Origin of the sequence: Enterobacter cloacae complex sp. OE43NF (genome assembly GCF_023544405.1) — a bacterium.
GTDB classification, from domain to species: Bacteria; Pseudomonadota; Gammaproteobacteria; order Enterobacterales; family Enterobacteriaceae; genus Enterobacter; species Enterobacter cloacae.
Genome location: NZ_JAMJFW010000001.1, coordinates 229,337 through 286,058 on the forward strand (window position 1 = coordinate 229,337; position 56,722 = coordinate 286,058).

At 54.7% G+C, this 56,722-nt stretch carries 51 protein-coding genes (1 of these 51 only partly in view); 35 read left to right on the forward strand and 16 right to left on the reverse strand.

The annotated features are described in order from the left end of the window. From hrpB to fhuB, 6 genes are all read left to right on the forward strand, one after another. Window positions 1-68, forward strand: partial view of an ATP-dependent helicase HrpB gene (hrpB, locus tag M8370_RS01060; RefSeq protein ID WP_250020378.1) — the end only. Its footprint begins 2,362 nt before the window's first position; 68 of the gene's 2,430 nt are visible here — the last part of the coding sequence; its start codon lies beyond the left edge, outside the window; it ends in the stop codon at window positions 66-68. 143 nt (window positions 69-211) lie between these two features. Beyond that, a complete protein-coding gene (mrcB, locus tag M8370_RS01065) occupies window positions 212-2,737 on the forward strand; it encodes a bifunctional glycosyl transferase/transpeptidase (RefSeq protein WP_250020379.1) in 2,526 nt (841 codons plus the stop codon). A 231-nt stretch (window positions 2,738-2,968) separates the two neighbouring features. Further along, entirely contained in the window at window positions 2,969-5,218 is a 2,250-nt protein-coding gene (fhuA, locus tag M8370_RS01070; RefSeq protein ID WP_250020380.1) for a ferrichrome porin FhuA, read from the forward strand. 50 nt (window positions 5,219-5,268) lie between these two features. Next, complete coding sequence (gene fhuC, locus M8370_RS01075; RefSeq protein ID WP_023620747.1) at window positions 5,269-6,066, forward strand: Fe3+-hydroxamate ABC transporter ATP-binding protein FhuC; 798 nt, start codon at window positions 5,269-5,271, stop codon at window positions 6,064-6,066. Then, on the forward strand, window positions 6,066-6,956 hold the full coding sequence (gene fhuD / locus M8370_RS01080) for a Fe(3+)-hydroxamate ABC transporter substrate-binding protein FhuD (RefSeq protein WP_013095639.1): 891 nt from the start codon (window positions 6,066-6,068) through the stop codon (window positions 6,954-6,956). The genes fhuC and fhuD overlap by 1 nt, the downstream gene beginning before the upstream one ends. Then, window positions 6,953-8,935 (forward strand): Fe(3+)-hydroxamate ABC transporter permease FhuB, encoded by a 1,983-nt coding sequence (gene fhuB / locus M8370_RS01085; RefSeq protein WP_250020381.1) that lies wholly within the window; start codon window positions 6,953-6,955, stop codon window positions 8,933-8,935. The genes fhuD and fhuB overlap by 4 nt, the downstream gene beginning before the upstream one ends. A gap of 94 nt (window positions 8,936-9,029) precedes the next feature. Here fhuB and hemL read toward each other — a convergent pair whose 3' ends face one another. Then, the gene (gene hemL, locus M8370_RS01090) at window positions 9,030-10,310 is read right to left on the reverse strand and encodes a glutamate-1-semialdehyde 2,1-aminomutase (RefSeq protein WP_061772297.1); all 1,281 of its coding nucleotides are present in this window, start codon (window positions 10,308-10,310) and stop codon (window positions 9,030-9,032) included. Between the two features lie 177 nt (window positions 10,311-10,487). Here hemL and clcA point away from each other — a divergent pair, with 177 nt between their 5' ends. Continuing rightward, window positions 10,488-11,888, forward strand: coding sequence for a H(+)/Cl(-) exchange transporter ClcA (clcA, locus tag M8370_RS01095; protein ID WP_023620753.1), 1,401 nt, complete (start codon window positions 10,488-10,490; stop codon window positions 11,886-11,888). A gap of 85 nt (window positions 11,889-11,973) precedes the next feature. Further along, the gene (gene erpA / locus M8370_RS01100; protein WP_013095643.1) at window positions 11,974-12,318 is read left to right on the forward strand and encodes an iron-sulfur cluster insertion protein ErpA; all 345 of its coding nucleotides are present in this window, start codon (window positions 11,974-11,976) and stop codon (window positions 12,316-12,318) included. Window positions 12,319-12,411: 93 nt separating this feature from the next. Here erpA and M8370_RS01105 read toward each other — a convergent pair whose 3' ends face one another. From M8370_RS01105 to mtnN, 3 genes are read right to left on the reverse strand one after another with little or no spacing between them, the layout of a single operon-like run. Continuing rightward, complete coding sequence (locus M8370_RS01105; protein WP_013095644.1) at window positions 12,412-13,035, reverse strand: TRIC cation channel family protein; 624 nt, start codon at window positions 13,033-13,035, stop codon at window positions 12,412-12,414. A gap of 27 nt (window positions 13,036-13,062) precedes the next feature. Continuing rightward, window positions 13,063-13,863 (reverse strand): vitamin B12 ABC transporter substrate-binding protein BtuF, encoded by an 801-nt coding sequence (btuF, locus tag M8370_RS01110; RefSeq protein ID WP_047023380.1) that lies wholly within the window; start codon window positions 13,861-13,863, stop codon window positions 13,063-13,065. Further along, window positions 13,856-14,554, reverse strand: coding sequence for a 5'-methylthioadenosine/S-adenosylhomocysteine nucleosidase (gene mtnN / locus M8370_RS01115; protein WP_013095646.1), 699 nt, complete (start codon window positions 14,552-14,554; stop codon window positions 13,856-13,858). The genes btuF and mtnN overlap by 8 nt, the downstream gene beginning before the upstream one ends. Window positions 14,555-14,636: 82 nt before the next feature. Here mtnN and dgt point away from each other — a divergent pair, with 82 nt between their 5' ends. The 3 genes from dgt (at window position 14,637) to cdaR (ending at window position 19,030) form a co-directional block, all read left to right on the forward strand. After that, the gene (gene dgt / locus M8370_RS01120) at window positions 14,637-16,151 is read left to right on the forward strand and encodes a dGTPase (protein WP_013095647.1); all 1,515 of its coding nucleotides are present in this window, start codon (window positions 14,637-14,639) and stop codon (window positions 16,149-16,151) included. Window positions 16,152-16,282: 131 nt separating this feature from the next. Beyond that, window positions 16,283-17,719 carry a serine endoprotease DegP gene (gene degP, locus M8370_RS01125; RefSeq protein ID WP_013095648.1) on the forward strand — a complete coding sequence of 479 codons (1,437 nt, stop codon included), beginning with the start codon at window positions 16,283-16,285 and terminating at the stop codon, window positions 17,717-17,719. A 153-nt stretch (window positions 17,720-17,872) separates the two neighbouring features. Further along, entirely contained in the window at window positions 17,873-19,030 is a 1,158-nt protein-coding gene (cdaR, locus tag M8370_RS01130) for a DNA-binding transcriptional regulator CdaR (protein WP_250020382.1), read from the forward strand. A gap of 104 nt (window positions 19,031-19,134) precedes the next feature. On the opposite strand, the gene M8370_RS01135 is transcribed toward cdaR, so the two are convergent. From M8370_RS01135 to map, 4 genes are all read right to left on the reverse strand, one after another. Then, window positions 19,135-19,524, reverse strand: coding sequence for a DUF3461 family protein (locus tag M8370_RS01135; protein WP_095907354.1), 390 nt, complete (start codon window positions 19,522-19,524; stop codon window positions 19,135-19,137). A 111-nt stretch (window positions 19,525-19,635) separates the two neighbouring features. Beyond that, entirely contained in the window at window positions 19,636-20,460 is an 825-nt protein-coding gene (gene dapD / locus M8370_RS01140) for a 2,3,4,5-tetrahydropyridine-2,6-dicarboxylate N-succinyltransferase (protein WP_013095650.1), read from the reverse strand. A gap of 32 nt (window positions 20,461-20,492) precedes the next feature. Beyond that, entirely contained in the window at window positions 20,493-23,168 is a 2,676-nt protein-coding gene (gene glnD, locus M8370_RS01145) for a bifunctional uridylyltransferase/uridylyl-removing protein GlnD (protein WP_013095651.1), read from the reverse strand. 63 nt (window positions 23,169-23,231) lie between these two features. After that, complete coding sequence (map, locus tag M8370_RS01150) at window positions 23,232-24,026, reverse strand: type I methionyl aminopeptidase (protein WP_013095652.1); 795 nt, start codon at window positions 24,024-24,026, stop codon at window positions 23,232-23,234. 321 nt (window positions 24,027-24,347) lie between these two features. Here map and rpsB point away from each other — a divergent pair, with 321 nt between their 5' ends. From rpsB to tilS, 20 genes are all read left to right on the forward strand, one after another. Then, window positions 24,348-25,073: a 30S ribosomal protein S2 gene (gene rpsB, locus M8370_RS01155; protein ID WP_013095653.1), complete on the forward strand. Its 726-nt coding sequence runs from the start codon at window positions 24,348-24,350 to the stop codon at window positions 25,071-25,073. Between the two features lie 117 nt (window positions 25,074-25,190). After that, a complete protein-coding gene (gene tsf / locus M8370_RS01160; RefSeq protein ID WP_008501911.1) occupies window positions 25,191-26,042 on the forward strand; it encodes a translation elongation factor Ts in 852 nt (283 codons plus the stop codon). Window positions 26,043-26,193: 151 nt separating this feature from the next. After that, window positions 26,194-26,919, forward strand: coding sequence for a UMP kinase (gene pyrH / locus M8370_RS01165; protein WP_003856194.1), 726 nt, complete (start codon window positions 26,194-26,196; stop codon window positions 26,917-26,919). Between the two features lie 167 nt (window positions 26,920-27,086). After that, the gene (gene frr, locus M8370_RS01170; protein ID WP_008501909.1) at window positions 27,087-27,644 is read left to right on the forward strand and encodes a ribosome recycling factor; all 558 of its coding nucleotides are present in this window, start codon (window positions 27,087-27,089) and stop codon (window positions 27,642-27,644) included. Window positions 27,645-27,739: 95 nt separating this feature from the next. Beyond that, window positions 27,740-28,939, forward strand: a complete 1,200-nt coding sequence (gene ispC, locus M8370_RS01175) for a 1-deoxy-D-xylulose-5-phosphate reductoisomerase (protein WP_038981256.1) — start codon at window positions 27,740-27,742, stop codon at window positions 28,937-28,939. Between the two features lie 186 nt (window positions 28,940-29,125). Then, complete coding sequence (ispU, locus tag M8370_RS01180; protein WP_028028110.1) at window positions 29,126-29,884, forward strand: (2E,6E)-farnesyl-diphosphate-specific ditrans,polycis-undecaprenyl-diphosphate synthase; 759 nt, start codon at window positions 29,126-29,128, stop codon at window positions 29,882-29,884. A 12-nt stretch (window positions 29,885-29,896) separates the two neighbouring features. Further along, complete coding sequence (gene cdsA / locus M8370_RS01185; RefSeq protein ID WP_013095657.1) at window positions 29,897-30,754, forward strand: phosphatidate cytidylyltransferase; 858 nt, start codon at window positions 29,897-29,899, stop codon at window positions 30,752-30,754. Window positions 30,755-30,765: 11 nt separating this feature from the next. After that, window positions 30,766-32,118, forward strand: coding sequence for a sigma E protease regulator RseP (gene rseP / locus M8370_RS01190; protein ID WP_250020383.1), 1,353 nt, complete (start codon window positions 30,766-30,768; stop codon window positions 32,116-32,118). A gap of 31 nt (window positions 32,119-32,149) precedes the next feature. After that, entirely contained in the window at window positions 32,150-34,567 is a 2,418-nt protein-coding gene (gene bamA / locus M8370_RS01195; protein ID WP_013095659.1) for an outer membrane protein assembly factor BamA, read from the forward strand. A 122-nt stretch (window positions 34,568-34,689) separates the two neighbouring features. Next, the gene (skp, locus tag M8370_RS01200; protein ID WP_013095660.1) at window positions 34,690-35,184 is read left to right on the forward strand and encodes a molecular chaperone Skp; all 495 of its coding nucleotides are present in this window, start codon (window positions 34,690-34,692) and stop codon (window positions 35,182-35,184) included. Window positions 35,185-35,187: 3 nt separating this feature from the next. Further along, window positions 35,188-36,213 carry a UDP-3-O-(3-hydroxymyristoyl)glucosamine N-acyltransferase gene (lpxD, locus tag M8370_RS01205; RefSeq protein WP_013095661.1) on the forward strand — a complete coding sequence of 342 codons (1,026 nt, stop codon included), beginning with the start codon at window positions 35,188-35,190 and terminating at the stop codon, window positions 36,211-36,213. A gap of 104 nt (window positions 36,214-36,317) precedes the next feature. Beyond that, window positions 36,318-36,773 carry a 3-hydroxyacyl-ACP dehydratase FabZ gene (fabZ, locus tag M8370_RS01210; protein WP_010426706.1) on the forward strand — a complete coding sequence of 152 codons (456 nt, stop codon included), beginning with the start codon at window positions 36,318-36,320 and terminating at the stop codon, window positions 36,771-36,773. Window positions 36,774-36,776: 3 nt separating this feature from the next. Next, window positions 36,777-37,565: an acyl-ACP--UDP-N-acetylglucosamine O-acyltransferase gene (gene lpxA / locus M8370_RS01215; RefSeq protein ID WP_250020384.1), complete on the forward strand. Its 789-nt coding sequence runs from the start codon at window positions 36,777-36,779 to the stop codon at window positions 37,563-37,565. Beyond that, entirely contained in the window at window positions 37,565-38,713 is a 1,149-nt protein-coding gene (gene lpxB, locus M8370_RS01220; RefSeq protein WP_250020385.1) for a lipid-A-disaccharide synthase, read from the forward strand. The genes lpxA and lpxB overlap by 1 nt, the downstream gene beginning before the upstream one ends. Next, on the forward strand, window positions 38,710-39,306 hold the full coding sequence (rnhB, locus tag M8370_RS01225; protein WP_013095664.1) for a ribonuclease HII: 597 nt from the start codon (window positions 38,710-38,712) through the stop codon (window positions 39,304-39,306). Before lpxB ends, rnhB begins: the two co-directional genes overlap by 4 nt. A 38-nt stretch (window positions 39,307-39,344) precedes the next feature. Beyond that, window positions 39,345-42,827: a DNA polymerase III subunit alpha gene (gene dnaE / locus M8370_RS01230; protein WP_013095665.1), complete on the forward strand. Its 3,483-nt coding sequence runs from the start codon at window positions 39,345-39,347 to the stop codon at window positions 42,825-42,827. 12 nt (window positions 42,828-42,839) lie between these two features. After that, entirely contained in the window at window positions 42,840-43,799 is a 960-nt protein-coding gene (gene accA / locus M8370_RS01235; RefSeq protein WP_013095666.1) for an acetyl-CoA carboxylase carboxyl transferase subunit alpha, read from the forward strand. Window positions 43,800-43,899: 100 nt separating this feature from the next. Further along, window positions 43,900-46,032 (forward strand): lysine decarboxylase LdcC, encoded by a 2,133-nt coding sequence (locus tag M8370_RS01240; protein WP_029883819.1) that lies wholly within the window; start codon window positions 43,900-43,902, stop codon window positions 46,030-46,032. A gap of 65 nt (window positions 46,033-46,097) precedes the next feature. Beyond that, window positions 46,098-46,487, forward strand: coding sequence for a VOC family protein (locus M8370_RS01245; RefSeq protein ID WP_250020386.1), 390 nt, complete (start codon window positions 46,098-46,100; stop codon window positions 46,485-46,487). Window positions 46,488-46,545: 58 nt separating this feature from the next. Continuing rightward, on the forward strand, window positions 46,546-47,832 hold the full coding sequence (tilS, locus tag M8370_RS01250) for a tRNA lysidine(34) synthetase TilS (RefSeq protein WP_250020387.1): 1,287 nt from the start codon (window positions 46,546-46,548) through the stop codon (window positions 47,830-47,832). A 28-nt stretch (window positions 47,833-47,860) separates the two neighbouring features. Here tilS and rof read toward each other — a convergent pair whose 3' ends face one another. Both rof and M8370_RS01260 read right to left on the reverse strand, forming a co-directional pair. Next, window positions 47,861-48,121, reverse strand: coding sequence for a Rho-binding antiterminator (gene rof / locus M8370_RS01255; protein ID WP_250020388.1), 261 nt, complete (start codon window positions 48,119-48,121; stop codon window positions 47,861-47,863). Further along, a complete protein-coding gene (locus M8370_RS01260) occupies window positions 48,108-48,308 on the reverse strand; it encodes a YaeP family protein (protein ID WP_250020389.1) in 201 nt (66 codons plus the stop codon). The genes rof and M8370_RS01260 overlap by 14 nt, the downstream gene beginning before the upstream one ends. Before the next feature lie 196 nt (window positions 48,309-48,504). Here M8370_RS01260 and M8370_RS01265 point away from each other — a divergent pair, with 196 nt between their 5' ends. The 3 genes from M8370_RS01265 to nlpE are packed head-to-tail and all read left to right on the forward strand — an operon-like array spanning window position 48,505 to window position 50,201. After that, window positions 48,505-49,050, forward strand: coding sequence for a YaeQ family protein (locus M8370_RS01265; RefSeq protein WP_040022781.1), 546 nt, complete (start codon window positions 48,505-48,507; stop codon window positions 49,048-49,050). Continuing rightward, entirely contained in the window at window positions 49,047-49,469 is a 423-nt protein-coding gene (gene arfB, locus M8370_RS01270) for an alternative ribosome rescue aminoacyl-tRNA hydrolase ArfB (protein ID WP_250020390.1), read from the forward strand. Before M8370_RS01265 ends, arfB begins: the two co-directional genes overlap by 4 nt. A 33-nt stretch (window positions 49,470-49,502) precedes the next feature. Next, entirely contained in the window at window positions 49,503-50,201 is a 699-nt protein-coding gene (nlpE, locus tag M8370_RS01275) for an envelope stress response activation lipoprotein NlpE (RefSeq protein ID WP_013095674.1), read from the forward strand. Window positions 50,202-50,250: 49 nt separating this feature from the next. On the opposite strand, the gene proS is transcribed toward nlpE, so the two are convergent. From proS to metN, 6 genes are all read right to left on the reverse strand, one after another. Then, on the reverse strand, window positions 50,251-51,969 hold the full coding sequence (proS, locus tag M8370_RS01280; RefSeq protein ID WP_038418725.1) for a proline--tRNA ligase: 1,719 nt from the start codon (window positions 51,967-51,969) through the stop codon (window positions 50,251-50,253). 111 nt (window positions 51,970-52,080) lie between these two features. Then, the gene (gene tsaA / locus M8370_RS01285; RefSeq protein WP_020688560.1) at window positions 52,081-52,788 is read right to left on the reverse strand and encodes a tRNA (N6-threonylcarbamoyladenosine(37)-N6)-methyltransferase TrmO; all 708 of its coding nucleotides are present in this window, start codon (window positions 52,786-52,788) and stop codon (window positions 52,081-52,083) included. Next, the gene (gene rcsF / locus M8370_RS01290; RefSeq protein ID WP_023621752.1) at window positions 52,785-53,189 is read right to left on the reverse strand and encodes an envelope stress sensor lipoprotein RcsF; all 405 of its coding nucleotides are present in this window, start codon (window positions 53,187-53,189) and stop codon (window positions 52,785-52,787) included. The genes tsaA and rcsF overlap by 4 nt, the downstream gene beginning before the upstream one ends. A gap of 106 nt (window positions 53,190-53,295) precedes the next feature. Further along, on the reverse strand, window positions 53,296-54,111 hold the full coding sequence (metQ, locus tag M8370_RS01295; protein ID WP_013095678.1) for a methionine ABC transporter substrate-binding lipoprotein MetQ: 816 nt from the start codon (window positions 54,109-54,111) through the stop codon (window positions 53,296-53,298). A gap of 41 nt (window positions 54,112-54,152) precedes the next feature. Beyond that, window positions 54,153-54,806, reverse strand: coding sequence for a methionine ABC transporter permease MetI (locus M8370_RS01300; RefSeq protein ID WP_003856130.1), 654 nt, complete (start codon window positions 54,804-54,806; stop codon window positions 54,153-54,155). After that, window positions 54,799-55,830 carry a methionine ABC transporter ATP-binding protein MetN gene (gene metN, locus M8370_RS01305; protein WP_023621751.1) on the reverse strand — a complete coding sequence of 344 codons (1,032 nt, stop codon included), beginning with the start codon at window positions 55,828-55,830 and terminating at the stop codon, window positions 54,799-54,801. Before metN ends, M8370_RS01300 begins: the two co-directional genes overlap by 8 nt. Before the next feature lie 188 nt (window positions 55,831-56,018). On the opposite strand from metN, the gene gmhB reads away from it, so the two are divergent. Continuing rightward, window positions 56,019-56,585 carry a D-glycero-beta-D-manno-heptose 1,7-bisphosphate 7-phosphatase gene (gene gmhB / locus M8370_RS01310; protein WP_020688563.1) on the forward strand — a complete coding sequence of 189 codons (567 nt, stop codon included), beginning with the start codon at window positions 56,019-56,021 and terminating at the stop codon, window positions 56,583-56,585. The last annotated feature ends 137 nt before the right edge of the window (window positions 56,586-56,722 follow it).

Genomic DNA, 56,722 nt, shown 5'->3' on the forward strand with positions numbered 1-56,722 from the left:
CCAAACATGTCTGGCCGGACGATCCGGCGAATACGGCACCGACACGGCGGACGAAGAAATATTCGTAAAGGGGAGTGCGGCCTGATGCCCTCACCCCGACCCTCTCCCACAGGGAGAGGGAGAAAAGCAATTTTGAGAGATTTCTTCTTTCACAGGTCAGTGGAAGAAATGAGAATCGGGCCTTTGCGCCTGAACGTTGCGGAGAAAAAGCATGGCGGGGAATGACCGCGAGCCAATTGGGCGTAAGGGAAAACCAACGCGTCCGGCCAAAGTAAAGGTGAGCCGTCGTCGCCTCAGAGATGAGGACTATGACGATGACTATGAAGACGATTATGAGGATGAAGAACCGATGCCGCGTAAAGGAAAAGGCAAAGGGCGTAAGCCTCGGGGTAAACGCGGCTGGTTCTGGCTGCTGCTGAAGCTGTTCATTGTTTTTGTTGTACTGATGGCGATCTACGGCGTTTATCTGGATCAGAAGATCCGCAGCCGTATCGACGGAAAAGTCTGGCAATTGCCGGCGGCAGTGTATGGCCGCATGGTGAACCTTGAGCCTGACATGTCGATCAGTAAGAACGAGATGGTGAAACTGCTGGAGGCCACCCAGTATCGTCAGGTGTCGAAAATGACGCGTCCTGGCGAATTTACCGTGCAGGCGAAAAGCATTGAGATGATCCGTCGTCCGTTCGATTTCCCGGACAGCAAAGAGGGGCAGGTGCGTGCGCGTCTGACCTTTGACGGCGATCGTCTGGAAACCATCGAGAACATGGATAACAACCGCCAGTTCGGTTTCTTCCGTCTCGATCCGCGTCTTATCACCATGCTCTCTTCGGCGAACGGTGAGCAGCGTCTGTTCGTCGCCCGTAACGGTTTCCCGGACCTGCTGGTGGACACGCTGCTGGCAACCGAAGACCGTCACTTCTACGAGCATGATGGTATCAGCCTCTACTCCATTGGCCGTGCGGTGCTGGCCAACCTGACGGCGGGCCGTACGGTACAGGGGGCGAGTACGCTTACCCAGCAGCTGGTGAAGAACCTGTTCCTCTCCAGCGAGCGCTCTTACTGGCGTAAAGCCAACGAAGCGTACATGGCCGTGCTGATGGATGCGCGTTACAGCAAGGATCGTATCCTTGAGCTGTATATGAACGAGGTCTATCTCGGTCAGAGCGGTGATAACGAAATCCGCGGTTTCCCGCTGGCGAGCCTGTACTACTTTGGCCGTCCGGTGGAAGAGCTGAGCCTGGACCAGCAGGCCCTGCTGGTGGGCATGGTGAAAGGGGCGTCCATCTATAACCCGTGGCGTAACCCGAAACTGGCGCTGGAGCGTCGTAACCTGGTGCTGCGTCTGCTGCAACAACAGCAGGTGATTGACCAAGAGCTCTACGACATGCTGAGCGCACGTCCGCTTGGCGTGCAGCCGCGCGGCGGTGTGATTTCGCCTCAGCCTGCGTTTATGCAGCTGGTGCGTCAGGAGTTGCAGAGCAAGCTCGGTGATAAAGTGAAAGATCTCTCCGGCGTGAAGATCTTTACCACCTTTGACTCCGTGGCGCAGGATGCGGCAGAAAAAGCGGCCGTTGAGGGCATTCCGGCGCTGAAGAAACAGCGTAAGCTGAGCGACCTGGAAACCGCGATGGTGGTGGTTGACCGTAACACGGGTGAAGTCCGTGCGATGGTGGGCGGGGCTGAGCCGCAGTTTGCAGGTTACAACCGTGCTATGCAGGCGCGTCGTTCGATCGGTTCACTGGCGAAGCCAGCAACCTATCTCACTGCCCTGAGCCAGCCAAATCTGTATCGCCTGAATACCTGGATTGCCGACGCGCCGATCTCCCTGCGTCAGCCTAACGGCCAGGTCTGGTCACCGCAGAACGATGATAAACAGTTCAGCGGCCAGGTAATGCTGGTGGATGCGTTGACCCGCTCCATGAACGTGCCGACGGTAAACCTGGGGATGGCACTGGGTCTGCCGGCGATTGTCGACACCTGGCAGAAACTGGGCGTCGCCAAAGATCAGCTGCATCCTGTGCCAGCCATGATCCTGGGGGCGTTAAACCTGACGCCAATCGAAGTGGCACAGGCGTTCCAGACCATTGCCAGCGGTGGTAACCGTGCACCGCTGTCAGCCCTGCGCTCGGTGATTGCCGAAGATGGCTCCGTGCTGTATCAGAGCTTCCCGCAGGCGGAACGCGCCGTTCCGGCGCAGGCAGCCTACATGACGCTGTGGACGATGCAGCAGGTTGTGCAGCGTGGTACCGGCCGTCAGCTGGGGGCGAAGTATCCGGGCCTGCATCTGGCGGGCAAAACCGGGACGACCAACAACAACGTCGATACCTGGTTTGCCGGTATCGATGGTCGTGAAGTGGTGATCACCTGGGTGGGCCGCGACAACAACCAGCCAACCAAACTGTATGGTGCGAGCGGGGCGATGTCGATTTACCAGCGTTATCTGGCGAATCAGTCTCCGGTGCCGCTAAACCTGGTTGCGCCGGAGGATATCGTGGATATGGGCGTGGACAGTTCCGGAAACTTTGTCTGTGGCGGCGGTATGCGTACCTTGCCTGTCTGGACAACGAACCCGGATTCCCTGTGCCAGCAGAGTCAGCCAGAGCAGCCGACGGGCAACCCGTTCGACCAGTCTTCTCAGCCTCAGCAGCCGCAGCAACAACAGCCGCAGCAGCAGAACGAGAAGAAAGACAGCGACGGTGTCGCGGGCTGGATTAGAGATATGTTCGGCGGTAACTAACCGTTCAAGGTCCCCCCGAAAGGGGGGATTTTTTTACCCGTTTTCCCCATTTTATTAACCCTCGTTTTAATTCTGATTAACCCTTCGTTTTCTCCTGGTTATTTCTTAAACCCTTAATTCTCGTAGGGCCGCTTCCTGCTTGCTATGCAGCCAACGTTTCGCCTATTATGCTGCGGTCATAATAATAATTCTCGTTTACGTTATCATTCACTTTTCTATCAGAGATACACCATGGCGCTTTCCAATACTGCTCAGCCAATTAACACGTCGCTGCGTAAAATCGCAGTTGTCGTAGCCACAGCGGTTGCCGGCATGTCTGCTTATACCCATGCTGCCGAAACCCCGAAAAAAGAAGAAACCATCACTGTCACTGCCGCTCCGGCTGCACAGGAAAGTGCCTGGGGGCCAGCTGCTACCATCGCAGCAAGACAATCCGCGACCGGGACCAAAACGGACACCCCCATTCAAAAGGTACCGCAATCTATTTCAGTGGTAACAGCCGAAGAGATGGCACTGCATCAACCGCGCTCGGTTAAAGAAGCATTGAGTTACACCCCTGGCGTTGCGGTAGGCACCCGTGGTGCATCAAACACCTATGACTACTTGATTATTCGCGGTTTTGCGGCCGATGGTCAGTCTCAAAATAACTACCTCGATGGCATGAAAATGCAGGGGAACTTCTATAACGACGCCGTTATTGATCCTTATATGCTGGAGCGCGCCGAGATCATGCGCGGTCCGGTTTCCGTTCTGTACGGCAAAAGCAGCCCTGGCGGTTTGCTGAACATGGTCAGTAAGCGCCCAACAACCGATCCCCTGAAAGAGATCCAGTTCAAAGTGGGCACGGATAGCCTGTTCCAGACCGGGTTTGACTTTAGCGATGCGATTGATGACGACGGTGTTTATTCTTATCGCTTAACGGGGGTTGCGCGTTCAAATAACGCTCAGCAGGAGCGTGCGAAAGAGCAGCGTTATGCTATCGCGCCATCTTTCTCATGGCGTCCGGATGATAAAACCACATTTACCTTCCTCTCTTATTTCCAGAACGAGCCTGAAACGGGTTACTACGGCTGGTTGCCAAAAGAGGGGACAGTGGAGCCACTGCCAAACGGTGAGCGTTTGCCGACTAACTTCAATGAAGGGGCGAAGAATAATACCTATTCCCGGAACCAGAAAATGGTGGGGTATAGCTTCGACCACGAATTTAACGATACCTTCACCGTGCGTCAGAATCTGCGCTTTGCCGAGAACAAAACTTCGCAAAACAGCGTTTACGGCTATGGCGTCTGCACCGATCCGGCAAATGCTGGCAACAAACAGTGTGCGGCGCTTGCGCCTGCTGATAAAGGCCATTATCTGGCGCGTAAATATGTTGTCGATAATGAGAAATTGCAGAACTTCACCGTTGATACCCAGTTGCAAAGCAAATTCTCTACCGGCGAGGTGGACCACATACTGCTGACTGGCGTTGACTTCATGCGTATGCGGAATGACATCAATTCCTGGTTTGGTTATGACGATTCTGTTCCGCTGCTGGATCTCTATAATCCTGTGAACAGCGATTTTGATTTCGGTTCAAAAGATCCTGCTAATTCAGGTCCTTATCAAATCCTTAATCGCCAGAAACAGACGGGTCTGTATGTTCAGGATCAGGCGCAGTGGGATAAAGTGCTGGTAACCTTGGGCGGTCGTTATGACTGGGCCGATCAGGAGTCCTATAACCGTGTGACCAATACCACCTCCAAACGTGATGATACCCAGTTCACCTGGCGTGGCGGTGTTAACTACCTGTTTGATAACGGTGTAACTCCTTACTTTAGCTACAGCGAATCGTTTGAACCGGCTTCGCAGACTGATGCACAGGGTAAACTGTTCTCGCCATCTAAAGGCAAGCAATACGAAGCGGGCGTGAAATACGTTCCGAGCGATCGTCCGATCGTTGTCACCGGTGCGTTGTACCAGCTGACCAAAACTAACAACCTGATGGCGGACCCGGCGGGTTCTTTCTTCTCGGTTGAAGGTGGTGAAATCCGTGCCCGTGGCGTAGAGCTGGAAGCGAAAGCAGCCCTCTCTGCGAGCGTTAACGTTGTTGGCTCCTATACCTACACCGATGCGGAATACACGACAGATACTAACTACAAAGGCAACACACCAGCCCAGGTGCCGAAACACATGGCATCTGTATGGGGTGATTACACAATGTATGATGGTCCGCTGTCTGGTCTGACGCTGGGCATCGGCGTGCGTTATACGGGCTCAAGCTATGGTGATCCGGCTAACTCCTTCAAAGTGGGCAGCTACACCGTCGTTGATGCGCTGGTCAGGTACGATCTGGCACGCGTTGGCATGGCGGGGTCAAACGTGGCGCTGCATGTGAACAATCTGTTCGATCGTGAGTACGTTGCCAGCTGCTTTAACACCTACGGTTGCTTCTGGGGTGCTGAGCGTCAGGTTGTGGCTACCGCGACCTTCCGCTTCTAATCTCTCTTCGGGCACGGTTCGCCGTGCCCTTTTTATTTAAGTTGGCTGATATGCAGGATAATAAAACGCAATCCGATACCACCTTTACGCTCAATCAACTCTCCTTTCGTGTTCCCGGGCGCACCTTGCTGCATCCGCTCTCGTTGACGTTCCCCGCAGGTAAAGTTACCGGCCTGATTGGTCACAATGGTTCCGGTAAATCGACGTTACTTAAAATGCTGGGCCGTCATCAGCCGCCTTCTGAAGGGGATATTTTGCTGGACGAACAGCCTCTGGAGAGCTGGAGCAGTAAAGCCTTTGCGCGCAAAGTCGCCTATCTGCCGCAGCAATTGCCTCAGGCAGAAGGGATGACGGTGCGTGAGCTGGTGGCAATCGGGCGTTATCCGTGGCATGGCGCACTAGGGCGCTTCGGTGTCGCCGACAGAGAGAAAGTGGAAGAGGCGATTGCGCTGGTGGGATTAAAGCCGCTGGCGCACCGTCTGGTCGACAGCCTTTCCGGGGGCGAACGTCAGCGCGCGTGGATTGCGATGCTGGTCGCGCAGGACAGCCGCTGCCTGCTGCTCGACGAACCCACTTCCGCACTGGATATCGCTCATCAGGTTGATGTTCTCGCGCTGGTTCATCGCCTGAGCCAGCAGCGTGGCCTGACGGTTATTGCGGTGCTGCACGATATCAACATGGCGGCGCGCTACTGCGATTATCTTGTCGCCCTTCGCGGCGGGGAGATGATTGCCGAGGGTTCGCCGTCTGAACTGATGCGGAGCGAAACGCTGGAACACATCTACGGTATTCCTATGGGGATCCTGCCTCATCCAGGCGGGGCTGCTCCGGTGAGCTTTGTTTACTGATGCTGAATTCTACCTTGTTGAGCCGCCGTCGCCTGCTGACGGCCATGGCACTTTCACCGCTGCTGTTAAAGATGAACCTCGCGCGGGCTGCTGCCGTCGATCCACACCGTATTGTGGCGCTGGAGTGGCTGCCTGTTGAACTGATGATGGCGCTGGGCGTCACGCCGTATGGCGTGGCCGATATTCCCAACTACCGGCTGTGGGTGAACGAGCCGGCGCTACCCGATTCGGTCATTGATATTGGTCTGCGAACAGAGCCTAATCTTGAGCTGCTGACGCAGATGAAGCCGTCATTTCTGTTCTGGTCCGCGGGTTATGGCCCGTCAGAAGAGACAATGGCGCGTATTGCCCCTGGGCGGGGGTTCTCCTTCAGTGACGGTAAAAAACCGCTGACGATGGCGAAAAACTCCATCAACGAGATGGCGCATTTCCTCAACCGTGAGGCGGAAGCCAAACAACATTTCGCTGAGTTTGATGCTCTGATTGACGCCCTGAAGCCGCGTTTTGCCCATCGCGGAGACCGCCCGCTGCTGATGGTGACGCTGCTGGATGCGCGCCATATGCTGGTCTTCGGCAAAAACTGTCTGTTCCAGGAAGTGCTCGATAGCTTTGGCATTCCTAATGCCTGGGAAGGGGAGATGACCTTCTGGGGCAGCACCGCCGTCGGTATCGACCGTCTGGCGGCGTTCCGCGATGTGGACGTGCTGTGCTTCGATCACGGCAACGAGCGTGAAATGCAGGCGCTGATGGCGACACCGCTGTGGCAGGCGATGCCGTTCGTGCGTGAGCAACGCTTTACGCGTGCACCGGCGGTCTGGTTCTACGGCGCGACGCTGTCGGCCATGCACTTCGCCCGGGTGCTGGATAACGCGCTGGGGGGAAAAGCATGAGTACGCGTATTGCCCGTTTCCCGGCGCTGTTGCTGGCTCTGATTTTCCTGACCGCGCTGGCTTTGACCTGGTTTAACCTCTCGACCGCCTTACCGCGCGGGCAGTGGGGCGCGGCCCTGGCTGCGCCGGATATCGATAATATTCAGCAAATGCTGTTCCACTACAGCCTGCTGCCGCGTCTGGCGATTTCGCTGCTGGTCGGGGCCGGGTTAGGGCTGGTGGGCGTCCTGTTCCAGCAGGTTTTGCGTAACCCGCTGGCCGAGCCTACAACGCTTGGCGTCGCGACCGGTGCCCAGCTTGGGATCACGGTGACCACGCTGTGGGCACTGCCTGGCGCGTTAACCTCGCAGTTTGCCGCGCTTGCAGGCGCGTGCGTGGTAGGCGCGCTGGTCTTCGGCGTGGCGTGGGGGAAACGCCTCTCGCCAGTGACGCTGATCCTCGCAGGGCTGGTGGTGAGCCTCTACTGTGGGGCAATCAACCAGCTGCTGGTGCTGTTTCATCACGATCAGCTGCAAAGCATGTTCCTGTGGAGTACCGGCACGCTGACCCAGACCGACTGGAGTAGTGTGCAGCGTCTGTGGCCGCAGCTTGTTGGCGGCGCCATGTTGACGCTGCTGCTGTTACGTCCGCTGACGCTGATGGGGCTGGATGACGGCGTAGCCCGCAATCTGGGGCTGGCGCTCTCCCTGGCGCGTCTGGCGGCGCTGACGCTGGCGATTGTCCTCAGCGCATTGCTGGTTAATGCGGTTGGGATTATCGGCTTTATCGGGCTGTTTGCCCCGCTGCTGGCAAAAATGCTCGGTGCGCGTCGCCTGCTGGCGCGACTGCTGCTGGCCCCGCTAATTGGAGCGCTGATCCTCTGGCTTTCCGATCAAATCATTCTCTGGCTGGCGCGCGTCTGGATGGAAGTCTCTACCGGGTCGGTAACGGCACTGGTTGGCGCGCCGCTGTTGCTGTGGCTGTTGCCACGTCTGCGCAGCATGAGCGCTCCCGCGATGGACGCGGGGGATAAAGTTTATGCCGAGCGTCAGTCGGTGCTGTGGTTCAGCCTCGCCGGGCTGGCGGTGCTGATCATCGTCTCGTTTGTGGCGCTTGCTTTCGGGCGCGATGCGACGGGTTGGCACTGGGCAACGGGCGATTTGCTCCAGGAACTGCTGCAGTGGCGCTGGCCGCGGATCCTCTCGGCGTTGATTGCCGGGGTGATGCTGGCGGTCGCGGGCTGTATTATCCAGCGCCTGACCGGCAATCCGATGGCCAGCCCGGAAGTGCTGGGTATCAGTTCGGGAGCCGCGTTTGGCGTGGTGCTGATGCTGTTCCTTGTGCCGGGAAATGCCTTTGGCTGGCTGATGCCTGCCGGAAGCATCGGGGCGGCGGTGACGCTGATGATCATTCTGATTGCGTCAGGCCGCGGCGGGTTTTCGCCTCACCGGATGCTGCTGGCCGGGATGGCGCTCAGCACCGCCTTTACCATGCTGCTGATGATGCTGCAGGCGAGCGGCGATCCGCGGATGGCGAAGATCCTGACCTGGATCTCCGGCTCAACGTACAACGCCACCGGTAGTCAGGTGGTGCATTCCGGGATCGTAATGATCGTGCTGCTGGCGATTGTGCCCCTGTGCCGCCGCTGGATGACGATCCTGCCGCTGGGGAGTGAAACCGCACGTGCGGTCGGCATGGCGTTAACGCCAACGCGCGTCGCGCTGTTACTGCTGGCGGCGTGCCTGACGGCCACGGCCACCATGACCATTGGTCCACTGAGTTTTGTTGGGTTGATGGCGCCGCATATCGCCAGAATGATGGGATTCCGTCGGACGATGCCGCATATCGTGATGTCTGCCCTGACGGGCGGGGTGATGCTGGTGGTGGCGGACTGGTGCGGAAGAATGGTGCTGTTCCCGTATCAGATCCCGGCGGGTTTGCTGTCGACCTTTATCGGCGCGCCGTATTTTATTTATCTGTTGAGAAAGCAGAGTCGGTAATAAAAGTAAACGTCAATCCTAAGATTGACGTTTTAGGGTTTGCTCCCTCTCCCACGGGGAGAGGGCCGGGGTGAGGGCATCACGCCGCACGTGCTTACAACTTCGCAAACACCTTACGCGCCGCGTCGATGGTGTTATTGATATCCTCTTCGCTGTGCGCCACGGACATAAAGCCAGCTTCAAAAGCAGACGGTGCCAGGTAGACGCCTTCTTCCAGCATCAGGTGGAAGAAACGCTTGAAGCGTTCAACGTCGCACTTCACCACATCCTGATAGCTTGTCACGGCTTGGGCTTCCGTGAAGAAGATCCCGAACATCCCGCCCACGTGGTTTACCACCAGCGGAATACCCGCCTCTTCAGCCGCTTCCAGCAGACCGTTTGCCAGCTGCGTCGTGCGCTCAGTCAGGGTTTCGTGAATGCCAGGCTGGGAGACTTCTGTCAGGCAGGCGAAGCCCGCCGCCATAGCAATCGGGTTACCGGAGAGCGTACCCGCCTGGTAAACCGGCCCCGTTGGTGCCAGGGCTTCCATCACATCCTTGCGCCCCCCGAACGCGCCCACCGGCATACCGCCGCCGATGATTTTGCCGAGACAGGTCAGATCCGGCTCTACGCCATAATATGACTGGGCACCCGCGAGCGCGACGCGGAAACCGGTCATCACTTCGTCGATAATCAGCAGCGCACCAAACTCATCGCACAGGGCGCGCAGGCCCGGCAGGAAATCGGGCTGCGGTGGAATGCAGTTCATGTTGCCCGCAACCGGCTCAACGATGATGCAGGCGATCTCCTGTGGATACTGCTCGAATGCCGCACGAACGGTGTTCAGATCGTTATAGGTGCAGGTGAGGGTGTGTTTCGCGAAATCAGCCGGTACGCCCGGGGAGTTTGGCTGGCCAAGGGTCAGTGCGCCGGAACCCGCTTTCACCAGCAGGCAGTCCGCATGACCGTGGTAGCAGCCTTCAAACTTGATGATTTTGTCACGACCGGTAAAGCCGCGCGCCAGACGAATAGCGCTCATGGTGGCTTCGGTACCGGAGTTCACCATACGCACCATGTCCATGGTTGGCACCAGCTCGGTCACCAGCTCCGCCATTTTGACTTCCATCTCGGTAGGCGCGCCGAAGCTCAGGCCGCGCTGGGCCGCTTCAATCACCGCATTGCGGATGGCAGGATGGTTGTGACCCAGCACCATCGGGCCCCAGGAGCCGACGTAATCGATATAGGCCTTGCCGTCGACATCAAACAGGTACGCGCCATCAGCACGTTCAATAAACAGCGGCGTTCCGCCTACGCCGGTAAAGGCGCGAACAGGCGAGTTCACGCCGCCCGGGATAAGCTCGCGGGCTGCACTGTAAAGGTTTTCAGACTTGCTCATGGCGTCGTTCCTGGTTCGTATAAAATGATTAAGCACACTATTCTAAGTGATCCGCGGAAGGTAATGAAATTTTTGCCCCCTTTCATTGCTAAACAATTTTTAAGTATTTTTCACGGGACGACCTGACGCACTCTGGTAAAATCCCTGCGGCGATTTGTATGACGAAAAGACATGGTAATGAAAGCAGACTCTCCCTCTTTTGAAGAACAACAGTTCCGACGCGCGCAACACCGGATCAGCATCCGGCGCTTGCTTAACCGCGATAAGACACCGCTGGCAATTTTACTGGCCGCCGCTGTAGTCGGTACGCTCGCCGGGCTGGCGGGCGTCGCCTTTGAAAAGGCAGTCAATGCGGTGCTGAACTGGCGTATTGGTACGGTGGCCGGTTTCGCCGACAAAGGATGGCTGGTCTGGGTCTGGGCGTTCGGGTTGTCCGCGCTATTTGCCATGGTGGGCTACTTTCTGGTGCGTAAATTTGCGCCGGAAGCGGGCGGTTCCGGGATCCCTGAAATTGAAGGCGCGCTGGAAGAGCTGCGCCCGGTGCGCTGGTGGCGCGTCATCCCGGTGAAGTTTATCGGCGGCATGGGAACGCTTGGTGCGGGTATGGTACTGGGCCGAGAGGGGCCAACCGTGCAGTTGGGCGGGAACGTCGGGCGCATGGTGGGGGATCTGTTCCGGATGCGCAGCGCGGAAGCGCGCCATACGCTGCTGGCGACAGGTGCCGCAGCGGGGCTTTCGGCGGCGTTTAACGCGCCGCTGGCGGGGATCCTGTTTATCATCGAAGAGATGCGCGCCCAGTTCCGTTACAACCTTATCTCGATCAAAGCGGTCTTTACCGGTGTGATCATGTCGAGCATTGTGTTTCGCATTTTCAATGGCGAAAGCCCGGTGATCGAAGTGGGCAAACTGACCAATGCGCCGGTCAACACGCTGTGGCTGTACCTGATCCTCGGCATGATATTCGGCATTGTCGGCCCGCTGTTTAACACTTTTATTCTGCGTATGCAGGATATGTTCCAGCGCATCCACGGCGGGAATACCACGAAGTGGGTGTTGATGGGCGGTCTGCTGGGCGGCCTGTGCGGCGTGCTGGGGTTCATTGAACCGAACGCGGCGGGGGGCGGGTTCGGGCTGATCCCGATTGCAGCTGCGGGCAACTTCAGCGTGGGTCTGCTTCTGTTTATGTTTATTTCTCGCGTCATCACGACGGTGCTCTGTTTTTCCTCCGGTGCGCCCGGCGGTATCTTTGCCCCGATGCTGGCGCTGGGGACGCTGCTTGGTACTGCCTTTGGCATGGCCGCTGAGGTCAGTTTTCCGGCATACCATCTGGATGCGGGCACCTTTGCCGTTGCCGGAATGGGGGCGCTGCTGGCGGCCTCCCTGCGCGCGCCGCTCACCGGCATCGTGCTGGTGCTGGAGATGACGGATAATTACCAGCTCATTTTGCCAATGATCATTACCTGTCTCGGCGCGACACTATTAGCCCAATTCCTGGGTGGAAAACCGCTATACTCCACCATTCTTGCACGCACCCTGGCGAAGCAGGAGGCAGAACGGGCCGCAATGCAGAATACTTGAATGAATTACCAGGGTATTAGATAATGACAAAAAGAATTGGGTGAATTTTACCCAATTGCAGTAGCAGTATTCATGGGAGCATAAGATGAGTGATGACGTAGCGTTGCCGCTGGAGTTTACCGAAGCAGCAGCCAACAAAGTGAAAACCCTGATTGCCGACGAAGACAATCCGGATCTGAAACTGCGTGTCTATATTACCGGTGGCGGCTGCAGCGGCTTCCAGTATGGTTTTACCTTTGACGACCAGGTTAACGACGGCGATATGACTATCGAGAAACAGGGCGTCGCGCTGGTGGTTGACCCGATGAGCCTGCAATATCTGGTGGGCGGTTCGGTAGATTACACAGAAGGTCTGGAAGGTTCACGCTTTGTGGTGACGAACCCAAATGCCACCAGCACCTGCGGGTGTGGGTCTTCGTTCAGTATTTAAGCGGGGGCGGGCTGATGCCCTCACACCGGCCCTCTCTCACAGGGAGAGGGAGAAAAGATTAAAAACGGTAACCTTGCGGTTACCGTTTTGCGTTTATCTTCCATTCTCATCCAGCGCGAACGTCGGCAATTTAAGGTGCCAGCGTATCGCCGCCAGACGTATCGCCAGCGTCACCACCATTCCCAGCATGGCTGAATTTTCCAGCGGTATCGCAAAGGTATAGTACGCCGTGGCGTGTACAATCCCGCCAATAATGCAGGCCGTAGCATAGATTTCGGTACGCAGGATCATCGGCACTTCTCGTGCCAGAATATCGCGAATAATCCCGCCGCCTACGCCAGTCAGCACGCCCATGCAGATGGCAACCATGGGCCCTGTACCCGCATTAAAGGCTTTATTCACCCCAATGCCGACAAACACAGCCAGCCCGACGGCATCCAGCACCGGGAGGATCCATTTTGGTAAGCGGCGGGGCTGGCGAACCAGCACGATGGTTAACAGGCAGGTGACCATCGCCACCACCAGATCGGTGGGATCTTTCACCCAAAATACCGGGCCATTATCCAGCGCCATATCGCGGATCGTTCCACCGCCTACGGCGGTCACCACGCCAAGCACCAGCACGCCAAACGGATCCATGCGCAGCTTTCCGGCGAGCAGGACGCCGGAGATAGCAAAAACGGCTGTGCCAAGAATATCCAGCCAATAAACGAGCATCGTTAAATCCTCGAGGGGGGTCTTATGTTAATGACTCTCGGCCAGTGCGGCACAGAGTTGTTTTGCGGCGAGGATAATACGCGGGCTGGCGCGTTCAAACCAGTCGCTGGTGAGGGGGATCACCGGAATTTTTAGCTGGCTTTGCCAGAATTGTTCAATTTTAGGAATCTCGCTCGCATTTCCGACCACAACGATCGCCTGTGGTCGGCGAGCCAGTACCTGTTCCCGACTGACCTGAGGCCACGGTATCCGGCTGGCCGCAAAGATATTTTCTCCGCCGCACACTTCCAGGACCTGATTCTGAATGGAGCCTTTCCCGGTGGTGAACAGCGGCTGGCTGCCAAACTGCAGAAAGATGCGCTTTTTAACGGGGGTATCGTATTTTGCTTTTAGTGCCGCATAGTCGCTGAGCAGTTGTTTTGCCGCATCCTCGGCTTTGGCCGGGGTTGGGCTGTAGGGCGCCAGAGCGCGTAACGCCTGCGCGACCTGCTCAATGCTCACGGCATCCACCCACATGACCTTGATCCCAAGCGACGTCAGTTGATTAACCTGCCGCTCTGCATTGCCGCCACGCCAGGCGAGCACGAGATCGGGCTTAAGCGCAACGATGCGCTCAAGGTTCATCCCTTGCCAGGTTGCGACCTGTTCAATTTGTGCGGCCTGGGGTGGGTAATTGGAAAAGCTGCTTACACCAACCGGGGTGATACCGGCAGCAAACGCCAGTTCGGTGTTAGCGGGGGAGAGGGTAATCACACGCGGCGCGGCGCAGAGCCAGGCCGGTGCGAGCAGAAGCAGGGCGACCAGCGCCCTGATGGCATGTTTAGCCACGAGCCAGTTTCTGCACAAGGCTCTCCACCATCACGGTGGACTGTTTTGCCGCGACAACCAGGAATTCGTCGAAGCTGATATGAGACTGCTGATCGGCCACGTCAGAGATGGCGCGGACCACCACGAACGGGACGTTGAAATTATGGCAAACGTGGGCAATCGCGGTCGCTTCCATCTCAACGGCGATAGCCTGCGGGAAGTTGTGACGGATTTTTGCCAGGCCGACGGAGCCATTGATGAAGGCATCACCGCTCACAATCAGGCCGCGTACGGCGTTGAGGTTCAGTTCAGCAATGCACTCTTCTGCCGCCGCAACCAGCTTATCGTCGGCCTTAAAGCCGGCCGGGCAACCCGGAAGCTGACCGTATTCGTAGCCGAATGCGGTAACGTCTGCATCGTGGTAACGCGCTTCATCGGAGACGACGATATCACCCACTTTCAGGGTCGGTGCCAGACCGCCTGCAGAGCCGGTGTTAACGATCACGTCTGGCTTGCAGCGCTCAAGCAACAGCGTTGCGCCCAGCGCAGCAGCAACCTTACCGATGCCTGATTTCAGCAGAGCCACGTCAACACCGTTCAGTTGACCGGTATAGATCTCACAACCCCCCAGAGAGAGAGTCTGACGGTTCTCAATTTTGTCACGCAGCAGCGTAACTTCTTCTTCCATTGCACCAATAATGCCGATTTTCATAGATTTACTCGCGATGTGCCTTGTTAAGATGCATAGTCTATCATGCGCTTAAGGGGAAACGCATTCTCACGCGGGGGAGCACATGTCACAGATCGATTTTCGCACCAAAATTAACTGGCACCGACGTTTCCGTTCGCCGCAGGGTGAAAAGAGCGAACATGAGATCCTGCGTATCTTCGAAAGCGATCGCGGGCGGATCATTAACTCGCCTGCCATTCGTCGTCTGCAGCAAAAGACCCAGGTGTTTCCGCTTGAGCGTAACGCTGCCGTGCGCACACGGCTTACCCACTCAATGGAAGTTCAGCAGGTGGGGCGCTACATTGCCAAAGAGATTTTAAGTCGCCTCAAAGAGCAGCGCTTGCTGGAAACCTACGGTCTGGATGAGTTGACCGGGCCCTTTGAAAGTATTGTTGAGATGGCCTGCCTGATGCACGACATCGGCAACCCGCCGTTTGGTCACTTTGGTGAGGCGGCGATCAACGACTGGTTCAGGCAGCGACTCTTCCCGTCGGATGCCGTCAGCCAGCCGCTCAGTGATGACCGCTGCGTGGTGCGGGATTTACGTCTGCGTGAAGGCGAAGACGGGCTAAACGATCTGCGTCGTAAAGTGCGTCAGGATCTCTGTCATTTTGAAGGCAATGCGCAGGGGATACGACTGGTGCACTCCCTGATGCGCATGAATCTGACCTGGGCACAGGTGGGATGCATCCTCAAATATACCCGTCCTGCCTGGTGGATGGGCGAAACGCCCGCTTCGCACAGCTATCTGATGAAAAAGCCCGGCTATTACCTCTCCGAAGAGGCCTATATTGAGCGGTTACGTAAAGAACTTTCATTGACTGCAAATGGCCGCTTCCCGTTGACGTGGATTATGGAAGCCGCCGATGACATCTCCTATTGCGTTGCTGACCTGGAAGACGCGGTTGAAAAAAGAATATTTAGCGTCGAGGAGCTTTATCAGCATCTTTATGATGCATGGGGGAAACATGAAAAAGGTTCGCTGTTTGCCCAGGTGGTCGAAAATGCCTGGGAAAAATCGCGTGCAAATACATTAAGCCGGAGCACCGAAGATCAGTTCTTTATGTATTTGCGGGTCAATACATTAAATAAACTGGTGCCTTACGCCGCCTCGCGCTTTATTGATAATTTGCCGATGATTTTTAGCGGCGAGTTCAATCATGCCTTGCTGGAGGATGACAGTAGCTTCAGCCAGTTGCTTGAGTTATATAAACATGTCGCGATGCGTCATGTATTCAGCCACCCCGATGTCGAACAGTTAGAGCTACAGGGATACCGGGTAATCAGCGGCTTACTGGAAATATATCGCCCTCTGCTGCAATTGTCGGTCGATGAATTCAGCGAGCTGGTGGAACAAGAGCGCGTGCGACGAATACCGATTGAGTCCCGGCTTTATCAGAAACTTTCTACCCGTCATCGTCTGGCTTACGTTGAAGCCATCGGCAAACTGGATCGCCACTCACCGCAGTGGCCGGTGCTCGAATATTATTATCGCTGTCGTCTCATCCAGGACTATATCAGCGGAATGACCGATTTGTATGCCTGGGATGAGTACCGCAAGCTGATGGCGGTGGAATAATCCCGGAGTTTTGTAAAGACGACCAATAAATTTTTACTTTTTCCATAAACTTATCGCCGGAACTAAGCGGTATAAAACGAATCTGAGTTACACAGCAATTTTGCGTTATCTGTAAATCGAGATTGAGAAACATGAAAAAAACCACATTAGCAATGAGTGCACTGGCTCTGAGTTTAGGTTTAGCGCTGTCTCCTCTGACTGCTACTGCAGCCGAGACCGCGTCGTCGGCAGCAACCGCGCAGCAGATGCCAAGCCTGGCACCGATGCTCGAAAAAGTGATGCCATCGGTGGTGAGTATTAACGTTGAGGGCAGCACGACCGTCAATACGCCGCGTATGCCGCGTAACTTCCAGCAGTTCTTCGGCGATAACTCGCCGTTCTGCCAGGACGGTTCGCCATTCCAGAGTTCTCCGTTCTGTCAGGGCGGTGGTGCAGGGGATGACGGCCAGGGCGGCGGCCAGCAGCAGAAATTCATGGCGCTTGGCTCGGGGGTTATTATTGATGCCGCGAAAGGGTATGTCGTTACCAACAACCACGTGGTGGATAACGCCAACAGCATTAAGGTTCAGCTGAGCGACGGGCGTAAATTTGACGCCAAAGTGGTGGGCAAGGACCCACGCTCTGATATCGCACTGATCCAGATTCAGGATCCTAAAAACCTGACGGCGATTAAAATTGCCGACTCCGACGCGCTGCGTGTCGGTGACTACACCGTGGCCATCGGTAACCCGTTCGGTCTGGGCGAAACCGTGACCTCGGGGATTGTTTCAGCGCTGGGCCGTAGCGGTCTGAACGCGGAGAACTATGAAAACTTCATCCAGACGGATGCGGCGATCAACCGCGGTAACTCCGGCGGTGCGCTGGTGAACCTGAACGGTGAGCTGATTGGTATTAACACTGCCATCCTGGCACCGGACGGCGGCAACATCGGTATCGGTTTTGCTATCCCAAGTAACATGGTGAAAAACCTGACCGCGCAGATGGTGCAGTACGGCCAGGTGAAACGCGGTGAGCTGGGTATCATGGGTACCGAGCTGAACTCTGAGCTGGCGAAAGCGATGAAAGTTGACGCCCAGCGCGGCGCGTTCGTGAGCCAGGTTATGCCGAACTCCTCCGCAGCAAAAGCGGGGATTAAAGCCGGGGATGTGATCACCTCCCTGAACGGTAAACCGATCAGCAGTTTTGCCGCCCTGCGTGCCGAAGTGGGTTCAATGCCAATTGGCAGCAAAGTCACCCTCGGCCTGCTGCGTGACGGTAAGGCGGTTAACGTGAGTCTGGAGCTGCAGCAGAGCAGCCAGAATCAGGTTGATTCCAGCACCATCTTCAGCGGTATTGAAGGGGCGGAGATGAGCAACAAAGGTGCAGATAAAGGCGTGGTGGTGAATAACGTGAAAGCGAATTCCCCGGCAGCCCGTATCGGCCTGAAAAAAGGTGATGTGATCATGGGTGCTAACCAGCAGCCAGTGAAAAACATCGCTGAACTGCGTAAAATTCTCGACAGCAAACCATCCGTGCTGGCGCTGAATATTCAGCGTGGTGATACCTCTATCTACCTCCTGATGCAGTAATCCTCGTAAGCCCCTGCGTGATGTAAGCAGGGGCTTTTTTGTTTCTGTGACCCTTCCCACAAGTCCATACTTCACTGCCTGATTTTGTGCATTCGCACAATGCGACCGTAACCGAACTCCCCTATGCTTGAGCTCTGCTCACAGGAGGGTTACATGGCTGGCTGGCATCTTGATACCAAAATGGCGCAGGATATCGTGGCGCGCACCATGCGCATCATCGATACCAATATCAACGTAATGGATGCCCGCGGGCGCATTATTGGCAGCGGCGATCGCGAGCGTATTGGGGAATTGCACGAAGGTGCACTGCTGGTGCTTTCCCAGGGGCGGGTCGTGGATATCAATGATGCCGTGGCGAAACACCTGCACGGCGTCCGTCAGGGCATCAATTTACCGCTGCGCCTTGAAGGGGAAATTGTTGGCGTAATAGGCCTGACCGGTGAACCCGAATCACTGCGTAAATATGGCGAGCTGGTCTGCATGACGGCGGAGATGATGCTGGAGCAGTCGCGCCTGATGCACCTGCTGGCCCAGGACAGCCGTCTGCGCGAAGAGCTGGTGATGAACCTGATTCAGGCAGAGGAGCATACGCCTGCGCTGAGCGAGTGGGCGCAGCGTCTGGGTATTGACCTGAACCAACCGCGCGTCGTGGCGGTGATTGAGGTGGATAGCGGCCAGCTGGGGGTCGATAGCGCGATGGCTGAATTGCAGCAGCTACAAAACGCGCTGGCAACGCCGGAGCGCGACAACCTGGTGGCGATTGTATCCCTGACGGAAATGGTGGTGCTCAAGCCGGCGCTTAACGCGTTCGGTCGCTGGGATGCGGAAGATCACCGTCGTCGTGTGGAGCAGTTAATTTCCCGTATGAAAGAGAATGGTCAGCTGCGTTTTCGCGTCGCCCTGGGGAATTACTTTACCGGGCCTGGCAGTATCGCCCGCTCATGGCGTACGGCGCGTACCACGATGATGGTGGGTAAACAGCGAATGCCGGAAAGCCGCAGCTATTTTTATCAGGATCTGATGCTGCCGGTACTGCTCGACAGCCTGCGCGGTGGCTGGCAGGCCAATGAGCTGGCGCGTCCGCTCGCGCGTCTGAAAGCGATGGACAACAATGGCCTGCTGCGCCGGACGCTACAGGCGTGGTTCCGGCATAACGTGCAGCCGCTGGCGACGTCGAAAGCGCTGTTCATTCACCGCAACACGCTGGAGTATCGGCTCAACCGGATTTCGGAGCTGACAGGGCTGGATCTGGGAAGTTTTGACGACAGACTGCTGCTGTATGTGGCGTTGCAGCTGGATGAACAGCGATGATGCTGTTTGCCGGGTGGCGGCTTCGCCTTACCCGGCCTACATGATGGTTTTCTCCCTCTCCCTGTGGGAGAGGGCCGGGGTGAGGGCATCAGGCCGCACCCAACTTATTTGTTACGCGTTAATTTCTCAAGATCCGCTTCAATCTCGCTGATCTTATTAGTCACAACGCTTTCAAGGTGACGCAGATCGTCAAGGATCTTACGCTTGAGATCTACTTCGCTACGGTCGCGCTGGCAGATCTGATCGAGTTCATCGATCACATAACGCAGGTTGGGGCTGATTTCCTGAACCTCTTTGTATCCCTGTCCTACACCGTCTGCGACGACGGTCTTACGCTGGCGTGGATATTTAAACTTCACGCTCTTGGCGAAAAACTCTCCTTTGTCCTTGTGAAAATAGATTTTTAAAATGTCGTTGTTGGCTTCCTGGCGAAGGCTGTAACGATCAATTTCATCAGGATTGGTAATGCCCAGACTTTTCAGATTATCGTACATAGCGGTACCCTTGATCTCAACATAACCTTTGAATAATTAACGAAAAAATCTATTTTCGCCACCCTCAGATATGAAAAAAGCGGGGTTGCCCCCGCTTTTTGTTATATCCGATTAATCGATGGTGCGCAGCAATTCGTTGATGCCCACTTTACCGCGGGTTTTCGCGTCCACTTTCTTCACGATAACCGCACAGTACAGGCTGTACTTACCATCTTTAGACGGCAGGTTGCCGGAAACAACCACGGAGCCTGCCGGAACACGGCCGTAATGGATTTCGCCGGTTTCACGGTCGTAAATACGGGTGCTCTGACCGATGTAAACGCCCATGGAGATCACTGAGCCTTCTTCAACGATCACGCCTTCTACCACTTCAGAGCGCGCGCCGATGAAGCAGTTGTCTTCGATGATGGTTGGGTTAGCCTGCAGGGGTTCCAGTACGCCACCGATGCCGACGCCGCCGGACAGGTGAACGTTTTTACCGATCTGCGCGCAGGAGCCCACGGTAGCCCAGGTATCCACCATGGTACCTTCGTCTACATAGGCACCGATGTTTACGTAGGATGGCATCAGTACGGTGTTACGGGCGATGAACGCGCCCTGACGCACCGCAGCAGGTGGCACTACGCGGAAGCCTTCTTTCTGGAAACGCGCTTCGTCGTAATCAGCGAATTTCATTGGCACTTTATCGAAGTAGCGGCTTTCAGCTCCGTCGATAACCTGGTTATCGTTGATACGGAAAGAGAGCAGCACGGCTTTCTTCAGCCATTGATGAGTGACCCACTGACCGTCGATTTTTTCTGCTACACGCAGCGCGCCGGAATCCAGCAGAGAAATCACCTGGTTAACCGCTTCGCGGGTAACGGTATCCACATTTGCCGGGGTAATCTCGGCGCGACGCTCAAAAGCGGACTCAATAACGTTCTGTAACTGCTGCATTGTTTACTCTTTCCATTTCACTAAAAAACACGTCACCCTTTATCGTTTGGATTGAGGGCTGCTGTCAACCGTTGTTGCACTTCAAGTTGCAGGTCATTATTAAGGGCACGCCGGTCCGCTGTTGCGATTATAAATAAATCTTCTACTCGCTCGCCAATGGTTGTAATTCGGGCCCCGTGAAGCGAAATTCCCAGATCGGCAAAGACCTGGCCGACGCGGGCGAGCAGACCTGGCTGATCCAGGGCAATGAGCTCCAGGAACGATTTACGATCGGTGTGGGTCGGCAGGAAATTGACCTCGGTATCGACGGTAAAGTGGCGCAGTTTCGCGGGCTGACGACGCGGCTGCGGCGGCTGCCAGCTGCGCTGAGTGATGGCCTGCTCCAGACCAAAACGTATCCCCTCATGACGATCCGACGACAGCGGGCTGCCGTCCGGCTCCAGCACAATAAAGGTGTCCATCGCCATGCCGTCGCGGGTGGTGAAAATCTGCGCGTCGTGCACGCTCAGGTTTCGTCTGTCCAGTTCAGCGCATACCGCAGCAAACAGATAAGGGCGGTCCGGGCTCCAGATAAAGATCTCTGTACCACCGCGCGTCGCCTGCGGGCTGAGCAGGATCATCGGCTGCGACAAATCATGCTGCAGCAGATGCCGCGCATGCCAGGCGAGTTGGTTTGGGCTGTGACGGACAAAGTAGTTGGCACGACAGCGGGCCCAAATCTGATGCAACGCCTCTTCATCAATGTTGTCCATCCGCAGCAGGGCCAGAGCCTGCAGCTGATGGTGGCGCACGCGCTCGCGCATGTCCGGCGTGTTTTGCATTCCGCGGCGCAGCTGTTTTTCGGTCGCAAAGTACAGTTCACGCAGCAGGCTCTGCTTCCAGCTGTTCCACAGCGTTTCGTTGGTGGCGCAGATATCGGCCACCGTCAGGCAGACCAGATAGCGCAGACGGTTTTCTGTTTGTACCTCTTCTGCAAACTGCTTGATCACTTCAGGGTCCTGAATGTCACGACGCTGTGCGGTGACCGACATCAGCAGGTGATGGCGCACCAGCCAGGCCACCAGCTGTGTTTCACGTGAGTTCAGACCGTGCAGTTCGGCAAATTTCAGGACGTCCTGCGCGCCGAGCACCGAGTGGTCACCGCCGCGGCCTTTGGCGATATCGTGGAACAGGGCGGCAATCAGGATCAGCTCCGGATGGGTCAGCCGTGGCCACAGCTCAACGCACAGCGGGTGGCGGGAGCGCGTCTCTTCTTTCGCAAAACTCTCCAGCTTGAGCATGACACGGATCGTGTGTTCATCCACCGTATAGGCATGGAACAGATCGAACTGCATCTGCCCGACAATGTGCGACCATTGCGGCATATAGGCCCACAGTACGCTGTGACGGTGCATTGGCAGCAGTCCGCGACTGACGGCGCCCGGATGGCGGAGCATGCTCAGGAACAGCGAACGCGCTTCCGGGATATAGCACAGCGGCTGCGTCAGATGGCGTCGCGCATGGCGCAAATGGCGCAGGGTGGTGGAGTAGATCCCGGTGATCGTGCTGTTGCGGACCATGGTGTAGAACATCCGCAGGATCGCTTCCGGCTCGCGCATAAACAGCGTTTCGTCGCGCAGATCGATAAGCGTACCGCGTAGCTGAAACTCGTCATCAATGGGGCGCGGTTTTTCGTCGGCCGTCAGCGCCAGAATAGCTTCGTCGAACAGCTGCAATAACATCTGGTTGAGTTCGGTAACGCGTCGGGTCACGCGGAAGAAATCCTTCATCATGTGCTCAACCGGTTCGTTACCCTCGCCGCTGTAGTGAAGGCGCTGGGCCACGCTGAGCTGGCGGTCGAACAACAGACGGTTATCGTAGCGATTAAGTTCAAGATGGAGGGCAAAACGAATGCGCCACAGTAGATGCAGACACTCGTTGAGCTCGTTTCGCTCGGCTTCGGTTAAAAAGCCAAAACCCACCATTTCATCCAGCGAGGTGGCGCCAAAGTGGCGACGGGCTACCCACTGTAATGTGTGGATATCGCGCAGGCCGCCGGGGCTGCTTTTGATATCCGGTTCAAGGTTATAGCTTGTGCCGTGATAGCGCTGGTGGCGCTGATTTTGTTCCTCGACCTTAGCGGCGAAGAACTTTTCTGATGGCCAGAAGCCGTCGCTGAAAATGTGTTTTTGCAGTTCCAGGAACAGCGCGACGTCGCCGATCAGCAGGCGGGTTTCAATCAGGTTGGTGGCAACGGTCAGATCCGATAGCCCCTCCAGCAGGCACTCTTCCAGGGTGCGTACGCTGTGGCCGACTTCCAGTTTCACATCCCAGAGCAGCGTCAGCAATTCGCCAATCTTCTGCGCCTGTTCGTCCGGCAGCTTTTTGCGGCTTAAGATCAGCAGGTCAATATCGGAAAGCGGATGCAGCTCACCGCGGCCATAGCCCCCGACGGCAACCAGCGCCACGTCGCTGACCTGCCCGAATCCGTACTCAATCCACAGGCGTTGCAGAAGCTGGTCAATAAATTCGGTGCGTGCTTCAATGAGCTGTTCGGCGGAAATGCCCGCATCAAACGCGCTTCCCAGCCAGCGCTGGAAGACATCCATATGGGCTTTGATGCCGGCACAGCTCAGCTCGTGCTGCGGCCAGACGCCCGGGTTATCGGGCTGGTCGGGAAGGGTGGGAAGTGCTGTGTTAGCATACTGTTCGGGTAATAGATTACTCATCGTGCGCCACCCATAAGAAAAAGCTATCGCCATTAAAAAAGCCGGCATTTGCCGGCTTTTTTATCATTCATCGTGCGTCAGTATTGCCGGGATGGTGTCATCCTTGCGCAACGTCATAATTTCGCAGCCGTTGTCTGTTACCACAATAGTATGCTCGTACTGTGCAGACAAGCTTCTGTCTTTGGTTTTCACCGTCCAGCCATCTTTCATGGTACGGATACGGTAGTCACCCGCGTTGACCATCGGCTCGATGGTGAAGGTCATCCCTTTTTGCAGCACCACGCCGCCGTCATCCGCATCGTAGTGCAGAACCTGCGGCTCTTCGTGGAAGACGCGGCCAATGCCGTGACCACAATATTCGCGAACCACGGAGAAACCTTCCGCTTCGACAAACTTCTGGATAGCGGCACCAATGGTGCGCAGGCGAATGCCCGGTTTCACCATCTTCAGCGCCAGGTAGAGGCTCTCCTGCGTCACTTTACACAGGCGCTCACCCAGGATGGTTGGCTTGCCCACGATAAACATCTTCGAGGTGTCACCGTGGTAATCATCTTTAATGACGGTGACGTCGATGTTGACGATGTCGCCATCTTTCAGCAGTTTTTCGTCATCCGGAATACCGTGGCACACCACTTCATTTATAGAAATGCAGACGGATTTCGGGAAACCGTGGTAGCCGAGGCAGGCGGAGACCGCGTGCTGCTCGTTAACGATATAGTCGTTACAGATGCGGTCCAGCTCGCCGGTGCTGACGCCCGGTTTCACGAACGGCTCGATCATTTCCAGCACTTCCGCGGCCAGACGACCGGCGACGCGCATCTTTTCAATTTCTTCAGGGGTCTTAATAGAGATAGCCATGTAATCTGTCCATCGGTGTCGATTTTTTCGACAATACTAGTCTAAGTACCGTTAATGGTATCAGTCAGGCGCACCCCGTGCCAAACTGAGAATCATTAACAGCACACTACGCCAACAATTATTGGTTTCTGGTCGTGATTTGTGGTATAAAGCGCGCCGGACTTCCGATCCATCTCAGATACACAGGCTGGACGGGAGCGATATATCTCACTTTGTGTAACAACACACACGTATCGGCACATATTCCGGGGTGCCCTTCGGGGTCGGTAATATGGGATACGTGGAGGCATAACCCCAACTTTCAATATAGAGGTTTTAAACATGGCAACTGTTTCCATGCGCGACATGCTCAAGGCTGGTGTTCACTTCGGTCACCAGACCCGTTACTGGAACCCGAAAATGAAGCCTTTCATCTTCGGCGCGCGTAACAAAGTTCACATCATCAACCTTGAGAAAACTGTACCAATGTTCAACGAAGCCCTGGCTGAGCTGAACAAGATCGCTTCCCGTAAAGGTAAGATTCTGTTCGTTGGTACTAAGCGCGCTGCAAGCGAAGCTGTGAAAGATGCTGCTAACAGCTGCGACCAGTTCTTCGTGAACCATCGCTGGTTGGGCGGCATGCTGACCAACTGGAAAACTGTTCGTCAGTCCATCAAGCGCCTGAAAGATCTGGAAACCCAGTCTCAGGACGGTACTTTCGACAAGCTGACTAAGAAAGAAGCGCTGATGCGCACTCGTGAGCTGGACAAGCTGGAAAACAGCCTGGGCGGTATCAAAGATATGGGCGGCCTGCCAGACGCGCTGTTCGTAATCGATGCAGACCACGAGCACATCGCAATCAAAGAAGCTAACAACCTGGGTATCCCGGTATTCGCTATCGTTGATACCAACTCCGATCCGGACGGTGTTGACTTCGTTATCCCGGGTAACGACGACGCAATCCGTGCTGTTAGCCTGTACCTGAGCGCTGTAGCTGCTACCGTTCGTGAAGGCCGTTCCCAGGATCTGGCTTCTCAGGCGGAAGAAAGCTTCGTAGAAGCTGAATAATAAGGTTTCACCCCTTATTAGTACCGTGTATGAATAGGGGCCCATTATCGGCCCCTTTTTTCAATTTATACTGTTTGGCCGCAGGCCGGGCAGTTCACATCTCCCGAGGATTTAAGAATGGCTGAAATTACCGCATCCCTGGTAAAAGAGCTGCGCGAGCGTACTGGCGCAGGCATGATGGATTGCAAAAAAGCGCTGACTGAAGCGAACGGCGACATCGAGCTGGCAATCGAAAACATGCGTAAATCCGGTGCGATCAAAGCAGCTAAAAAAGCAGGCAACGTTGCTGCTGACGGCGTGATCATCACTAAAATCGACGGCAACTACGGCATCATTCTGGAAGTTAACTGCCAGACTGACTTCGTTGCTAAAGATGGTGGTTTCCAGGCATTTGCTAACAAAGTTCTGGACGCAGCTGTTGCTGGCAAAATCACTGACGTTGAAGTTCTGAAAGCACAGTTCGAAGAAGAACGTGTTGCGCTGGTTGCTAAAATCGGTGAGAACATCAACATCCGTCGCGTAGCGTCCCTGGAAGGCGACGTTCTGGGTTCTTACCAGCACGGTGCGCGTATCGGTGTTCTGGTTGCGGCTAAAGGCGCTGACGAAGAGCTGGTTAAACAGCTGGCAATGCACATCGCTGCAAGCAAACCAGAATTCGTTAAACCAGAAGACGTGTCTGCTGAAGTGGTAGAGAAAGAGTACCAGGTTCAGCTGGACATCGCGATGCAGTCTGGTAAGCCAAAAGAAATCGCAGAGAAAATGGTTGAAGGCCGCATGAAGAAATTCACCGGCGAAGTTTCTCTGACTGGCCAGCCTTTCGTTATGGATCCAAGCAAATCCGTTGCTCAGCTGCTGAAAGAGCACAACGCTGACGTAACTGGCTTCATCCGCTTCGAAGTGGGCGAAGGCATCGAGAAAGTTGAGACTGACTTCGCAGCAGAAGTTGCTGCAATGTCCAAGCAGTCTTAATGATGAAAAAGGAGCCGCCTGAGGGCGGCTTCTTTTTGTCACCCGTCAGACGAAAATCAGACAGGATCCCGTATCGCTGTGCTGGTATGCGACTTACTATGTCGCCAGAATTAACCCCCATCTTAATCGTTGACAGTCTCAGGAAAGAAACATGGCTACCAATGCAAAACCCGTGTACAAACGCATTCTGCTTAAGCTGAGTGGCGAAGCGCTGCAGGGATCGGAAGGCTTCGGTATTGACGCAAGCATTCTCGACCGCATGGCACAGGAGATCAAAGAACTTGTCGAACTGGGTATTCAGGTCGGCGTGGTCATTGGCGGTGGCAACCTTTTCCGTGGTGCTGGTCTGGCGAAAGCGGGGATGAACCGCGTTGTGGGCGACCATATGGGTATGCTGGCAACCGTGATGAACGGTCTGGCAATGCGTGATGCGTTGCATCGTGCCTATGTGAATGCCCGCCTGATGTCCGCTATTCCTTTGAATGGCGTTTGCGATAACTACAGCTGGGCAGAAGCGATCAGCCTGCTGCGCAACAACCGCGTGGTGATCCTCTCCGCCGGTACGGGTAACCCGTTCTTTACAACCGATTCCGCTGCCTGCCTGCGCGGTATCGAAATCGAAGCCGATGTGGTGCTGAAAGCAACCAAAGTGGATGGCGTGTTTACCGCCGACCCGGCAAAAGATCCCTCTGCCACCATGTACGATCAGCTGTCCTACAGCGAAGTGCTGGAAAAAGAGCTGAAAGTGATGGATCTTGCCGCCTTCACGCTGGCTCGCGACCACAAACTGCCGATCCGTGTCTTCAATATGAATAAGCCTGGCGCACTGCGCCGCGTGGTCATGGGCGAAAAAGAAGGCACATTGATCACGGAATAATTTCCGTCGGCGATAAATACAGGTAAGATTCCGCTTTATTTTGAAGTGGTATCTTACCCGGACGCGCCATTGGCGTTGTCATGAATTAAACGCGACTATACTTAGCACACCTGTAGCACTGTGCTGGCGGATAGTCTGCCTGAGACAAGTTTTCAAGGATTCGTAACGTGATTAACGACATCAGAAAAGATGCTGAAGTACGCATGGAAAAATGCGTAGAAGCGTTCAAAACCCAAATCAGCAAAATCCGTACTGGCCGTGCTTCTCCAAGCCTGCTGGATGGCATCATCGTAGAGTACTACGGTACGCCTACCCCTCTGCGCCAGCTGGCGAGCGTGACCGTGGAAGATACCCGTACGCTGAAAATCAACGTGTTCGATCGCTCTATGGGCCCGGCAGTTGAGAAAGCGATCATGGCATCTGACCTCGGTCTGAACCCAAGCTCTGCGGGTGCTGATATCCGTGTTCCACTGCCTCCACTGACCGAAGAGCGTCGTAAAGACCTGATCAAAGTCGTGCGTGGCGAAGCTGAGCAGGGTCGTGTTTCCGTGCGTAACGTCCGTCGCGACGCTAACGATAAAGTGAAAGCGCTGCTGAAAGAAAAAGAGATCAGTGAAGATGACGATCGTCGTTCACAGGACGATATTCAGAAAATGACTGACGCTGCCATCAAGAAAATTGATGCGGCGCTGGCAGATAAAGAAGCGGAACTGATGCAGTTCTGATTTCTGTCTTACACTGATAAACGCCGTTCAGAGGGACTTCGGGTCTTGCTGGCGGCGTTTTGCTTTTATCTGGTCTAACTTTTTTCGGGCATCTCATGAAGCATTTAACTCTCCTTGGCTCAACCGGATCTATCGGTTGCAGCACTCTCGACGTTGTACGCCACAACCCTGCGCTTTACACCGTGACAGCACTGGTGGCCGGGAAGAATGTGCAGCGAATGGTCGAGCAGTGTCTGGAGTTTACGCCCCGCTATGCGGTAATGGATGACGAAGAGAGTGCCCGCCAGCTGAAAGCCGCTCTGCAAGAGAAGGGCAGTCGTACTGAGGTTCTGAGCGGGCAGCAGGCTGCCTGTGAGATGGCCGCGCTGGACGAGGTCGATCAGGTGATGGCCGCCATTGTTGGCGCGGCCGGGTTGCTGCCGACGCTGGCCGCCATCGATGCCGGTAAAGATGTTCTGCTGGCGAATAAAGAGTCGCTGGTAACCTGCGGACGTCTGTTTATGGAGGCGGTTAAGCAGCGCGGAGCACGTCTTTTGCCGGTCGACAGCGAGCACAACGCCATTTTTCAGAGTTTACCGCAACCTTTTCAGCAGAACCTGGGGTACGCTGACCTGGAGCAGAATGGGGTTGTATCGATTTTGCTTACCGGGTCTGGTGGCCCGTTCCGTGAAACGCCACTGTCTGAACTGAGCGCAATGACGCCGGATCAGGCGTGCCGTCATCCGAACTGGTCAATGGGGCGTAAGATCTCCGTTGACTCTGCCACTATGATGAACAAAGGTCTGGAATACATTGAAGCTCGCTGGTTGTTTAACGCGTCGGCGAAACAGATGGAAGTGCTGATCCACCCGCAATCGGTGATTCACTCGATGGTGCGCTATCAGGACGGCAGCGTGCTGGCACAGCTGGGAGAGCCGGATATGCGTACGCCAATTGCACATGCAATGGCATGGCCTGAACGCGTGAAATCTGGCGTAAAGCCACTCGATTTTTGCAAGCTGAGTTCTCTGACGTTCAGTGAACCTGACTACGATCGTTATCCGTGTCTTAAGCTTGCAATGAATGCCTTTGACCAGGGGCAGGCGGCGACGACGGCACTCAATGCAGCCAATGAAATTACCGTTGAAGCATTTCTGAATCAGCAGATCCGTTTCACCGATATCGCTATGCTGAATTTGTCGGTACTGGAGTTGATGGATCTGCGCGAACCACAAAGCGTGGAAGAGGTGCTGGCGGTGGATGAGCAGGCTCGTATTATTGCGCGCAAACAGGTGACACGTCTCGCAAGCTGGTGATAAAGCAAGCACTAGTCGTCGTGCTATTTGTTAGCGTTGGGCTTCGGTGATATAGTCTGCGCCACCTGATCGCAGGTATTTGACTTTAAGTGGTCAGGTAAGCCGTGGTTTGACACGGCTTTTTTACGTATAGGCTTCAGTATTCCTGAGTACCGTTAAATCCTTTTCAGGGACTAAAAACGCGTTATGTTGTCTGCGAATCAACCAATAAGCGAAAACTTGCCAGCTCATGGCTGCCGTCATGTAGCAATCATCATGGATGGCAATGGCCGCTGGGCGAAAAGACAAGGGAAGATACGAGCCTTTGGGCATAAAGCTGGGGCGAAATCTGTTCGCCGCGCCGTCTCTTTTGCCGCCAATAACGGCATTGATGCGTTAACGCTCTATGCTTTTAGCAGTGAAAACTGGAATCGACCTGCGCAGGAAGTGACTGCGTTGATGGAACTGTTTGTGTGGGCGCTCGACAGCGAAGTAAAAAGCCTGCACCGCCACAATGTGCGCCTGCGTGTCATTGGCGAAACCAGTCGTTTTAACTCACGTTTGCAGGAACGGATTCGTAAAGCAGAAGCGCTGACTGAAAATAACACGGGTCTGACGCTGAATATCGCGGCGAATTACGGTGGACGCTGGGATATTATCCAGGGGGTTCGGCACCTGGCTGAACAGGTTCAGGAAGGGTTATTGAGACCCGACCAAATTGATGAAGACGCGCTGAGCAAGCAAATCTGCATGAATGAACTGGCACCTGTGGATTTGGTAATTAGGACAGGGGGAGAACATCGCATAAGTAACTTTTTGCTGTGGCAAATTGCCTATGCCGAACTTTACTTTACGGATGTGCTTTGGCCCGATTTTGATGAACAAGACTTTGAAGGTGCGCTGCATGCCTTTGCCAATCGAGAGCGTCGTTTCGGCGGCACCGAGCCTGGTGGCGACAAAGCCTGATGGGGGTAGCTTTTGCTGAAGTATCGCCTGATTTCCGCTTTTGTATTAATACCCATTGTCATTGCGGCGCTGTTTTTACTGCCCCCGGTGGGATTTGCTATTGTCACGCTGGTGGTGTGTATGCTGGCCGCGTGGGAATGGGGACAGTTTAGCGGCTTTACGTCGCGCAGTCAGCGGGTATGGCTGGCGGTACTCTGTGGCTTGATCCTGGCCCTGATGCTGTTTACCTTGCCGGAATATCACCATGATATTCACCAACCACTGGTTGCCGGGTCCCTGTGGGTATCGTTGGCCTGGTGGATCGCCGCCCTTGTTTTGGTGCTTTTTTATCCAGGCTCCGCGGCGTTGTGGCGCAATTCAAAAGTGCTGCGCCTTATATTTGGTCTTCTTACCATCGTGCCTTTTTTCTGGGGCATGGTGGCTCTGCGCGCCTGGCACTACGACGAAAACCACTACAGCGGTGCGATTTGGCTGCTTTATGTGATGATTCTGGTCTGGGGGGCTGACTCTGGGGCCTATATGTTTGGTAAACTGTTCGGCAAACATAAACTGGCTCCGAAGGTGTCGCCCGGTAAAACCTGGCAAGGATTCATCGGCGGCCTGTTTACGGCAGCGATTATCTCCTGGGGCTATGGCGTCTGGGCGAATCTGGACATTGCACCGTCAATACTGCTGGTGTGTTCGATTTTTGCCGCGCTGGCCTCGGTACTCGGTGATTTAACCGAAAGTATGTTCAAGCGAGAAGCAGGGATTAAGGACAGCGGACACCTGATTCCAGGGCATGGCGGGATACTGGATCGCATTGACAGCCTGACAGCGGCTGTTCCCGTGTTTGCTTGTCTGCTTTTACTGGTATTCGGGACGATTTAACGGAAGGTTTTATGCTGAGCATTCTCTGGAATCTGGCGGCGTTCATTGTTGCACTGGGTGTACTGATTACCGTGCATGAATTTGGCCATTTCTGGGTTGCTCGCCGTTGCGGTGTGCGCGTAGAGCGGTTCTCCATCGGTTTTGGCAAATCACTCTGGACGCGTAATGACCGTCACGGCACGGAATTTGTCATCGCCCTTATCCCGCTCGGTGGCTACGTCAAAATGCTCGACGAACGTGTTGAGCCTGTGGCCCCTGAGCTTCGACACAGCGCGTTTAACAACAAAACCGTTGGACAACGTGCCGCCATCATTGCTGCCGGACCGGTAGCCAATTTCATCTTTGCTATCTTCGCTTACTGGCTGGTGTTTATCATCGGCGTTCCGGGCGTGCGTCCGGTTGTCGGTGAAATCGCCCCCAATTCCATCGCGGCGAGTGCGCAAATTACGCCGGGGATGGGACTTAAAGCGATTGATGGTATCGAAACCCCTGATTGGGATGCCGTGCGACTGCAACTGGTAGCCAAAATCGGTGATGAGCAGACCACGGTCAGCGTGTCGCCGTTTGGTTCTGACCAGCGACAGAATAAAGTGCTGGATTTGCGTCACTGGAGTTTCGAGCCAGACAAAGAAGATCCCGTCTCTGCGCTGGGGATTCGCCCACGTGGTGCGCAGATCGAACCGATATTAGCCGAAGTTCAGGCAAATTCGGCGGCGAGCAAAGCGGGTTTGCAAGCTGGCGACAGGATCGTTAAAGTCGATGGTCAGCCATTAACACAGTGGATGACCTTTGTTACTCTGGTGCGCGATAATCCGGGTACGTCGCTCGCGCTGGAAGTTGAAAGGCAGGGTAGTCCACTCTCGCTGACGCTGATCCCGGATAGCAAATCGGTCGGCAAAAAGGCAGAAGGGTTTGCAGGCGTTGTGCCTAAAGTGATCCCGCTGCCTGATGAGTACAAGACAATACGCCAGTATGGGCCGTTTAGCGCCATCCTTGAAGCCACGGATAAAACATGGCAACTGATGAAGCTGACGGTAAACATGTTGGGGAAATTGATAACCGGTGATGTGAAACTGAACAACCTCAGTGGGCCAATTTCGATAGCTCAGGGGGCTGGGATGTCAGCGGAGTTCGGGGTGATTTACTATCTCATGTTTCTCGCACTCATTAGCGTGAACCTTGGGATCATCAACCTGTTCCCGCTTCCCGTTTTAGACGGGGGTCATCTGCTGTTTTTAGCGATTGAAAAGCTAAAAGGCGGGCCGGTATCCGAGCGAGTTCAAGACTTTAGTTATCGCATTGGCTCGATTTTGCTGGTGCTGTTAATGGGGCTTGCACTTTTCAATGATTTCTCTCGGTTGTAAGAGAGTTAGTTAGGAAGAACGCATAATAACGATGGCGATGAAAAAGTTGCTCATAGCGTCGCTGCTGTTTAGCAGCGCCACCGTATACGGTGCTGACGGGTTCGTAGTGAAAGACATTCATTTCGAAGGCCTTCAGCGTGTCGCCGTTGGTGCGGCCCTCCTCAGTATGCCTGTGCGCCCCGGCGATACGGTTAATGATGATGACATCAGTAACACCATCCGTGCTCTGTTTGCCACAGGCAACTTTGAGGATGTCCGCGTCCTGCGCGATGGTGATACGCTGCTGGTTCAGGTAAAAGAACGTCCAACGATCGCCAGTATCACTTTCTCCGGTAACAAGTCGGTGAAAGATGACATGCTCAAGCAAAACCTTGAAGCATCCGGTGTTCGTGTGGGGGAATCTCTGGACCGCACCACCCTTTCAGACATTGAAAAAGGTCTGGAAGACTTCTATTACAGCGTCGGTAAGTACAGCGCCAGCGTGAAAGCGGTGGTGACTCCGCTGCCGCGTAACCGTGTTGACCTGAAGCTGGTCTTCCAGGAAGGCGTCTCGGCGAAGATCCAACAGATCAACATCGTCGGGAACCACGCGTTTACTACCGACGAACTGATCTCCACCTTCCAGCTGCGTGACGAAGTGCCGTGGTGGAACGTGGTGGGCGATCGCAAATACCAGAAACAGAAACTGGCGGGCGACCTCGAAACCCTGCGCAGCTACTATCTGGATCGCGGTTATGCCCGTTTCAACATCGACTCGACTCAGGTGAGTCTGACCCCGGACAAGAAAGGGATCTACATTACGATTAACATCACAGAAGGCGATCAGTACAAGCTTTCGGGTGTTGAAGTAAGTGGCAACCTGGCGGGGCATTCTGCCGAGATCGAATCGCTGACCAAAATTCAGCCAGGCGATCTGTACAGCGGTTCTAAAGTAACCAAAATGGAAGACGGCATTAAAAAGCTGCTCGGCCGTTATGGTTATGCCTATCCGCGTGTGCAAACTCAGCCGGAAATCAACGACGCGGATAAAACCGTTAAGCTTCACGTCAACGTTGATGCGGGCAACCGTTTCTACGTGCGTAAGATCCGCTTCGAAGGTAACGACACCTCCAAAGATTCCGTTCTGCGTCGCGAAATGCGCCAGATGGAAGGGGCATGGTTGGGTAGCGACCTCGTTGACCAGGGTAAAGAGCGTCTGAACCGTCTGGGCTATTTTGAAACGGTTGATACCGATACCCAGCGTGTGCCGGGCAGCCCGGACCAGGTTGATGTCGTGTACAAAGTGAAAGAGCGTAATACCGGTAGCTTTAACTTCGGTGTGGGCTACGGTACTGAAAGCGGCGTGAGCTTCCAGGTTGGCGTTCAGCAGGATAACTGGCTGGGTACGGGTTACTCGGTGGGTATCAACGGTACCAAAAACGACTACCAGACCTACTCTGAGTTCTCTGTCACTAACCCATACTTCACCGTCGACGGTGTGAGCCTGGGTGGTCGTATCTTCTATAACGACTTTAAAGCAGACGACGCGGATCTGTCCTCGTACACCAACAAGAGCTACGGTGTAGACGGTACGCTTGGATTCCCGGTTAACGAATACAACACCCTGCGTGCGGGCTTGGGTTACGTGCATAACGACCTGTCCAATATGCAACCGCAGGTGGCAATGTGGCGTTATCTCGACTCTATCGGCCAGTCGGCGAGCACCTCCAGCGATAACAACGGTTTTGCGGCGGATGACTTCACCTTCAACTACGGCTGGACGTATAACCGCCTTGACCGTGGTTACTTCCCAACGGAAGGTTCTCGTGTCAACCTGAATGGTAAAGTGACTATTCCTGGTTCTGATAACGAGTTCTACAAGTTAACGCTCGATACTGCCTCGTACTTCCCGATCGATGACGATCATAAGTGGGTGGTTCTGGGTCGTACCCGTTGGGGCTATGGCGATGGTTTAGGCGGCAAAGAGATGCCGTTCTATGAGAACTTCTACGCCGGTGGTTCCAGTACCGTTCGTGGCTTCCAGTCCAATAACATTGGTCCGAAAGCGGTTTATTACGGCGGTAATGACGAAGATAACTGCGCAAGCCGGGATCCAAAACAGGTTTGTAGCTCTGATGATGCGGTAGGCGGTAACGCCATGGCCGTGGCGAGCCTTGAGTTCATCACGCCAACGCCATTCATCAGTGATAAATACGCGAACTCAGTCCGTACGTCCTTCTTCTGGGATGCCGGTACCGTGTGGGATACCAACTGGGAGAACACTGCCCAGATGCGTGCGGCAGGTGTTCCAGACTACAGCGATCCGGGCAATATTCGCATGTCTGCAGGTATCGCATTACAATGGATGTCACCGCTGGGGCCGTTGGTCTTCTCTTACGCCCAGCCGTTTAAGAAATATGATGGAGATAAGTCGGAGCAATTCCAGTTTAACATTGGTAAAACCTGGTAATTCTCCGCTGCAAAGGAATGCGTTGGCAGTGTAGCGCTGACAACCGGCGATCGGTAAAACGATCGCCTTGCCACGCAAAGAACGGTACCTTCTGGTGCCAATGGGATGGTAAGGAGTTAATTGTGAAAAAGTGGTTATTAGCTGCAGGTCTCGGTTTAGCGATGGCAACTTCTGCTCAGGCAGCAGACAAAATTGCAATCGTCAACATGGGTAATTTGTTCCAGCAGGTTGCACAGAAAACTGGCGTTTCTGCGACTCTGGAAAACGAATTCAAAGGCCGTGCAAGCGAACTGCAGGGTATGGAAAACGATCTTCAGTCCAAAATGCAGCGTCTGCAGCGTGATGGTTCTACCATGAAATCAAGCGAGCGCAGCAAACTGGAAAAAGACGTAATGGCTCAGCGCCAGACGTTCTCCCAGAAAGCGCAGGCTTTCGAGCAGGATCGTCAGCGTCGTTCTAACGAAGAGCGTGGCAAGCTGGTGACTCGCATTCAGACTGCTGTTAAAGCAGTTGCTGCCGATCAGAACATCGATCTGGTTGTTGATGCGAACGCCGTTGCTTTCAACAGCAGCGATGTTAAAGACATCACCGCTGATGTTCTGAAACAGGTTAAATAAGTAATGCCTTCAATTCGACTGGCTGATTTAGCTCAGCAGTTGGATGCAGAATTACACGGTGATGGCGATATCGTCATCACCGCTGTTGCGTCCATGCAATCTGCTAAAGCTGGCAATATTACCTTCATGGTAAGCCCTAAGTACCGTGAACATCTGGCTCAATGCCAGGCGTCGGCTGTTGTTCTGACGCAGGACGATCTTCCGTTTGCCACTGGTGCGGCACTGGTAGTGAAAAATCCCTACCTGACGTATGCTCGCATGGCACAAATTCTTGATACCACGCCGCAGCCGGCGCAAAACATTGCTGCCAGTGCAGCAATCGATCCGACGGCTCAGCTGGGTAACAACGTAGCAGTCGGCGCAAATGCCGTGATCGAGTCTGGCGTCGTTCTGGGCGATAACGTCGTCATCGGCCCGGGCTGCTTCGTTGGGAAAAACACAAAAATCGGCGCCGGGACCCGTTTGTGGGCCAATGTGTCCGTCTACCACGAAGTTGAAATCGGCGAAAATTGCCTCGTTCAGTCCAGCACAGTGATTGGTTCTGACGGTTTTGGCTACGCTAACGATCGTGGTAATTGGGTTAAGATCCCGCAACTTGGTCGCGTTATCATTGGCGATCGCGTTGAGATCGGAGCCTGTACCACCATTGACCGTGGTGCGCTTGACGACACCATTATCGGCAACGGTGTTATTATCGATAATCAGTGCCAGATTGCGCATAACGTTGTGATTGGCGACAATACCGCGGTTGCAGGTGGCGTCATCATGGCAGGCAGCCTGAAAATTGGCCGTTACTGCATGATTGGCGGTGCCAGCGTGATCAATGGTCATATGGAAATATGCGACAAGGTCACCGTGACGGGAATGGGCATGGTAATGCGTCCTATCACTGAGCCAGGCGTCTATTCCTCAGGCATCCCGCTGCAACCTAACAAGGTATGGCGTAAAACAGCAGCTCTGGTGATGAATATTGATGATATGAGCAAGCGACTCAAGTCCCTTGAGCGTAAGATCGATCAACAAGACTAAGCGTTCATCTTTTTAACGCTTAATTTCCCGGCCTGTCGGCTTTCTTTTAAACCGGCAGGCCGTGTTATTATTGCTAATCAGTACATTTTGACAGGAAGAGTATTTTGACTACCGACACTCATACTCTGCATATTGAAGAGATTTTAGAACTTCTGCCGCACCGCTACCCGTTTTTGCTGGTAGACCGTGTGCTGGATTTTGAAGAAGGTCGTTTTCTGCGCGCAGTGAAAAATGTCTCCGTTAACGAGCCATTCTTCCAGGGGCACTTCCCTGGTAAACCCATCTTCCCGGGTGTGTTGATCCTGGAAGCGATGGCACAAGCTACCGGTATCCTTGCGTTTAAAAGCGTAGGCAAACTGGAGCCGGGTGAACTGTACTACTTCGCGGGTATCGATGAAGCGCGCTTCAAGCGCCCTGTTGTGCCTGGTGATCAGATGATCATGGAAGTCACTTTTGAAAAAACGCGTCGTGGCCTGACTCGCTTTAAAGGCGTAGCGCTGGTTGACGGCAAAGTTGTTTGCGAAGCGACGATGATGTGTGCTCGTAGCCGGGAGTCCTGATACGTGATTGATAAATCTGCCTTTATTCATCCTACCGCTATTGTGGAAACCGGCGCCATTATTGGTGCTAATGTCCACATTGGCCCGTTCTGTATTGTTGGTCCCCATGTCGAAATTGGTGAGGGTACAGTACTGAAATCTCACGTTGTCGTGAATGGTCATACGACCATTGGCAACAACAATGAGATCTATCAGTTCGCCTCCATCGGCGAAGTTAACCAGGATTTAAAATATGCTGGTGAGTCGACCCGTCTGGAAATTGGCGATCGTAACCGTATCCGCGAAAGCGTCACGATTCATCGTGGAACAGTACAGGGTGGTGGGTTGACGAAGGTGGGCAGCGATAACCTGTTTATGGTTAATGCGCACATCGCGCACGACTGTACCGTAGGTGACCGCTGTATTCTTGCCAACAACGCAACGCTGGCAGGACACGTATCGGTTGATGATTTCGCAATTATTGGCGGTATGACCGCAGTCCATCAGTTCTGCATCATTGGTGCACATGTGATGGTCGGCGGATGCTCCGGTGTGGCGCAGGACGTCCCACCGTATGTAATTGCGCAGGGCAACCATGCCACGCCATTCGGCGTGAACATCGAAGGCCTCAAGCGTCGTGGCTTTAGTCGCGAAGCGATTACGGCTATCCGCAACGCGTATAAGTTACTGTACCGTAGCGGCAAAACGCTGGAAGAGGCGAAGCCGGAAATTGCCGAACTGGCGGAAAAGCACCCTGAAGTGAACGCGTTCATGGAATTCTTTGACCGTTCCACAAGGGGTCTGATTCGTTAATGGTCGACAGTCGTCCGCTTACGATAGCCCTGGTCGCCGGAGAAACCTCCGGCGATATTCTTGGTGCCGGTCTTATCCGCGCGCTTAAGGCTCGCGTACCTGATGCTCGCTTTGTTGGCGTTGCAGGCCCGCTAATGCAGGCTGAAGGCTGCGAAGCCTGGTACGAAATGGAAGAGCTGGCCGTGATGGGCATTGTTGAGGTGCTGGGGCGACTGCGTCGTCTGCTGCATATCCGCGCCGATCTTACCCGCCGCTTCACCGAGCTCAAACCCGATGTCTTTGTCGGTATCGATGCGCCTGACTTCAACATTACCCTCGAAGGGAATCTGAAAAAGCAGGGCATTAAAACAATTCACTACGTCAGTCCGTCCGTCTGGGCGTGGCGACAGAAACGCGTTTTCAAAATCGGACGGTCAACCAATCTGGTGCTGGCTTTCCTGCCTTTCGAAAAAGCGTTTTACGACAAATTTAACGTTCCGTGCCGTTTTATCGGGCATACCATGGCGGATGCGATGCCGCTGGATCCGGATAAAAACGCAGCGCGTGACGTGCTGGGGATCCCTCACGATGCGCACTGTCTGGCTCTTCTGCCGGGTAGCCGTGGCGCAGAAGTAGAGATGCTTAGCGCGGACTTCCTGAAAACCGCGCAAATTATGCGCGATACCTATCCCGATCTCGAAGTGGTTGTGCCGCTGGTGAACGCCAAGCGCCGGGAGCAGTTTGAGCGTATCAAAGCCGAGGTTGCACCGGATCTTCACATCCATCTGCTGGATGGAAAAGGCCGTGAGGCGATGGTTGCGAGCGACGCCGCGCTGCTGGCCTCCGGTACGGCAGCCCTGGAGTGCATGCTGGCGAAATGTCCGATGGTGGTAGGCTATCGCATGAAACCGTTCACCTTCTGGCTGGCCAAACGCCTGGTGAAGACGGAGTACGTTTCGCTGCCAAACCTGCTCGCCGGGCGTGAACTGGTGAAAGAGCTTCTGCAGGACGAATGTCAGCCTCAGGCGCTGGCCGATGCGCTGCTACCGCTGCTTGCCAACGGCAAGACCAGCCACCAGATGCATGATACGTTCCGCGAACTGCATCAGCAGATCCGCTGTAATGCCGATGAGCAAGCGGCTGATGCGGTGCTGGAGTTAGCAAGATGATGGAATTTATTTATCCTCACACCCACCTTGTTGCGGGTGTGGACGAAGTGGGCCGTGGCCCGTTAGTGGGCGCTGTTGTGACCGCGGCGGTGATCCTCGATCCGGCCCGTCCGATTATCGGGTTGAATGACTCCAAAAAGCTTTCAGAAAAGCGCCGACTGGCGTTATTTGATGAGATTCAGGAAAAAGCATTAGCCTGGAGCCTTGGGCGTGCTGAGCCGCATGAAATTGACGAGCTGAACATCCTGCATGCCACAATGCTGGCGATGCAGCGTGCGGTGGCGGGGCTGAAAATTGCCCCGGAGTATGTTCTTATTGACGGCAACCGTTGCCCTGCATTACCTGTGCCTTCCATGGCGGTAGTAAAAGGGGATAGCCGGGTCGCGGAAATCAGTGCGGCTTCTATTATTGCCAAAGTGACTCGCGATGCTGAAATGGCCGCGCTGGATCTCACTTACCCTCAGTATGGCTTCGCTCAGCATAAAGGGTATCCTACAGCCTTCCACCTGGAAAAGCTGGCTGAACATGGCGCAACCGAGCACCACCGGCGCAGTTTTGGCCCGGTGAAACGCGCGCTGGGACTGGTGTCCTGAATCAATACGCAAGCAATTAAGTAACGCGGAATCTGAAGATGGCTGAACCACGTTTCGTACACCTGCGGGTGCATAGCGACTACTCCATGATCGATGGGCTGGCGAAAACCGGGCCGCTGGTAAAAAAGGCGGCCTCACTGGGTATGCCTGCGCTGGCGATCACCGATTTTACCAACCTGTGTGGTTTGGTGAAGTTCTACGGAACGGCGCATGGCGCGGGGATGAAACCCATCGTCGGAGCTGATTTTCATGTGCAGAGCGAACTGCTCGGCGACGAAATGACGCAAATTTCCGTGTTAGCGATGAACAACACGGGTTATCAGAATCTCACCCTGCTTATCTCCAAAGCCTACCAGCGAGGCTACGGCGCCCTGGGGCCATGGATTGACCGGGACTGGCTGGCGGAGCTGAACGAAGGGTTATTGCTGATCTCCGGCGGCCGCATGGGTGATGTGGGCAAATGCCTGCTGCGCGGCAATAGTGCGCTGGTGGATCAGTGCGTATCATTCTATGAAGAGTACTTCCCGGATCGTTATTATCTGGAGCTGATCCGCACCGGTCGCCCGGATGAAGAGAGTTATCTCCATGCCGCTGTGGCGCTTGCGGAAGCGCGCGGGCTGCCCGTGGTGGCAACCAACGATGTACGCTTCCTTGAGGCCGGGGATTTCGACGCTCACGAGATTCGCGTGGCGATCCATGATGGCTTCACCCTCGACGATCCGAAGCGCCCGCGTAATTATTCTGCTCAGCAGTACATGCGCAGCGAAGAGGAGATGTGTGAACTCTTCTCTGACATCCCGGAAGCGCTGGAAAACAGCGTTGAAATCGCCAAGCGCTGTAACGTTACCGTGCGTTTGGGTGAGTATTTCCTGCCGCAGTTCCCGACCGGGGAAATGACCACGGAAGACTTCCTGGTCATGAAATCCAAAGAAGGTCTGGAAGAACGTCTTGAATTCCTTTTCCCGGATGAAGAAGAGCGTAAAAAACGCCGTCCGGAGTATGACGAGCGCCTGGATATCGAACTTCAGGTTATCAACCAGATGGGCTTCCCGGGCTACTTCCTGATCGTAATGGAGTTTATCCAGTGGTCGAAGGATAACGGCGTGCCGGTTGGTCCAGGACGTGGTTCCGGTGCCGGGTCACTGGTGGCCTATGCGCTTAAGATCACTGACCTCGATCCGCTGGAATTTGACCTGCTATTCGAACGTTTCCTTAACCCGGAACGTGTCTCCATGCCCGACTTCGACGTCGACTTCTGTATGGAAAAACGTGACCAGGTTATTGAGCACGTGGCGGATATGTATGGCCGTGACGCGGTTTCGCAGATCATTACCTTCGGTACGATGGCGGCGAAAGCGGTTATCCGCGACGTGGGCCGCGTGCTGGGGCATCCGTACGGCTTCGTCGATCGCATCTCTAAGCTGGTGCCGCCCGATCCGGGGATGACGCTGGCAAAAGCGTTTGAAGCCGAGCCGCAGCTGCCGGAAATCTACGAAGCTGACGAAGAAGTCAAAGCGCTGATCGACATGGCGCGTAAGCTGGAAGGCGTCACGCGTAACGCCGGTAAACACGCGGGTGGTGTGGTTATCGCCCCGACCAAAATTACCGACTTTGCGCCGCTCTATTGTGACGAAGCGGGGCAGCACCCGGTTACCCAGTTTGATAAGAACGACGTTGAATACGCCGGGCTGGTGAAGTTCGACTTCCTCGGTCTGCGTACGCTTACCATCATCAACTGGGCGCTGGAGATGATCAACGCCCGCCGCGAGAAGAACGGCGAGCCGCCGCTGGATATCGCGGCCATCCCGCTGGATGACAAGAAAAGTTTCGACATGCTGCAGCGCTCGGAGACCACCGCGGTCTTCCAGCTTGAATCCCGCGGCATGAAAGATCTGATTAAACGTCTGCAGCCTGACTGCTTCGAAGATATGATCGCACTGGTGGCGCTGTTCCGTCCGGGACCGCTGCAGTCGGGGATGGTAGATAACTTTATCGACCGTAAGCATGGTCGGGAAGAGATTTCCTACCCGGACGTTCAGTGGCAGCATGAAAGCCTGAAGCCGGTACTGGAGCCAACCTACGGCATCATCCTGTATCAGGAACAGGTCATGCAGATTGCTCAGGTGCTCTCCGGCTATACCCTCGGCGGCGCGGATATGCTGCGTCGTGCAATGGGTAAGAAAAAGCCGGAGGAGATGGCCAAGCAGCGCTCTATTTTTGAAGACGGCGCGAAGAAAAACGGCATTGACGGCGAGCTGGCAATGAAAATCTTCGACCTGGTGGAGAAATTCGCCGGGTACGGATTTAACAAATCGCACTCTGCCGCCTATGCTTTGGTGTCGTATCAAACCCTGTGGCTGAAGGCGCACTATCCCGCTGAATTTATGGCGGCGGTAATGACCGCCGATATGGATAACACCGAGAAGGTGGTTGGCCTGGTGGATGAGTGCTGGCGCATGGGACTGAAGATCCTGCCGCCGGACATTAACTCGGGTCTTTACCATTTCCACGTTAACGACGACGGAGAGATCGTGTACGGGATCGGCGCGATCAAAGGCGTAGGTGAAGGGCCGATCGAGGCAATCATCGAAGCGCGTAATAACGGTGGTTATTTCCGCGAGCTGTTTGATCTGTGCGCCCGCACCGATACCAAAAAACTGAACCGCCGCGTGCTGGAAAAACTGATTATGTCCGGTGCGTTCGACAGGCTGGGGCCGCACCGCGCCGCGCTGATGAACTCGCTTGGCGACGCGCTGAAAGCCGCGGATCAGCATGCAAAAGCGGAAGCCATTGGCCAGGCGGACATGTTCGGCGTGCTGGCGGAAGAGCCAGAGCAGATCGAGCAGTCTTACGCCAGCTGTCTGCCGTGGCCAGAACAGGTGGTGCTGGATGGTGAGCGTGAAACGTTAGGCTTGTACCTGACGGGGCACCCGATCAATCAGTACATCAAAGAAATTGAGCGCTATGTCGGAGGCTACAGGCTGAAAGACATGCATCCGACAGAACGTGGTAAAATCACCACGGCTGCGGGGCTCGTGATTGCTGCAAGGGTTATGGTCACCAAGCGCGGCAATCGTATCGGCATCTGTACCCTGGATGACCGTTCCGGGCGTCTGGAGGTGATGTTATTCACCGACGCGCTGGATAAATACCAGCAATTGCTGGAAAAAGACCGCATACTTATCGTCAGCGGACAGGTCAGCTTTGATGACTTCAGCGGGGGGCTTAAAATGACTGCCCGCGAAGTGATGGACATTGACGAAGCCCGGGAAAAATATGCTCGCGGGCTTGCTATCTCGCTGACGGACAGGCAAATTGATGACCAGCTTTTAAACCGACTCCGTCAGTCTCTGGAACCCCACCGCTCGGGGACAATTCCAGTACATCTCTACTATCAGAGGGCGGATGCACGTGCGCGGTTGCGCTTTGGTGCAACGTGGCGTGTCTCTCCGAGCGATCGTTTACTGAACGATCTCCGTGGCCTCATTGGTTCGGAGCAGGTGGAACTGGAGTTTGACTAATACAGGAATACTATGAGTCTGAATTTCCTTGATTTCGAACAGCCGATTGCTGAGCTGGAAGCGAAAATCGATTCTCTGACAGCGGTAAGCCGTCAGGATGAAAAACTGGATATTAACATCGACGAAGAAGTGCATCGTCTGCGCGAAAAAAGCGTAGAACTGACGCGCAAAATCTTTGCCGATCTCGGCGCATGGCAGATCGCCCAGTTGGCGCGTCACCCACAGCGTCCGTACACCCTGGATTATGTCCGCCTGGCGTTTGACGAATTTGACGAACTGGCAGGCGACCGCGCTTACGCTGACGATAAAGCTATCGTCGGTGGTATCGCTCGTCTGGATGGACGTCCGGTGATGATCATTGGCCATCAGAAAGGCCGTGAAACCAAAGAGAAGATCCGTCGTAACTTTGGTATGCCGGCACCAGAAGGCTACCGTAAAGCTCTGCGTCTGATGGAGATGGCTGAGCGTTTCAATATGCCCATCATCACCTTTATCGACACCCCGGGTGCTTACCCAGGCGTGGGCGCGGAAGAGCGCGGTCAGTCTGAAGCCATCGCACGTAACCTGCGTGAGATGTCTCGCCTGAAGGTGCCTGTCATCTGTACCGTCATCGGTGAAGGTGGTTCCGGTGGTGCGCTGGCGATTGGCGTGGGCGATAAAGTGAATATGCTGCAGTACAGCACCTATTCCGTTATCTCTCCGGAAGGGTGTGCCTCTATCCTGTGGAAGAGCGCCGATAAAGCGCCGCTGGCTGCAGAAGCGATGGGCATCATTGCCCCACGCCTGAAAGAGCTGAAGCTGATCGATACCGTCATCCCTGAGCCTCTGGGTGGTGCGCATCGTAAGCCGGAAGTGATGGCCGCTTCCCTGAAAGCGCAACTGCTGGCCGATCTGGCGGACCTGGATGTGCTGAGCAAAGAAGACCTGCTCAATCGTCGTTACCAGCGTCTGATGACCTACGGTTACGCGTAAGCTTCACAATTATCTGAAAAGCCGCACATTGTTGCGGCTTTTTTTATACCTGCGGTTTACCCTGGCTATGCTTAGCTAATGTTTTTTAAGGAGGAAGCCCGTGAATATTATTGCCATTATGGGGCCACACGGCGTCTTTTATAAAGATGAGCCCATCAAGGAGCTGGAGCAGGCCCTGCAGTCACGTGGCTATCAGCTGATCTGGCCGCACAACAGCGCTGACCTGCTGAAGTTCATTGAGCACAACCCGCGGATCTGTGGCGTGATCTTCGACTGGGATGAGTACGACCTGGAGCTGTGCAGCGATATCAACAAGCTGAATGAATATCTCCCGCTGTATGCGTTTATCAATACCCACTCGACCATGGACGTCAGTGCCCAGGATATGCGGATGGCGCTGTGGTTTTTCGAATACTCACTCGGCGTGGCCGAAGATATTGCGGCCCGCATTCAGCAATATACCGGCGAGTATCTGGATAACATCACGCCGCCGTTTACCCGGGCGCTGTTTACCTATGTGAAGGAAGGAAAGTACACCTTTTGCACGCCTGGTCATATGGCGGGGACGGCTTATCAAAAAAGCCCGGTTGGCTGTCTGTTCTATGATTTCTTCGGCGGCAACACCCTGAAAGCGGATGTGTCGATTTCGGTTACCGAGCTTGGCTCATTGCTGGATCACACCGGTCCACATCTGGAAGCCGAAGAGTACATTGCCCGCACCTTTGGGGCCGAGCAGAGCTATATGGTGACCAACGGTACGTCGACGTCAAACAAAATCGTCGGCATGTATGCCGCCCCGGCCGGAAGTACGTTACTCATCGACCGTAACTGCCATAAGTCGCTGGCGCATCTGCTGATGATGAGCGATGTCGTGCCGCTCTGGCTGTCACCCACGCGTAACGCGCTGGGGATCCTGGGGGGAATTCCGCGCCGTGAATTCACCCATTCAGCCATAGAAAATAAGGTGGCGGCGATCCCCGGCGCAAGCTGGCCGATCCACGCGGTGATCACCAACTCCACATATGACGGATTGCTGTATAACACCAACTGGATCAAACAGACGCTGGATGTCCCCTCGATCCACTTTGATTCCGCGTGGGTGCCTTATACCAATTTCCACCCCATCTACGCGGGTAAAAGTGGAATGAGTGGCGAACGCGTGCCGGGCAAAGTGTTTTTCGAAACGCAATCGACGCACAAAATGCTGGCTGCGTTTTCCCAGGCCTCGCTTATTCATATCAAAGGTGAGTACGACGAAGAGACGTTTAACGAAGCGTTTATGATGCACACCACCACCTCACCAAGTTATCCGCTGGTGGCCTCCATTGAAACGGCTGCGGCGATGCTGCGCGGCAATCCGGGTAAACGTCTTATCAATCGCTCTGTGGAGCGCGCGCTGCATTTCCGCAAAGAGGTTCAGCGGTTAAAAGATGAGGCTGAGGGCTGGTTCTTTGATATCTGGCAGCCGGAAGAGATTGACGAGGCGGAGTGCTGGCCAGTCGCGCCGGGTGAGGAGTGGCATGGCTTCCGTGATGCCGATGCCGACCACATGTTCCTCGACCCGGTAAAAGTGACCATCCTGACGCCGGGCATGGATGAACAGGGTAACATGAGCGACGAAGGTATTCCGGCCGCGCTGGTGGCGAAATTCCTTGATGAGCGCGGCGTGGTGGTGGAGAAAACCGGACCGTATAACCTGTTGTTCCTGTTCAGCATTGGGATTGATAAAACCCGCGCGATGGGTCTGCTACGTGGGCTGATGGAGTTTAAGCGTGCGTACGATCTGAACCTGCGCGTGAAGAACATGCTGCCGGATCTCTATGCGGAGGATCCTGATTTTTATCGCAATATGCGTATACAGGATCTGGCCCAGGGGATCCACAAACTGATCCGCCAGCACGATCTGCCGCGCCTGATGCTGCAGGCGTTTGACGTCTTGCCTGAGATGAAACTGACGCCGCACAAAGCCTGGCAGCGACAGGTGAAAGGGGAGGTAGAAACCGTTGAGCTGGAAAATCTGGTGGGACGCGTCTCGGCCAATATGATCCTGCCTTATCCGCCGGGCGTACCGCTGCTGATGCCGGGAGAGATGATCACCGAAGAGAGCCGTGCGGTGCTCGATTTTCTGCTGATGCTCTGTTCTGTGGGGCGTCACTACCCGGGCTTCGAGACGGATATCCACGGTGCGAAACGTGATGAAAATGGGGTTTACTGGGTGCGAGTCCTAAAATAAAGGTGGCTGCTTGCCAGGTGCGGGTTTTCGGTTGTAACGTTCAGGCATCATAAAAAGGAGAAGCTATGCTGGGTTTAAAACAGGTTCATCATATTGCGATCATTGCCACCGATTACGCCAAAAGTAAGGCCTTTTATTGCGACATTCTGGGCTTTACGCTGTTAAGCGAGGCCTATCGTGTGGAGCGCGACTCCTGGAAAGGCGATCTGGCGTTAAACGGGCAGTATGTCATTGAACTGTTCTCTTTTCCTTTCCCGCCTGCGCGTCCGTCCCGTCCGGAAGCCTGCGGCCTGCGCCATCTGGCTTTTAGCGTGGATGATCTTGACCGTACGGTAAAACATCTTGAAGAACATGGCGTGAAGTGCGAAGCGATTCGTGTCGATCCGTTTACCGACAAGCGTTTTACTTTTTTCAACGATCCGGACGGTCTTCCGCTGGAGCTTTACCAGCAGTAAGCGCCATCCTGTGTGATAATGCCCGCTCTGTTCGGGCATTTTTTATGTGTAATTCTCTATGACCCTACCCGCTATTGCGCAAGCCGTTTCACCGTACCGCCAGCTGCTGGTGGGATTTAGCGGTGGCCTGGATTCCACGGTGTTGCTCCATCGCCTCAAACTCTGGCGCGATCAACAGGCTGACGTTCAGTTCCGGGCGATGCATATCCATCATGGGCTGAGTCCTCACGCCGACGCCTGGGTTGCGCACTGTGAAGCGGTGTGCTCGGCCTGGGCGATCCCGCTTGAGATTAAACGGGTAGTGCTCAGAGATGAGGGGCTCGGTATTGAAGCGCACGCGCGCAAGGCGCGCTATGCCGCATTTACCGCGGCATTACAGCCCGGCGAAGCGCTGGTCACGGCACAGCACCTTGACGACCAGTGCGAAACCTTCTTGCTGGCGTTAAAACGGGGAAGTGGCCCGGCGGGGCTCTCCGCCATGCCTGAACGCTCTGATTTTGCCGGGACGCAATTATTGCGTCCGCTGCTTGGCGAGTCGCGCGCATCGCTGGAAGCCTGGGCGCAGCAATATCAGCTGAGCTGGATTGAAGATGAGAGCAATCAGGACGATGGCTACGATCGTAATTTCCTGCGTCTGCGTGTTTTGCCGTTACTGACCGCACGCTGGCCGCACTTTGCAGACGCAACAGCACGAAGCGCCCTGCTGTGTGCCGAACAGGAGAGCCTGCTGGATGAACTGCTGAGTGAAGAACTGGCTGAACTGATTTCGGTAAACGGGGCGTTGGCGATCGCACCGCTGGAGGCGATGAGTCCGGTTCGTCGGGCCGCGCTGCTGCGCCGTTGGCTGGCCTCTCACCGTGCCACGATGCCATCGCGTGCCATGCTGGGACGTATCTGGGACGAAGTCGCCCAGGCGCGGGAGGATGCAACGCCGTGCGTGCACCTGAACGGTTTTGACGTCAGGCGCTATAAAGGCCAGCTGTGGTGGGTGAAATCGACCCCCTCGCTTGCAGATGTGGTGCTCGGCTGGCCATCGCCTGCGAAACCGCTGCTGTTGCCCTTGGATATGGGAAGCTTGTCTCTGGAGACGCCAGGCCATGTGCGTTTACCGAAAGCCGATGAACCGGTCACCGTGCGCTTTAAGGCCAGCGGTATGCTGCACATTGTCGGACGTAACGGTGGAAGGAAGCTCAAAAAAATCTGGCAGGAGTGCAATGTGCCGCCCTGGTTGCGCGATACCACGCCGTTACTTTTTTACGGTGAAACGCTGATTGCGGCGGCAGGGGTGTTCATTACAGAAGAGGGCTGGGCAGAATCGGGCGTGAGTCTGGAGTGGAAAGCGTAACGGGCAGCCAGGCTGCCCGTTAGTGTCATCAGGATTCGCTCACCACGACGGTGCCGATTTGCGGGTGGCTGAAGCTGGCAATTTTGTCCAGGCGTAGCTCACGCGTCGCACCGGCGTCTTCCACTATCAGATATTCCACATTCTTACGTGAAACCAGGTCGCTGGCTTTCGCCTTCAACACTTCGCCATCTTTTAACTCCAGCGTCAGTATTAAATGATGCTGGCAGGCGAGTTCGAGGTTGTCATAGTCATCACAATTGATGGGTTGATAAGTATCATTTATCGACATAATCGCTCACCAGTAAATTCGCCGCAGCATACGCTGCTTTTTCCCTGACCGATTCTGAAAGGCTCTCATCAGAGGCCACTTCATTAAGCACTTTCAATACACAGCCCAACGCATCCGGGACATATCCCAGATCTCCGCTGGCGATTTCCGCATACCGTTTGCGAATTAGCTCACAATAATTATTCACATCCCCTCCCGCCAGCGCACTGACTTACTGTGAGATATCATTAAGCCTACGAAGATAAACTCGGTTTAGCAAGGTGACTATACCATACTCATTTAAGCAATATCAGAGCCTTGATGGCGCCGTATTCATCACGGCGTAACAGCCTTTTGCCGCTGTTTTCGCTACAATGTGCGCCTGATTCGAAAGGAGTTCTCCCATGGCGCTGAAAGCGACAATTTATAAAGCGGTGGTCAATGTGGCTGACCTTGACCGCAACCAGTTTCTGGATGCGTCACTGACGCTGGCGCGTCACCCCTCTGAAACCCAGGAGCGCATGATGCTGCGCCTGCTGGCGTGGATTAAATATGCCGACGAGCGTCTGCAGTTTACCCGTGGCTTAAGCGCAGAAGACGAGCCGGAAGCCTGGCTGCGTAACGATCATCTGGGTATCGATTTATGGATTGAACTTGGTCTGCCGGATGAGCGCCGCCTTAAAAAGGCGTGTACCCAGTCTGCGGAAGTGGCGCTATTCGCGTACAACCAACGCGCTGCGGAAATCTGGTGGCAGCAAACCAAGAGCAAGTGCGGTCAGTTTAAAAACCTCACGGTCTGGTATCTGGATGATGAACAACTGGCGCAGCTGAGCGAATTTGCCAGCCGGACGATGACTCTGCAGGCGACGATCCAGGACGGCGCAATCTGGCTTTCTGACTCTCAGAATAATCTGGAAATTCATCTGACGGCGTGGCAGCCTGCTTCATGATCGTGTTGTCCCGAAACGTCAGCATCCCGGACAATGAGCTGGAGATCACCGCCATCCTTGCGCAGGGGGCGGGGGGACAGCACGTTAACAAGGCTTCAACCGCTATCCATTTGCGCTTTGACATTCGGGCCTCAAGCCTGCCAGAGTATTATAAGGAAAGTCTGCTCGCTGCCAGCCATCATCTGATCACCAGTGACGGTGTCATTGTGATCAAGGCGCAGGAGTACCGTAGCCAGGAGTTAAACCGGGAAGCGGCAATTGCCAGACTGGTGGCGGTGATAAAAGAATTAACTGCGGTGCAAAAAAGCCGTCGGGCAACGCGACCAACCCGCGCATCGAAAGAGCGTCGGTTGTCGTCAAAGGCTCAGAAATCCACAGTGAAAGCACTACGCGGTAAAGTTCGTCGCCCTTTGGATTGACGAAAAGGAACACTATTTCATAAGGAATTCATTGTGAAAAAAGCATTATGGTCAGCGTTGGCAGTGAGTACGCTCTTTGCGCTTTTCGGATGTAACAACCGTTCGGAAACGCAGGTCCTGCAGCCCACGCAGAATGAAGAGTTAAAGCCAATGCAGCAGAGCTGGCGCGGTGTACTGCCTTGTGCCGACTGTGAAGGCATTGAGACGTCGCTGTTCCTGCAAAAAGACGGTACGTGGGTCATGAATCAGCGGTATCAGGGCGCGAAAGAACCCTCCTCTTTTGCGACTTACGGGACATGGGCACGCACGGCCGAGAAGCTGGTGTTGACCGATACGAGCGGCGAGAAAACGTATTTCCGCGCCAAAGGCGAGGGGATGGAGATGCTCGACCGTGAAGGCAACCCGATTGAATCCCAGTTCAACTACACGCTGGCTCCGGTGAAAGCGGCGCTGCCGGCCACGCCGATGCCGATGCGGGGCATGTATTTCTATATGGCTGATGCGGCCATCTTTACAGACTGCGCAACGGGTAAGAAAGTGAGCGTGGCGAACAACGCCCAACTGGAACGGGATTATGCGGTCGCACGCGGAAATGACAGTAAGCCGGTATTATTGACGGTCGACGGTCACTTTACGCTGGAGCCAAACCCGGATAGCGGCGAGTTGGTGAAAACCCTTGTGGCAGATAAAGATGCGAAGTTCGCGGCAGGCAAAGACTGTAACAGTAAATAACGCTGGCTTTGCGCCATGAAAAAACCCCGCCTGAGCGGGGTTTTTTTATTTAACCTTTGATGGCTTTTACCAGGTAATCAAGGATATCACCGGTCTTAATCATCTGTTTTTCGCCGCTACGACGGTATTTATATTCAATCTCGTCGCTGTCGAGGTTACGGTCACCGATAACGATGGTATGAGGAATACCAATCAGTTCCATATCAGCAAACATCACGCCCGGACGTTCTTTACGGTCGTCCATCAGCACTTCGATACCCTGCGCGCGCAGCTCTGCGTACAGTTTCTCAGCCAGCTCCTGCACACGGTAAGACTTGTGCATGTTCATTGGCAGGATCGCCACCTGGAACGGCGCGATGTTATCCGGCCAGACAATGCCACGCTCGTCGTAGTTCTGCTCAATCGCCGCAGCCACCACGCGCGTGACCCCGATACCGTAGCAACCCATGGTCAGGATCTGGTTACGGCCATCTTCACCCTGAACGGCAGCGTTCAGCGCACGGGAATATTTATCGCCCAGCTGGAAGATATGCCCCACTTCGATGCCGCGTTTAATCATCAGGGTGCCCTGGCCATCCGGGCTTGGATCGCCTGCAACAACGTTGCGGATATCCGCCACTTCTGGCGTTGCCACATCGCGATCCCAGTTGATGCCAAAGTAGTGTTTACCATCAATATTAGCGCCTGCAGCGAAGTCGCTCATCGCCGCAACCGTGCGGTCAATCACAACAGGCACAGTCATATTCACCGGACCCAGAGAGCCTGGGCCTGCGTTTACGACGGCGCGGATTTCTGCTTCCGTTGCGAAGGTCAGTGGGCTGGCAACCTGTGGCAGCTTCTCAGCTTTCACTTCGTTCAGCTCGTGATCACCACGTACCAGCAGGGCAACCAGCGGATATGCACTGCCTTCAGTGGATTTCACCAGCAGCGTTTTAACGGTTTTTTCGATCGGCAGCGCAAACTGCTCAACCAGCTCGGCAATGGTTTTGGCATTTGGCGTGTCAACCAGCGTCATTTCCTGGGTTGCCGCGCCGCGTGGTTCTTTTGGTGCCAGTGCTTCAGCAAATTCAATGTTTGCCGCGTAGTCAGAGGAGTCAGAGAAGATCACATCGTCTTCACCGCTCTGCGCCAGAACCTGGAACTCATGGGACGCGCTACCACCGATAGAGCCGGTATCGGCCTGCACAGCACGGAAATCCAGACCCATGCGGGAGAAGATTTTGCTGTAAGCCTCGTACATTTTGTCGTAGGTCTCTTGCAGAGATTCCTGAGAAGTATGGAAAGAGTAAGCATCTTTCATCAGGAATTCGCGAGAACGCATAACGCCGAAACGTGGGCGAACTTCGTCACGGAACTTGGTCTGGATCTGGAAGAAGTTCAGCGGCAGCTGTTTGTAAGAGCTCAGCTCATTGCGAATCAGATCGGTGATCACTTCTTCATGCGTCGGGCCGAGGACGAACGGACGCTCGCCACGGTCAACGAAGCGCAGCAGTTCAGGGCCATATTGCTCCCAACGGCCGCTCTCCTGCCACAGGTCAGCGGGCTGAACCACGGGCATGGACACCTCGATAGCACCGGCGTTATTCATCTCTTCACGCACGATGTTTTCGACTTTTTTCAGGACGCGCACGCCGGTCGGCAGCCAGGTGTACAACCCGGAGGCCAGCTTGCGGATCATCCCGGCGCGCAGCATCAGCTGGTGGCTGATGACTTCGGCGTCGGCAGGTGTCTCCTTCAGTGTGGAGAGCAGATATTGGCTAGTACGCATGTTGTTACGGTTCCATTTCGACGATTGGAACAGGCTGAAACGCCAGCCTGACACAAAAAAGTGGTTTAGTTTACCAGTGTGGCAAAGATGCCAAAAGAGAGGAGAAGAAAATTACCTGGGTTCCAGGGCAAACACTTCAAAACCGGTCTCTGTCACGCGCCAGCGGACATTAAAATCCAGCAGCCAGACGGCGTAGGTTTTCCCGGCTTCCTCTTCTTTACGGTAGGCTGGACGCGGATCCTGCGCCAGAACGTCTACGATAAAGTCCCGCAAACGGGGATAGCGCTTTTCCAGTTGGCCAATTTGCGTAAGCAGTTCTGGCGTAAAGTGAACAGGCATATCCGCCTGCGGTGCTTGCTGGGCGTAGCTGGCCCGGGCATCTGGCAACGCTTCGGCAAAAGGCAGATAGGGTTTAATGTCGATAACCGGGGTGCCATCAACCAGGTCAAGGCTGCCTAACTCCAGTATCACCTGATCTTTCTGACAGCGTATTCCTTTCAGTTCAACCAGCGACATGCCGATCGGGTTTGGACGAAAGGTTGAGCGAGTCGCGAATACCCCCATCCGGGCATTTCCGCCCAGACGAGGAGGGCGCACCGTAGGACGCCAGCCACCGTCCATCGTCTGGTGAAACACAAAAACAACCCATAAATGGCTGAACGCCTCAAGCCCGCGCACCGCATCGGCCTGATTATAGGGCGCAATCAAGTGAAGTTCACCGCTGCCGCTGGTGACCAGACCCGGCTGGCGTGGCACGGCAAACTTCTCTTTGTAAGGAGAGCGGATAACGCCTATCTGTTCGAAATGAAAGGCACTCATTTCGCCGAAATGGTCAGCGCCGAACCAATACACACCGCCTGACGATAGCAGCCTGGTGTCCCGCTGGTGACTTCACAGCTGTGCAACAGTACCGCGTTAGCTTTCATTTTGGCCGCGTTGATCTGCATACGTTTACGGGCTGTCGGAATGTTGGGTGGGGAGTCCTGATTAGTAGCCTGACAGGATTCACCGCTCACCTCACCGAGCTCACGGAAAGGCTTGCCCACGAGGTCGTCGGCTTTGGTAATGATACGTACCGGCGCAGGGCGAGGCGCTTTAGGTTTAACGGGCTCTGCTTTTGGCGGGGTTGCAGTGCTTTGAACGGGTTCAACTGGAGATCTGCTTAGCATAGAACAGCCGCTCAGCATCAGTGCTAAAAGACAGATCGGTAAAGCACGCATAATAATTCCTCAGTGGATAATCAAAACGTCAGATATTGAATCAGTTGACTGCACAAATGACAAGACGGGCAGAAGCCCGTCTTGATGATATTACACTGAGGTCAGATTACCAGCCTTTAACCGCGCCGCCGTTAAACACTTTGTTGGCTTCCTGGTAAACTTCTTCAGACTGATAAGCCTGAACGAATTTCTTCACGTTTTCCGCGTCTTTGTTGTCTTCACGGGTCACGATCAGGTTAACGTACGGGGAATCTTTGTCTTCCACAAAGATGCCGTCTTTTGCCGGGGTCAGGCCAATCTGGCTGGCGTAGGTAGTGTTGATAACAGCCAGGGCGATCTGCGCATCGTCCAGAGAGCGTGGCAGCTGTGGCGCTTCCAGCTCAACAATTTTCAGATTTTTCGGGTTCTCGGTCACGTCGAGAACGGTCGGCAGCAGGCCAACGCCGTCTTTCAGTTTAATCAGGCCCACTTTCTGCAGCAGCAGCAGGGAACGGCCCAGGTTAGTTGGGTCGTTTGGCACAGCAACCTGAGAGCCTGGCTGCAGTTCGTCCAGCGATTTAATCTTCTTGGAGTAGCCCGCGATTGGGTAAACGAAGGTGTTACCCACAGCAACCAGTTTGTAACCGCGATCCTTGATCTGCTGATCCAGATACGGTTTGTGCTGGAAGGCGTTGGCGTCAATATCGCCTTTGCTCAGCGCTTCGTTCGGCAGAACGTAATCGTTGAAGGTCACCAGCTCAACATCAAGGCCATACTTCTCTTTTGCCACTTTCTGAGCGGTTTCAGCAACCTGCTGTTCTGCACCCACGATAACGCCCACTTTAATGTGGTTTGGATCTTTTTCGTCCTGACCACAACCCACCAGTGCCAGAGAGCCGATCAGCGCGCCTGCTGCAGCAAAGGTCTTTAATTTAAACGCCATGTTTTTATCCTTAACTCGTCGAGTTTGTGTTGTGTGTAACGTTATTTGTGCGTAACAGCCCGGACGATGCGATCGCCAGAGAACTGGATGAGATAAACCAGTACAACCAGCAATACCAGAACGGTATTCATTACGGTAGCGTTATAACCAATATAGCCGTACTGGTAACCAATCTGGCCTAAACCGCCAGCGCCAACGGCACCGCCCATCGCGGAATAACCGACCAGGGTGATAAGCGTAATGGTTGCCGCATTCACCAGGCCTGGCAGTGCTTCCGGCAGCAGAACCTTGCGCACGATCTGCATCGGCGTTGCGCCCATTGCGCGGGAAGCTTCGATCAACCCGGTTGGAATTTCAAGCAGGGCGTTTTCCACCATACGCGCGATAAACGGCGCGGCGCCAACCGTCAGGGGAACAATGGCCGCCTGCAGACCAATAGAGGTGCCGACAATCACGCGGGTGAATGGAATCATCCATACCAGCAGAATAATAAACGGGATAGAACGGAAGATGTTCACCAACGCAGAGAGCGTACGGTACAACTTCGCGTTCTCAATGATTTGACCCGGACGCGTCACGTACAGCAGTACGCCGACCGGCAGGCCAATCACAAAACCAAAGAAACCGGATACAAAGGTCATTGCCAGCGTTTCCCAAACGCCGCGAACCAGCAGCCACATCATCGGCTCAGACATAACCCAGTACCTCTATTTTTACGTGATGTTCTTGCAGCCAGGCAATTGCCGCCTGGGTTTCTTCTTGTGTGCCGTGCATTTCCGTCAGCATGATGCCGAACTTCACGCCACCGGCGTAATCCATCTGCGCGCTGATGATGTTGTTGTTCACATTGAAGCGGCGCGCGGTTTCGGAAAGCAGCGGGGCATCAACGGACTGACCGGTGAACTCCATTCGCAGCATCGGGACGCTGTCCGTCGTGGGTTCGGTTTTCAAACGCTCCAGATAATCTTCCGGAATATCCAGATGCAGTGTGGACTGAATAAATTGCTGCGCCAGCGGGGTCTTAGGATGTGAAAACACTTCACTTACCGTGTCCTGCTCAATCAGTTCACCGTTGCTGATCACGGCAACACAGTCACAGATGCGTTTTACGACATCCATCTCGTGGGTAATAAGGAGGATCGTCAGGCCGAGACGACGGTTAATGTCTTTCAGCAGTTCCAGAATAGAACGGGTGGTGGCCGGGTCTAATGCGCTGGTGGCTTCATCGCACAGCAGCACTTTGGGATTGCTTGCCAGCGCACGGGCAATGGCTACACGCTGTTTTTGTCCGCCAGACAGATTGGCCGGGTAGCTATCATGTTTATCACCCAGACCGACGAGATCCAGCAGCTCGGTTACGCGACGCTTAACCTCATCTTTAGGCGTGTTGTCGAGCTCCAGCGGTAAGGCGACGTTGCCGAACACTGTGCGTGACGCCAGCAGGTTAAAGTGCTGGAAGATCATGCCAATCTGGCGACGCGCTTTGGTCAGTTCTTTTTCTGAGAGCGCGGTCAGTTCTTGTCCGCCAACTTCTACGCTGCCCTGGGTTGGGCGCTCAAGCAGGTTAACACAACGGATCAGTGTACTTTTACCTGCACCCGATGCGCCAATGACGCCATAAATCTGACCAGCAGGAACATGCAGGCTGACATTGTTCAGCGCCTGAATGGTTCGGTTCCCCTGCTGGAACACTTTGGTGATATTGGAAAGTTTAATCATTAGATTATTTTTATCGTATGTAAGTTAGCCGTGGCATTTTCGTCTGCCAGATACGGGTGATGCCCGTAAACAAAACGGATGTTAAGGCATCCAGACGTCTAAATCAATCCAACTCTGTGCGATGAGCACTTTATTGCGCTGCGATTCATGAGATACTAGCTGAACACGCCTTTTTCAGGAGCAAACCGGTGGCAAAATCAGTACCCGCAATTTTTCTCGATCGTGATGGCACTATTAATGTGGATCACGGTTATGTTCACGAGATTGACGAGTTCGAATTTATCGAGGGCGTTATCGATGCCATGCGCCAGCTAAAAGAGATGGGCTATGCGCTGGTGGTTGTCACCAACCAGTCTGGTATCGCGCGTGGCAAATTTACCGAAGCGCAATTCGAAACGCTGACGGAATGGATGGACTGGTCTCTTGCCGACCGCGGTGTTGATCTTGATGGCATCTATTATTGTCCTCATCACCCGCAGGGAACGGTAGAAGAGTATCGCCAGACCTGTGATTGCCGTAAGCCGCACCCGGGGATGTTTATCTCGGCGCAGGAATTTCTGCATATTGATATGGCCGCTTCTTATATGGTGGGCGATAAAATGGAAGATATGCAGGCGGCAACCGCGGCGGGTGTGGGTACCAAAGTATTAGTTCGCACCGGCAAACCCGTGACGCCAGAAGCTGAGACTGCAGCGGATTGGGTGATTAATAGCCTGGCCGAGCTGCCTGAAGCGATCAAAAAGCACCAAAAATAGGCTTTTTGGTGAAAAGATGAGCGGTTGAAATAAAAATGCATATTTCCGCTTGTCATTCCCCGGAGGCCCCCTATAATGCGCCTCCATCGACACGGCGGATGTGAATCACTTCACAAACAACCCGGTCGGTTGAAGAT

Coding starts and splice junctions, on each gene's coding strand:
- map (WP_013095652.1), bottom strand. CDS start 24,026: ATGGCTATCTCTATTAAGACCCCTGAAGAAATTGAAAAGATGCGCGTC.
- accA (WP_013095666.1), top strand. CDS start 42,840: ATGAGTCTGAATTTCCTTGATTTCGAACAGCCGATTGCTGAGCTGGAA.
- M8370_RS01300 (WP_003856130.1), bottom strand. CDS start 54,806: ATGTCTGAGCCGATGATGTGGCTGCTGGTTCGCGGCGTTTGGGAAACG.
- pyrH (WP_003856194.1), top strand. CDS start 26,194: ATGGCTACCAATGCAAAACCCGTGTACAAACGCATTCTGCTTAAGCTG.
- glnD (WP_013095651.1), bottom strand. CDS start 23,168: ATGAGTAATCTATTACCCGAACAGTATGCTAACACAGCACTTCCCACC.
- rpsB (WP_013095653.1), top strand. CDS start 24,348: ATGGCAACTGTTTCCATGCGCGACATGCTCAAGGCTGGTGTTCACTTC.
- M8370_RS01135 (WP_095907354.1), bottom strand. CDS start 19,524: ATGTACGATAATCTGAAAAGTCTGGGCATTACCAATCCTGATGAAATT.
- rof (WP_250020388.1), bottom strand. CDS start 48,121: ATGTCGATAAATGATACTTATCAACCCATCAATTGTGATGACTATGAC.
- dgt (WP_013095647.1), top strand. CDS start 14,637: ATGTCACAGATCGATTTTCGCACCAAAATTAACTGGCACCGACGTTTC.
- lpxD (WP_013095661.1), top strand. CDS start 35,188: ATGCCTTCAATTCGACTGGCTGATTTAGCTCAGCAGTTGGATGCAGAA.
- ispU (WP_028028110.1), top strand. CDS start 29,126: ATGTTGTCTGCGAATCAACCAATAAGCGAAAACTTGCCAGCTCATGGC.
- rnhB (WP_013095664.1), top strand. CDS start 38,710: ATGATGGAATTTATTTATCCTCACACCCACCTTGTTGCGGGTGTGGAC.
- tilS (WP_250020387.1), top strand. CDS start 46,546: ATGACCCTACCCGCTATTGCGCAAGCCGTTTCACCGTACCGCCAGCTG.
- tsaA (WP_020688560.1), bottom strand. CDS start 52,788: ATGAGTGCCTTTCATTTCGAACAGATAGGCGTTATCCGCTCTCCTTAC.
- tsf (WP_008501911.1), top strand. CDS start 25,191: ATGGCTGAAATTACCGCATCCCTGGTAAAAGAGCTGCGCGAGCGTACT.
- ispC (WP_038981256.1), top strand. CDS start 27,740: ATGAAGCATTTAACTCTCCTTGGCTCAACCGGATCTATCGGTTGCAGC.
- hemL (WP_061772297.1), bottom strand. CDS start 10,310: ATGAGCAAGTCTGAAAACCTTTACAGTGCAGCCCGCGAGCTTATCCCG.
- metN (WP_023621751.1), bottom strand. CDS start 55,830: ATGATTAAACTTTCCAATATCACCAAAGTGTTCCAGCAGGGGAACCGA.
- fhuC (WP_023620747.1), top strand. CDS start 5,269: ATGCAGGATAATAAAACGCAATCCGATACCACCTTTACGCTCAATCAA.
- cdaR (WP_250020382.1), top strand. CDS start 17,873: ATGGCTGGCTGGCATCTTGATACCAAAATGGCGCAGGATATCGTGGCG.
- dapD (WP_013095650.1), bottom strand. CDS start 20,460: ATGCAGCAGTTACAGAACGTTATTGAGTCCGCTTTTGAGCGTCGCGCC.
- bamA (WP_013095659.1), top strand. CDS start 32,150: ATGGCGATGAAAAAGTTGCTCATAGCGTCGCTGCTGTTTAGCAGCGCC.
- fhuB (WP_250020381.1), top strand. CDS start 6,953: ATGAGTACGCGTATTGCCCGTTTCCCGGCGCTGTTGCTGGCTCTGATT.
- metQ (WP_013095678.1), bottom strand. CDS start 54,111: ATGGCGTTTAAATTAAAGACCTTTGCTGCAGCAGGCGCGCTGATCGGC.
- M8370_RS01245 (WP_250020386.1), top strand. CDS start 46,098: ATGCTGGGTTTAAAACAGGTTCATCATATTGCGATCATTGCCACCGAT.
- rcsF (WP_023621752.1), bottom strand. CDS start 53,189: ATGCGTGCTTTACCGATCTGTCTTTTAGCACTGATGCTGAGCGGCTGT.
- fhuD (WP_013095639.1), top strand. CDS start 6,066: ATGCTGAATTCTACCTTGTTGAGCCGCCGTCGCCTGCTGACGGCCATG.
- clcA (WP_023620753.1), top strand. CDS start 10,488: ATGAAAGCAGACTCTCCCTCTTTTGAAGAACAACAGTTCCGACGCGCG.
- arfB (WP_250020390.1), top strand. CDS start 49,047: ATGATCGTGTTGTCCCGAAACGTCAGCATCCCGGACAATGAGCTGGAG.
- erpA (WP_013095643.1), top strand. CDS start 11,974: ATGAGTGATGACGTAGCGTTGCCGCTGGAGTTTACCGAAGCAGCAGCC.
- mrcB (WP_250020379.1), top strand. CDS start 212: ATGGCGGGGAATGACCGCGAGCCAATTGGGCGTAAGGGAAAACCAACG.
- M8370_RS01105 (WP_013095644.1), bottom strand. CDS start 13,035: ATGCTCGTTTATTGGCTGGATATTCTTGGCACAGCCGTTTTTGCTATC.
- M8370_RS01265 (WP_040022781.1), top strand. CDS start 48,505: ATGGCGCTGAAAGCGACAATTTATAAAGCGGTGGTCAATGTGGCTGAC.
- lpxB (WP_250020385.1), top strand. CDS start 37,565: ATGGTCGACAGTCGTCCGCTTACGATAGCCCTGGTCGCCGGAGAAACC.
- degP (WP_013095648.1), top strand. CDS start 16,283: ATGAAAAAAACCACATTAGCAATGAGTGCACTGGCTCTGAGTTTAGGT.
- fhuA (WP_250020380.1), top strand. CDS start 2,969: ATGGCGCTTTCCAATACTGCTCAGCCAATTAACACGTCGCTGCGTAAA.
- mtnN (WP_013095646.1), bottom strand. CDS start 14,554: ATGAAAATCGGCATTATTGGTGCAATGGAAGAAGAAGTTACGCTGCTG.
- proS (WP_038418725.1), bottom strand. CDS start 51,969: ATGCGTACTAGCCAATATCTGCTCTCCACACTGAAGGAGACACCTGCC.
- rseP (WP_250020383.1), top strand. CDS start 30,766: ATGCTGAGCATTCTCTGGAATCTGGCGGCGTTCATTGTTGCACTGGGT.
- dnaE (WP_013095665.1), top strand. CDS start 39,345: ATGGCTGAACCACGTTTCGTACACCTGCGGGTGCATAGCGACTACTCC.